Origin of the sequence: Novosphingobium sp. KA1 (assembly GCF_017309955.1) — a bacterium.
Lineage (GTDB): Bacteria > Pseudomonadota > Alphaproteobacteria > Sphingomonadales > Sphingomonadaceae > Novosphingobium.
This window is the reverse complement of the sequence record NZ_CP021247.1, coordinates 726542-782918: the sequence shown is the minus strand read 5'-3', so window position 1 is coordinate 782918 and position 56377 is coordinate 726542. Positions and strand designations below refer to the sequence as shown.

Annotated in this window: 55 protein-coding genes and 1 tRNA gene; 39 read left to right on the top strand and 17 right to left on the bottom strand. The window is 66.9% G+C overall.

The window, feature by feature from the left end; all coding sequences use genetic code 11:
• Positions 1-127: 127 nt before the first annotated feature.
• The 3 genes from CA833_RS03885 to flgE form a co-directional block, all read right to left on the bottom strand.
• Positions 128-1036: a flagellin gene (locus tag CA833_RS03885; RefSeq protein WP_207079294.1), complete on the bottom strand. Its 909-nt coding sequence runs from the start codon at positions 1034-1036 to the stop codon at positions 128-130.
• 11 nt (positions 1037-1047) lie between these two features.
• A complete protein-coding gene (flgK, locus tag CA833_RS03880; protein ID WP_207079293.1) occupies positions 1048-3147 on the bottom strand; it encodes a flagellar hook-associated protein FlgK in 2100 nt (699 codons plus the stop codon).
• A gap of 194 nt (positions 3148-3341) precedes the next feature.
• Positions 3342-4643, bottom strand: a complete 1302-nt coding sequence (flgE, locus tag CA833_RS03875; protein WP_142632178.1) for a flagellar hook protein FlgE — start codon at positions 4641-4643, stop codon at positions 3342-3344.
• 176 nt (positions 4644-4819) lie between these two features.
• Here flgE and CA833_RS03870 point away from each other — a divergent pair, with 176 nt between their 5' ends.
• The 6 genes from CA833_RS03870 (at position 4820) to CA833_RS03845 (ending at position 11007) form a co-directional block, all read left to right on the top strand.
• Positions 4820-5254: a flagellar biosynthesis repressor FlbT gene (locus CA833_RS03870; RefSeq protein WP_142632179.1), complete on the top strand. Its 435-nt coding sequence runs from the start codon at positions 4820-4822 to the stop codon at positions 5252-5254.
• A 13-nt stretch (positions 5255-5267) separates the two neighbouring features.
• Positions 5268-6617, top strand: a complete 1350-nt coding sequence (gene fliI, locus CA833_RS03865) for a flagellar protein export ATPase FliI (RefSeq protein WP_207079292.1) — start codon at positions 5268-5270, stop codon at positions 6615-6617.
• Positions 6617-7066 carry a hypothetical protein gene (locus tag CA833_RS03860; protein ID WP_142632181.1) on the top strand — a complete coding sequence of 150 codons (450 nt, stop codon included), beginning with the start codon at positions 6617-6619 and terminating at the stop codon, positions 7064-7066. Before fliI ends, CA833_RS03860 begins: the two co-directional genes overlap by 1 nt.
• A complete protein-coding gene (locus tag CA833_RS03855; RefSeq protein WP_370584542.1) occupies positions 7063-8121 on the top strand; it encodes a peptidoglycan-binding protein in 1059 nt (352 codons plus the stop codon). Before CA833_RS03860 ends, CA833_RS03855 begins: the two co-directional genes overlap by 4 nt.
• 297 nt (positions 8122-8418) lie before the next feature.
• On the top strand, positions 8419-9216 hold the full coding sequence (locus tag CA833_RS03850) for a sigma-70 family RNA polymerase sigma factor (RefSeq protein ID WP_242526257.1): 798 nt from the start codon (positions 8419-8421) through the stop codon (positions 9214-9216).
• 351 nt (positions 9217-9567) lie between these two features.
• Positions 9568-11007 carry an alginate export family protein gene (locus CA833_RS03845; RefSeq protein WP_207079291.1) on the top strand — a complete coding sequence of 480 codons (1440 nt, stop codon included), beginning with the start codon at positions 9568-9570 and terminating at the stop codon, positions 11005-11007.
• A gap of 46 nt (positions 11008-11053) precedes the next feature.
• On the opposite strand, the gene CA833_RS03840 is transcribed toward CA833_RS03845, so the two are convergent.
• From CA833_RS03840 to flaF, 3 genes are all read right to left on the bottom strand, one after another.
• The gene (locus CA833_RS03840; protein WP_142632184.1) at positions 11054-11674 is read right to left on the bottom strand and encodes a response regulator transcription factor; all 621 of its coding nucleotides are present in this window, start codon (positions 11672-11674) and stop codon (positions 11054-11056) included.
• Positions 11671-14445: a PAS domain S-box protein gene (locus tag CA833_RS03835; protein WP_207079290.1), complete on the bottom strand. Its 2775-nt coding sequence runs from the start codon at positions 14443-14445 to the stop codon at positions 11671-11673. Before CA833_RS03835 ends, CA833_RS03840 begins: the two co-directional genes overlap by 4 nt.
• A gap of 173 nt (positions 14446-14618) precedes the next feature.
• On the bottom strand, positions 14619-14999 hold the full coding sequence (gene flaF / locus CA833_RS03830; RefSeq protein ID WP_207079289.1) for a flagellar biosynthesis regulator FlaF: 381 nt from the start codon (positions 14997-14999) through the stop codon (positions 14619-14621).
• Positions 15000-15231: 232 nt separating this feature from the next.
• Between flaF and motA the strand changes: the two genes are divergently transcribed.
• The 13 genes from motA (at position 15232) to CA833_RS03765 (ending at position 24788) form a co-directional block, all read left to right on the top strand.
• Complete coding sequence (gene motA / locus CA833_RS03825) at positions 15232-16116, top strand: flagellar motor stator protein MotA (RefSeq protein ID WP_142632187.1); 885 nt, start codon at positions 15232-15234, stop codon at positions 16114-16116.
• The gene (locus tag CA833_RS03820; protein WP_207079288.1) at positions 16100-16408 is read left to right on the top strand and encodes an STAS domain-containing protein; all 309 of its coding nucleotides are present in this window, start codon (positions 16100-16102) and stop codon (positions 16406-16408) included. The genes motA and CA833_RS03820 overlap by 17 nt, the downstream gene beginning before the upstream one ends.
• A complete protein-coding gene (locus CA833_RS03815) occupies positions 16405-16770 on the top strand; it encodes a response regulator (protein WP_142632189.1) in 366 nt (121 codons plus the stop codon). The genes CA833_RS03820 and CA833_RS03815 overlap by 4 nt, the downstream gene beginning before the upstream one ends.
• The gene (locus CA833_RS03810) at positions 16767-18980 is read left to right on the top strand and encodes a chemotaxis protein CheA (protein WP_207079287.1); all 2214 of its coding nucleotides are present in this window, start codon (positions 16767-16769) and stop codon (positions 18978-18980) included. Before CA833_RS03815 ends, CA833_RS03810 begins: the two co-directional genes overlap by 4 nt.
• On the top strand, positions 18977-19468 hold the full coding sequence (locus CA833_RS03805; protein ID WP_142632191.1) for a chemotaxis protein CheW: 492 nt from the start codon (positions 18977-18979) through the stop codon (positions 19466-19468). Before CA833_RS03810 ends, CA833_RS03805 begins: the two co-directional genes overlap by 4 nt.
• Positions 19465-20343, top strand: coding sequence for a protein-glutamate O-methyltransferase CheR (locus tag CA833_RS03800; protein WP_242526256.1), 879 nt, complete (start codon positions 19465-19467; stop codon positions 20341-20343). The genes CA833_RS03805 and CA833_RS03800 overlap by 4 nt, the downstream gene beginning before the upstream one ends.
• The gene (locus CA833_RS03795; RefSeq protein WP_207079286.1) at positions 20340-21401 is read left to right on the top strand and encodes a chemotaxis response regulator protein-glutamate methylesterase; all 1062 of its coding nucleotides are present in this window, start codon (positions 20340-20342) and stop codon (positions 21399-21401) included. The genes CA833_RS03800 and CA833_RS03795 overlap by 4 nt, the downstream gene beginning before the upstream one ends.
• Positions 21402-21416: 15 nt before the next feature.
• On the top strand, positions 21417-21806 hold the full coding sequence (locus CA833_RS03790; protein WP_185928663.1) for a response regulator: 390 nt from the start codon (positions 21417-21419) through the stop codon (positions 21804-21806).
• A gap of 5 nt (positions 21807-21811) precedes the next feature.
• Positions 21812-22342 carry a chemotaxis protein CheD gene (locus CA833_RS03785; protein WP_142632193.1) on the top strand — a complete coding sequence of 177 codons (531 nt, stop codon included), beginning with the start codon at positions 21812-21814 and terminating at the stop codon, positions 22340-22342.
• Between the two features lie 83 nt (positions 22343-22425).
• Positions 22426-22701: a hypothetical protein gene (locus tag CA833_RS03780; RefSeq protein WP_142637344.1), complete on the top strand. Its 276-nt coding sequence runs from the start codon at positions 22426-22428 to the stop codon at positions 22699-22701.
• A gap of 11 nt (positions 22702-22712) precedes the next feature.
• The gene (locus CA833_RS03775; RefSeq protein WP_142632194.1) at positions 22713-23573 is read left to right on the top strand and encodes a flagellar motor protein MotB; all 861 of its coding nucleotides are present in this window, start codon (positions 22713-22715) and stop codon (positions 23571-23573) included.
• 56 nt (positions 23574-23629) lie between these two features.
• On the top strand, positions 23630-24067 hold the full coding sequence (locus tag CA833_RS03770) for a hypothetical protein (RefSeq protein WP_312846157.1): 438 nt from the start codon (positions 23630-23632) through the stop codon (positions 24065-24067).
• A 31-nt stretch (positions 24068-24098) separates the two neighbouring features.
• A complete protein-coding gene (locus CA833_RS03765) occupies positions 24099-24788 on the top strand; it encodes a PilZ domain-containing protein (protein WP_207079285.1) in 690 nt (229 codons plus the stop codon).
• A gap of 17 nt (positions 24789-24805) precedes the next feature.
• On the opposite strand, the gene fliP is transcribed toward CA833_RS03765, so the two are convergent.
• From fliP to CA833_RS03750, 3 genes are read right to left on the bottom strand one after another with little or no spacing between them, the layout of a single operon-like run.
• On the bottom strand, positions 24806-25588 hold the full coding sequence (gene fliP, locus CA833_RS03760; protein ID WP_207079284.1) for a flagellar type III secretion system pore protein FliP: 783 nt from the start codon (positions 25586-25588) through the stop codon (positions 24806-24808).
• On the bottom strand, positions 25585-25890 hold the full coding sequence (locus CA833_RS03755; protein ID WP_207079283.1) for a flagellar biosynthetic protein FliO: 306 nt from the start codon (positions 25888-25890) through the stop codon (positions 25585-25587). The genes fliP and CA833_RS03755 overlap by 4 nt, the downstream gene beginning before the upstream one ends.
• Before the next feature lie 3 nt (positions 25891-25893).
• Positions 25894-26130, bottom strand: coding sequence for a FliM/FliN family flagellar motor switch protein (locus tag CA833_RS03750; RefSeq protein WP_142632197.1), 237 nt, complete (start codon positions 26128-26130; stop codon positions 25894-25896).
• A 117-nt stretch (positions 26131-26247) separates the two neighbouring features.
• On the opposite strand from CA833_RS03750, the gene flgC reads away from it, so the two are divergent.
• The 8 genes from flgC (at position 26248) to CA833_RS03710 (ending at position 31229) form a co-directional block, all read left to right on the top strand.
• A complete protein-coding gene (flgC, locus tag CA833_RS03745; RefSeq protein WP_142632198.1) occupies positions 26248-26655 on the top strand; it encodes a flagellar basal body rod protein FlgC in 408 nt (135 codons plus the stop codon).
• 11 nt (positions 26656-26666) lie between these two features.
• A complete protein-coding gene (locus CA833_RS03740) occupies positions 26667-26993 on the top strand; it encodes a flagellar hook-basal body complex protein FliE (RefSeq protein WP_142632199.1) in 327 nt (108 codons plus the stop codon).
• A gap of 32 nt (positions 26994-27025) precedes the next feature.
• Positions 27026-27289, top strand: a complete 264-nt coding sequence (locus CA833_RS03735; RefSeq protein WP_142632200.1) for a flagellar biosynthetic protein FliQ — start codon at positions 27026-27028, stop codon at positions 27287-27289.
• Positions 27290-27300: 11 nt separating this feature from the next.
• The gene (gene fliR, locus CA833_RS03730; protein WP_142632201.1) at positions 27301-28068 is read left to right on the top strand and encodes a flagellar biosynthetic protein FliR; all 768 of its coding nucleotides are present in this window, start codon (positions 27301-27303) and stop codon (positions 28066-28068) included.
• A 4-nt stretch (positions 28069-28072) separates the two neighbouring features.
• Positions 28073-29185, top strand: a complete 1113-nt coding sequence (flhB, locus tag CA833_RS03725) for a flagellar biosynthesis protein FlhB (protein ID WP_207079282.1) — start codon at positions 28073-28075, stop codon at positions 29183-29185.
• A gap of 115 nt (positions 29186-29300) precedes the next feature.
• Complete coding sequence (locus CA833_RS03720; RefSeq protein ID WP_207079935.1) at positions 29301-30386, top strand: flagellar basal body P-ring protein FlgI; 1086 nt, start codon at positions 29301-29303, stop codon at positions 30384-30386.
• 11 nt (positions 30387-30397) lie between these two features.
• Positions 30398-30817, top strand: a complete 420-nt coding sequence (locus tag CA833_RS03715) for a rod-binding protein (protein ID WP_142632203.1) — start codon at positions 30398-30400, stop codon at positions 30815-30817.
• Between the two features lies 1 nt (position 30818).
• Complete coding sequence (locus CA833_RS03710; RefSeq protein ID WP_242526255.1) at positions 30819-31229, top strand: flagellar biosynthesis protein FlgN; 411 nt, start codon at positions 30819-30821, stop codon at positions 31227-31229.
• 88 nt (positions 31230-31317) lie between these two features.
• Here the strand turns inward: CA833_RS03710 and CA833_RS03705 are convergent, their stop codons facing one another.
• The 4 genes from CA833_RS03705 to CA833_RS03690 form a co-directional block, all read right to left on the bottom strand.
• Complete coding sequence (locus CA833_RS03705; protein ID WP_207079281.1) at positions 31318-32730, bottom strand: bifunctional diguanylate cyclase/phosphodiesterase; 1413 nt, start codon at positions 32728-32730, stop codon at positions 31318-31320.
• Positions 32731-32808: 78 nt separating this feature from the next.
• Positions 32809-34038, bottom strand: coding sequence for a helix-turn-helix domain-containing protein (locus tag CA833_RS03700; protein WP_242526254.1), 1230 nt, complete (start codon positions 34036-34038; stop codon positions 32809-32811).
• Between the two features lie 793 nt (positions 34039-34831).
• The gene (locus CA833_RS03695; protein WP_142632206.1) at positions 34832-35254 is read right to left on the bottom strand and encodes a flagellar basal body protein; all 423 of its coding nucleotides are present in this window, start codon (positions 35252-35254) and stop codon (positions 34832-34834) included.
• A 28-nt stretch (positions 35255-35282) separates the two neighbouring features.
• Positions 35283-38039, bottom strand: a complete 2757-nt coding sequence (locus tag CA833_RS03690) for a hypothetical protein (RefSeq protein WP_207079280.1) — start codon at positions 38037-38039, stop codon at positions 35283-35285.
• A 108-nt stretch (positions 38040-38147) separates the two neighbouring features.
• On the opposite strand from CA833_RS03690, the gene fliG reads away from it, so the two are divergent.
• The 8 genes from fliG (at position 38148) to CA833_RS03650 (ending at position 47200) form a co-directional block, all read left to right on the top strand.
• Positions 38148-39176: a flagellar motor switch protein FliG gene (gene fliG / locus CA833_RS03685; RefSeq protein ID WP_370584569.1), complete on the top strand. Its 1029-nt coding sequence runs from the start codon at positions 38148-38150 to the stop codon at positions 39174-39176.
• An 82-nt stretch (positions 39177-39258) separates the two neighbouring features.
• Positions 39259-40014, top strand: a complete 756-nt coding sequence (locus CA833_RS03680) for a hypothetical protein (RefSeq protein WP_242526253.1) — start codon at positions 39259-39261, stop codon at positions 40012-40014.
• 94 nt (positions 40015-40108) lie between these two features.
• Positions 40109-41728, top strand: coding sequence for a flagellar basal-body MS-ring/collar protein FliF (fliF, locus tag CA833_RS03675; RefSeq protein WP_142632210.1), 1620 nt, complete (start codon positions 40109-40111; stop codon positions 41726-41728).
• 11 nt (positions 41729-41739) lie between these two features.
• The gene (fliN, locus tag CA833_RS03670) at positions 41740-42102 is read left to right on the top strand and encodes a flagellar motor switch protein FliN (RefSeq protein ID WP_142632211.1); all 363 of its coding nucleotides are present in this window, start codon (positions 41740-41742) and stop codon (positions 42100-42102) included.
• Positions 42099-42620 (top strand): helix-turn-helix domain-containing protein, encoded by a 522-nt coding sequence (locus CA833_RS27240; protein ID WP_207079278.1) that lies wholly within the window; start codon positions 42099-42101, stop codon positions 42618-42620. Before fliN ends, CA833_RS27240 begins: the two co-directional genes overlap by 4 nt.
• A gap of 84 nt (positions 42621-42704) precedes the next feature.
• On the top strand, positions 42705-44813 hold the full coding sequence (flhA, locus tag CA833_RS03660) for a flagellar biosynthesis protein FlhA (protein ID WP_207079277.1): 2109 nt from the start codon (positions 42705-42707) through the stop codon (positions 44811-44813).
• A 93-nt stretch (positions 44814-44906) separates the two neighbouring features.
• Entirely contained in the window at positions 44907-46520 is a 1614-nt protein-coding gene (locus CA833_RS03655) for a flagellar hook-length control protein FliK (protein ID WP_207079276.1), read from the top strand.
• Positions 46521-46534: 14 nt separating this feature from the next.
• On the top strand, positions 46535-47200 hold the full coding sequence (locus CA833_RS03650) for a flagellar hook assembly protein FlgD (protein WP_142632215.1): 666 nt from the start codon (positions 46535-46537) through the stop codon (positions 47198-47200).
• A gap of 341 nt (positions 47201-47541) precedes the next feature.
• Here the strand turns inward: CA833_RS03650 and CA833_RS03645 are convergent, their stop codons facing one another.
• The gene (locus tag CA833_RS03645) at positions 47542-47793 is read right to left on the bottom strand and encodes a hypothetical protein (protein WP_207079275.1); all 252 of its coding nucleotides are present in this window, start codon (positions 47791-47793) and stop codon (positions 47542-47544) included.
• Between the two features lie 687 nt (positions 47794-48480).
• A tRNA-Cys gene (locus CA833_RS03640) sits at positions 48481-48554 on the bottom strand.
• Positions 48555-48763: 209 nt separating this feature from the next.
• Between CA833_RS03640 and CA833_RS03635 the strand changes: the two genes are divergently transcribed.
• Complete coding sequence (locus CA833_RS03635; protein WP_207079274.1) at positions 48764-49288, top strand: molybdenum cofactor guanylyltransferase; 525 nt, start codon at positions 48764-48766, stop codon at positions 49286-49288.
• A gap of 66 nt (positions 49289-49354) precedes the next feature.
• Here CA833_RS03635 and CA833_RS03630 read toward each other — a convergent pair whose 3' ends face one another.
• Together CA833_RS03630 and CA833_RS03625 are read right to left on the bottom strand one after the other, a co-directional pair.
• Positions 49355-50080, bottom strand: coding sequence for a response regulator transcription factor (locus tag CA833_RS03630; protein ID WP_142632253.1), 726 nt, complete (start codon positions 50078-50080; stop codon positions 49355-49357).
• 256 nt (positions 50081-50336) lie between these two features.
• Positions 50337-51536, bottom strand: a complete 1200-nt coding sequence (locus CA833_RS03625) for an LL-diaminopimelate aminotransferase (protein WP_142632254.1) — start codon at positions 51534-51536, stop codon at positions 50337-50339.
• A gap of 214 nt (positions 51537-51750) precedes the next feature.
• Between CA833_RS03625 and CA833_RS03620 the strand changes: the two genes are divergently transcribed.
• The 3 genes from CA833_RS03620 to clpS all read left to right on the top strand — a co-directional run bounded on the left by CA833_RS03620 (position 51751) and on the right by clpS (position 56317).
• Positions 51751-53682 carry an alpha/beta hydrolase gene (locus CA833_RS03620; RefSeq protein ID WP_207079273.1) on the top strand — a complete coding sequence of 644 codons (1932 nt, stop codon included), beginning with the start codon at positions 51751-51753 and terminating at the stop codon, positions 53680-53682.
• 706 nt (positions 53683-54388) lie between these two features.
• The gene (locus CA833_RS03615; RefSeq protein WP_242526252.1) at positions 54389-55519 is read left to right on the top strand and encodes a phasin family protein; all 1131 of its coding nucleotides are present in this window, start codon (positions 54389-54391) and stop codon (positions 55517-55519) included.
• A 423-nt stretch (positions 55520-55942) separates the two neighbouring features.
• Positions 55943-56317: an ATP-dependent Clp protease adapter ClpS gene (clpS, locus tag CA833_RS03610; RefSeq protein ID WP_242526251.1), complete on the top strand. Its 375-nt coding sequence runs from the start codon at positions 55943-55945 to the stop codon at positions 56315-56317.
• The last annotated feature ends 60 nt before the right edge of the window (positions 56318-56377 follow it).

Here is a 56377-nt window from a genome sequence, read left to right as displayed (position 1 = left end):
GGCCGATTGCCTTCGGGCGGGCCTTTACCGTGTGCCGGACACGAAAAAGGGGCAGAGGGTTTTCACCTTCTGCCCCTTTCCTTTGACGCCTGTGGGGCCAGGCGCCTTAGGGAAATGGTCCTGTCCGTCAGCTGAGGTAGTTGGCCAGCGACATGCTCGAAAGCTGGGCAAAGACCGAATAGCTGGCTTCCAGCACGGTCTGGCGCTGCGAGATGTCGATGGCGACTTGCCCGAGATCGGCATCTTCGACGTTGCCGATCACTTCGGTCAGCAGGTCCTCGCGCGCCGAGGCGCGGCTGGTCAGCGATTCCACCTGGTTCTGGCGGCGGCCATTGGCGGCGTTGACGTTGCGAACCCCGGACAGCCCGGTGTCGAGCTGGTCCAGCGCGGTGCGGATCGCGGTCTTCTGGTCTTCGGTCAGCGTCTCGCCGAAGGGGCCGGCTTCGGCGAGCGTGCGGAACGCCGGGATCAGGTTGGTGCCGACGTCGCTGGCGGTGATGCCGTATTCGACATCGACGCCGTCGCCCATGCGGGCGGTCTGGTGGACATCGTCGTTGGCAAAGGCATCGGCGGCGTCGAGGCCGACGGTATCGCTGAGCGTTTCAGGCAGGAACGGCGAGTCCGCGGTCTGCGAGCCGGCAAACAGCGGCACGCCGGCCGATGTCGCGTTGAGCGAGGCGCGCACGTCCGAAAAGGCGCCTTCCACGATCGACTGGAGCCCGGGGGAATCGCCGGTGCCGAGTGCGCTCATCAGCTGGCTGCGCAAGTCGGACAGCGAGGAGTCGATCTGGTTGAGATTGGCATCGTAGAGCGACAGCGTGGTCGACACGGTGCTGGCCACCGTCTGGTAGGTCTGCTGCTGCGCCAGCATCGAGCGGGCGGACAGCGTCCGCACGGCATCGAGGCCGAGGCCGGCATAGTCGGTGGCCTTCTTGCCGGTCGCCAGTTGCATCTGGCTGGTGGCGAGACTCTGCTGCGAGCGCGACAGGGCGCTCGCTAGCGTGGTCTGCATCGGGATGGTGGCTACGCGGGTCATTTCTGGGTTCCTTATCCGAGCATGCCGATGAGGGTGTCGTACATTTCCGAGGCGGTGGTCATCACCCGCGCGGCGGCACTGTAGCTGTTCTGGAGCACGACCATCTGGGCGAGTTCCTCGTCGACGTTGACGCCGGCGTAGCTATCGCGCCGGTCCACCGCGTCGGTCATGCGCGCGGCCGCGTCTTGCGAGGCGCCGGACGCCAGCGAAGCGGCCGAGCCGATCCCGCCAAGCAGCGCATTGGCAAAGTTGCCGACCGTCTTGACGCCGTCCTTGCCGAAATCGGTGGTGGCGGTCAGCGCGTCGACAAAGGCGGTGGCGTTGCGGTAGTCGGCGCCGCCGATCGCCTTGTCGCCGATGGCGGCATCGAGCTGGAGCTGGGCAAGCGGCACTTTGGAGGTGTCGGCCAGCATGGCCGAGGTCACTTCCGCGTTCTTGAGGCCGCTGGCCGAGCCGGTGAGGCCCGAGAGCGCGGAGAACGAGAGGCCGGTACCGCTGCGGTTGGTCGAATCCGAGGGGATCGAGATCGTCGAGCCCGCCGAGGTGGCGTTGGGCGTAAATGCCACGCGGCCATCGCCGTCCAGCGCGAAGCTGCCATAGGCGGCGAGCGGGCTGGCATTGAGGTTGGTGATCACGTCGCCCCAGCTGTCGCTGCCGGTGCTGCTGTAGGTGTACTGGCCGAGCACTTTGCCGCTGGGATCGCGCAGCACCATCTGCGCGGTCTCGCCTGCGGCAAAACCGGTCAGATCGGAGGCGATGAAGCCGGAGGGCGTCAGCGCGCTGCTGTCCGAGCGGATGATGTTGTTGAGCCCGAAGAACTGCGAGAAGCCGGCACCCGCGCGGTCGCTCGGGCTGTCGGGATCCTGGGCGATGGCGATGCCGTTCGCGCTGGACGAAGCGGTGATCGACATCACCCCCTTGGCATCGATGCTGGCGGTGGCGTCGGGCGAGAGCCCGGCATTGATCGCCGCGATCGCATCGTCGACGGTTGCGCCCGTGCCGAGCGCGTCGAAGTCGACGGTGACCTTGTTGACCAGGGTGCCGTCGCTGCCGAGCACGGCAAACGTCGCCTTGCCGGTGAAGCCGAGGCGGTCGCTGCCGGTCAGGCCATTGGCCTCGCCGGTCAGGCTGTTGGGCGGGGGCAGGGTGGTGCCCTCGTTGGAGACCTTGTTCAGCGTCTGCGCGAGGCCGGTGAAGAGCTGGCCGAGCTGTTCGGAGAACTGCGGCAGCGTCTTGTCGCGCATTTCCAGCAGGCCGCCGAGCTTGCCGCCGACCGAGGTGGAATCGATCTTCTCGCCGGTCGAGGCGCCCATCACGCCGTTGTCGGAGGCGAACTTGATGTCGATCGCGGGATAGGTCGCCTGCGATGCGGCGGCGCCGGAATTGTAGGAGAGCTGGCGCAGGCGCTTGTCGAGCAGGGTCTGGCCCGAGGCGGTGTCGATAAAGACGCGCCCGTCGCTCTGTTCACGCACGTTCACGCTCATCAGCCCGCTCAGTTCCTGCAGCGCGGACATGCGCTCGTCGGCGGGGCCGGAGGTGCTCTGGCCGAGGCCCTGGAGGCGTGAGACCTCGCTGTTGAGGTCGTTGATCTTCTGGAGCAGCACGTTGACGCGGCTCACCGTGTCGCCGACTTCGCTCTCGACGTCGGACTGCAGGCTCGAAACGTCGTTCTGCAGGCCGGTCAGGGTATCGAGCGTGTCGTCGATGCTGCCGGTGAACAGCGCGATCGACGATGACGAGCCGTTGAGGCCGGAAATCTGCGATACCGTGCTGGAAATCGAGTTGAGACGCGCGGCGAGGCCCGAGGTGGAATCGGTGGCGCCCAGCATCGACTGCAAGCGGTCGAGATAGCTGGAGACCGCATCGGTGCGTCCCGCGGTGCCGGCGCGCTGGTAGACGGCGTTTTCAAGGAACTTGTCGGCCACGCGCGAAGGTTCGCCGACGACCACGCCGCTGACCTGTCCGCCCGATACCGCGGTCGCCAGCGACACCTTCTGCCGGGCGTAGCCGGCGGTGTTGACGTTGGCGATGTTGTTGGAAACCGTTTGCATCCCCGCCTGCGAGGCCGAGAGGCCCGACATGGCGGAACTGAGGATCTGGCTGAGGGACACGTTTCGGGTTCCTGCAAGTCTCGTGGGTGGGGGAAGAGGGGGGAGTTGCCTGAAAATCCGTTTGCGACGGATTTTGCGGCACCGGCTCTCTCCCCCGCCCGATCGCCCTTACAGGGTAGAATTCGGGTGGTCGGGTGGGGGAGAGGGCCGGTACCGCATTGGAAATGCCCGACAGGGCATTTCCAACCGGACAATCAGCGCTTCAGGTTGCTGACTTCCTGAAGCATGTCGTCGACCGTGGTGATGATCTTCGACGAGGCGCTGTAGGCGCGCTGGTAGAGGATCATGTTCGAGAACTCGGAGGCGAGATCGACGTTCGAGGCTTCGAGCACACCTGCCGAAAGCGAACCACCGCCGAGCGACCCCGGCTCGTTGATCGAGGCATTGCCCGAGCTTTGCGAGGCGACATAGGCGTTGCCGCTGACGCGGGTGAGGCCGTCCGGATTGGCGAAGGTCGCCAGCGGCAGCTGGTAGATCGCGCGCGAGGTGCCATCGTCGAACACGGCGCTGACGATGCCGTCTTCGGAGATCTCGACCGAGGCTACGGTGCCGAGCATGCCGCCGTTGGCGCTCGAGGAGAGCAGGGCGGAATCGCTGGCGAACTGGGTCAGGCCGTCAAGGCCGTCGTCGCTGCCCAGGGCGAGGCTGATCGGGGTCGAACCGGCGCCGTTGGCCCAGCTGACGCCGAGGTCGGCAAACAGCGCCGAGGACGAGCCGGCAAGATCGAGGCTGCCGTCGGCGTTGAAGGCGATGGTGCCGCTGGCCAGCACGCCGGTGCCGCCTGCAGGCAGGACATCGGCCGGATCGGCAGTGATTTCGGCGGCCCACTCGTTGGTTGCGGTCTTGACGAAGTTGAAGGTTACGGTGTGCGAGCTACCTTGCGCGTCGTAGACTTCGACCGAGCGGGTGAACTGCGGGGTGACGGTGCCCGAGGCCATGTCGCCGGCCGTATAGGCGGTGACGGCGGTGGCGGTGGAATCGAGGTTGGCGCGCATCGAGACCGAGGTGGTCGGGGTCGCGGCACCGGTCAGCGCGTTGGGCTTGATCGCTTCGAGCGAGGTCATCGAGCCGTTGTTGACATAGTTGCCGTCGGAATCGAGCGGCCAGCCGGTCAGGTAGTACCCGGCAGTGTTGACGAGGTAACCGTCGCTGTCGGTGGTGAACGAACCGGCGCGGGTATAGGCGATCGAACCGCTGGTATCCGAACTCGAACGCACCACAAAGAAGCCGGCCCCGTCGATGCCGATGTCGGTCAGGCTGCTCGAGGCCTGGAGCAGGCCCTGCTTCGAGATCAGCGCCTTGGGCGAGGCGGTGACGCCGCCGGCCGAGTAGCTGCTCTTGATCTTGCCGTCGGTGACCAGGGTCTGGAACTGGGCCGAGACGCCCTTGTAGCCGACGGTGTTGACGTTGGTGATGTTGTCCGCGACGGTGGCCATCGCGCTCGCCTGAGCGCCGAGGCCTGACACGCCCGCGTAAAGAGCGGAATAAAGGCTCATGTCATTCTCCTGTGCGTCCGGGCCGGGAATTGGCGGGCCGGCTGTCGGACCAGAGCCATTGTAGGATGAAATTTGCGACCAACTGTTCGGAGCGGCAGGAAAAAAGCCGTCGGATCGTCACCGCACTGACTCATATCATCCTATAAATCTTGAAACGTGTCTCGGGGGCTGCACACATGACTCTTCGCATTTCGCTCAAGAAGGGCGAGCCGGTGATCGTCAACGGCGCGGTGCTGCGTGCGCAGGGCCGGACCGATCTCGTGGTCGAGAATACCGCGACAATCCTGCGCGGCCGCGAGGTGATGAAGCCCGAGGAGGCGGTGACGCCCGCGCGTGCGCTCTATTTTGCCTGCATGATGGCCTATATCGACGAGGCCGAGCTGGCTCGCCACCAGCAGTCGGTGCTGGAGCGACTGGAGACGCTGATGGCCGCGCTGGAATCGCATGAGGCCAAGGCGGTCTGCATCCGCTTCGCCCAGAAGGTCGCCACCGGGAAGTTCTATGCCGCGCTGGTCGATTGCCGCTGGCTGATCGCCTACGAGGCCGATGCGCTTGCCCGGTTCGCGCCGGCGGAAGGCTCCGTGCCTTCCGAACCCGAAACCGCGGCCTGACGGAAGCGCGCCGATGGCCAGTCTTGCCGCCGCTGCCGCAGGCCTGCGCCTGCTGACGCCGGACCAGCGCCATGGGCGCGTGGTTGCGGTGCGCGGTGCGTTGATCGAGGTCGAGGGCTTGGCCGGTGCCGCGCAGATCGGTTCGCGGGTCAGCCTGCGCTCGCCAAACGGCACGGTCGAGGCGGAAGTGACCGGGCTCGATCGCGGGATCGCCCATTGCCTGCCTTTCAGCGATCCCCAGGGTATCGCCTCTGGCGCGCGGGCCGATCTTTCGGCCAGCCAGTTCGCGCTGCGTCCCTCCGAAGGCTGGCTCGGCCGCATGATCGACGGTCTTGGCCGTCCGGTCGACGACAAGGGCGCGCTGCCGCAGGGCGAGGTGCTGCGCAAGATCAAGGCCTCGCCGCCGCCGGCCTCGTCGCGGGCGCGGGTGGGCACTTGCGTCTCCACCGGCGTACGTGCCCTCGATATCTTTGCGCCGCTCTGCAAGGGGCAGCGGCTGGGCCTGTTCGCGGGGTCGGGCGTCGGCAAGTCGGTGCTGCTCTCGATGCTGGCGCGCTGGACGGACTGCGATGTCGCGGTGATCGGCCTGATCGGCGAGCGCGGCCGCGAGGTGCAGGAATTCGTGCAGGACGACCTCGGGGTCGAGGGGCTTGCGAGAAGCGTCGTGGTTGTCGCCACCTCGGACGAGCCGGCGCTGATGCGCCGTCAGGCAGCCTGGACCACGCTCAGCGTTGCCGAGCATTTCCGTGACCAGGGGCTCAACGTGCTGTGCCTGATGGACTCGGTTACCCGCTTCGCGATGGCGCAGCGCGAGATCGGCCTTGCCAGCGGCGAGCCGCCCGCGACCAAGGGCTATACCCCCACCGTCTTTGCCGAACTGCCGCGCCTGCTGGAGCGCGCCGGGCCGGGGTTGCCGGGGCAGGGCACGATCACCGGGCTGTTCACGGTGCTGGTCGACGGCGACGATCACAACGAACCGGTGGCCGACGCGGTGCGCGGCATTCTCGATGGTCACGTCGTCATCACCCGAAAGATCGCCGAGCGCGGCCGCTACCCGGCGATCGATGTGCTGAAGTCGGTCTCGCGTACCTTGCCGCATGCGCTTGGCGAGCACGAGAACCGCTTGCGGCTTGCCGCAAGGCGCGAGCTTTCGACATATGCCGACATGGAGGAAATGGTCCGCCTAGGCGCCTATCGCGCCGGGTCGAGCGAGCAGGTGGACCGCGCTGTCGCCTTGTCGCCCCGCATCGAGGACCTGCTCAAGCAGGGCAAGAACGAACGCGGCCACGCCGACGACAGTTTTGCCGCGCTTGCCGGGATCCTCGACCTTCCCGAACTGGCACCTGAAGGCGAGGTGGCGTGATGAAGACCCCATATGATGCCGCACTGCGCGTGCAGCGCCGCGAGATCGACGAGATGAGCGTTGCCATCAGCCGCGAGGCGGGTGTTCTTGCCGCAGTCGAGCAGGCCCATGCCGAGACCCGCGATGCCATGCGCCGCGAGGCCGACCTTGCCGGCAAGGACGTGACCGAAAGCCTCGTCATCGCCTCGCACGGTTACTTCGCGCGCAAGCGTGACGAGCGGCGGCAGCTCACCGGCTTGCAGGCGGAACTGAGCCGCAAGCTGGAAGCGCTCCGCGCCGAGGCGGTGGAGGCCTTTGGCACGTTCCGCACGATCGAAAGCGCCGCCGACGCCTTCCGCCAGGAAGCCGAGCGCGTCCAGGCCAATGCCGAGCAGGCCGGGATCGACGATCTTGCCGCCGCGGCCTTCCTCAAGGCGCGCCGCGGGGCACGTCGCGGGGATGCGGCGTGAGCGATCCTGTTGCCGTCCCTGCCACTGGCGGCGGGCATGCCGCTGCCGGCACGCAAATGCGCGGGTTGGACCCGGCGCAGAAGGCGAAGCTGATCTATGCGCAGGCCCGCAGCGAGATGTCCGACCGCCTCTGGCGCGCGGCGCTGGGCAGCGACGGGCCGGATGGAGACAGTTCCCGTCCCTCCGAAAAGCGCGGACTGCCGATGAGCCTCGAAGCCCTGCTGGGGTTGCTGGAAGGCGACGGCAAGACGCCGTCCTCGGCGGTTCCCGCCATGGTCGCGGCGCTGCAGCGCGGCGAGGCGCCGGTCGGCGACGGCAGTGGTGGCGGGCGGGAACGCGGCGCCAAGGGCGGTGATGCCGAGGCCGATGCCAATACCAATACGGGCAGGGACGGCCAGGGCGGTGATCTCGCGCTGGGCCATGGCCCCAATGCCCGTTATGCGCCGATGCTGGGCGCCGCCGCGAACCGCACCGGGCTGCCGGCTGCCGCTCTGGCGACGATTGTCCATGCCGAGGCGGCCAAGGACGGCGACGGGCGCTGGCTACCCTATTCGCGCAACCCCCGTTCCAGCGCCGCCGGGCTCGGGCAGTTCCTGTCGAGCACCTGGGAAGGGGAGGCCGAGCGCGCGGGCACCTGGCTCAATGCCACGGCGCGTGCCAATGGCTGGCTCAACGAGCGTGGCCATGTGCGCGGCGATGCCCGCGCCGAACTGCTGTCGCTGCGTTACGATCCGCAGGCGGCGATCGAGACCACGGCAGACTACGCGCGCGCCAATCTCGACGGCTTGCGCAAGGCCGGGGTGACGGTCGGCAGCGGCGTCGAGGAACTCGCGCGCACGGCCTACATCGGCCACCATCTCGGCCGCGGCGATGCGGTGCGGTTTCTCACCGGCAGTCTCGATCCGGCGCGGGCGCGCCGGTTGCTTGATGCGCAGATCGGCGAGGCGCAGGCCAGCCGGCGGATCGAGCAGGCCGGAAGTGCTGTCGCGGCTCATCGTTCATGGCTGTTAGATTTCGTTGGACGAAATATTAAACCGGCAAATTTTGCCGCCTGAAGACTTTGTTAACCCTTTCGGGCGAATTTGTCCGATGATCTGCGCGTCATTCTCGGCAGTTTGGAAATTTCTTCGAAATATAGGAGAAAAGACTGCTTGTTATAGGATAGCTTACGCGGTAAGACATCAAGCACAGACTGACTGGTTGAAGGACGGTTGCCGCAGGGGTGCACGCCGTCCCGTGCTTGGGGGCTCAACATGTCGAAGATCACGATTGCTCTAGAATCCGCAGTTGCGCGCGTTAAAGCCAGTTCACCGCCGGAAGGGCAGGTATCCACCGCCCGGCAGCGAGCCGAAGTGGACCGTGCATTCGCCCATATCCTTCGACTGATCGCGCCGCGCATCCGTCATTTCATTCGCCAGTACGGCCTCGCGGCCCACTGGGACGATGCCGAGCAGGCATGCTCGATCGCGGTTCATCGTGCCATCCAGGCCTATGACTCCGAAAAGGCGCAGTTCACTACTTTTGTTAACTGGCAGATCCGCGGCGAACTGCAGAGCTTGCGCTTTCGCCTGATGACCGACCAGCGCCCGTCCGCCCGCAAGGTCGAGGCGGTGACCGTCTCGCTCGACGCGATCGGCAGCGGCGAGGATGGCGAGGATATCTCGATCGTCGCCTCGATCGAGGACGAGGAAGCGCTGGATCGCACCGAGGCTGCCGCCTCCGACTATCTGGCCCGCGCGGCGATGGTCTCGCTGGCCGACACGTACGTCGAGCACTTGCGCAAGACCGGCATGGAGCGCCTGCGCCGCCAGGCCCGCTCGCGCAAGGGACGCCGTGCCGAAGTGGAAGGCAACGAAGGCGTCGATGCCGACGATCGCCAGCGCCGCCGGGTCTGGCGTGCGGAAAGTTCGGCCATCGATCCTGCCGATCTCGCCGAACTCGAGGAGCGCCTGCAGCACAACCGCAAGGTCGTCGAGCACCGCCTGTTCGAACTGCTCCCCGGCGAACCGTTTGATGACGATTCCGGCGTCATGCGCGAACGTGCCCGCCAGATCGCCAAGCGCGCGGCGCGCACGATGTGCGAACTGGCCGGGCTCGACCCGCGTTTCGCGATGATGGCCGAATACGGGCAGGCGCTTTCCGCGCACTGACGGCGCCGCCCCGCGCCTCTCCCCATCAGCAGTTACCCCATGGCCGGGAGGATGTGCATTCGCATGTCCTCCCGGTTTCCGTTTTTTGCGGATGACGGCCAGTTAGCCCTCCTGCAGGTGTCGCGGAACGCGGGGATTGCGGCGGTTCGCGGTGATCGGCGCTTGCACCCGATGCTTGCGCTTCCCCTCCGATCATGTGTGGCGGTTGGGCCGCAGGCTTCGATTATTTCTCGGCCCGCATGCGGATGTTTCTGAAACGGTCCTAGATTACCGGTAAGTCCGCCTCGGCAGTGTGCCCGGAAGGCAGGGCGCTAAGGGAGCATTTGCGTAGTCATGAAAAGGGAAACGGCCATGCGGGCCATCGCCCAAGGGACAACCCCGGCGATCATCCATGGTGCGAACCGGCGGGCAGGCGGCGTGGCCGGCCGCGTCGGTGTCGTGATCGGTGCGGCGGCTCTGCTCGGCGGCACGGCGGGCGTTGCCCATGCCAAGGACGGCCTGCTGGAGCAGGCGATCGGGGCGCCCGAGGGTCTCACCATCACCGGCGGCGTGCGCGCGCGGGTGGAGGGCATCGATGGCCAGTTCCGCCCCGGCAAGGCCGAGGACGACCTGATGTTTTCGCTCAAGACCACGCTTCAGGTCGAGTACGACGGCGGCCCGTTCCGCGTCGGCGGGGAATTGTGGGATGCGCGTGCCTACAACGAGCATGCCAATTCCTCGGCGGGAACCACCGAGGTCAATGCCATGGAGTTGGTTCAGGCCTATCTCGGGCTGGACTTCAAGACCGGCGCCAGGAGCGAGGCACGGCTGACGGCCGGGCGCTTCACCATGAACCTGGGGTCGCGGCGCCTGATCGCGCGCCAGGCGTTCCGCAATTCGACCAATGCCTTTACCGGCGTCAACTTCGTCTGGAAGGACAGCCGCGGCGACCAGATCACCGCGCTCTGGGCGATGCCGCAGCAGCGCCTGCCCGACGATGCCCAGAGCATTCACGACAACGCCGTCCACTGGGACCGGGAAAGCACTGACCTGCAGGTATGGGGCGCGCACCTGACAAAGGGGCAGGTGCTGGGCGGTGTTGCCGAAGTCTACGGTTTCGGGCTGGATGAGCGTGACAGTCCCAGCGTGCAGACCCGCAATCGCCATCTCTTCACCTCGGGCGCGCGTCTTTACCGCAAGCCCAGGGCGGGCCGCTTGGACTATGATCTCGAGGGCGCCTACCAGTTCGGCCGGACCCGGCTCACAACCTCACCCAGCGACATGACCGACCTCGATGTCTCTGCCTATTTTATCCATGCCGAAGCGGGCCGGACCTTCGCCGGTGGCTGGCAGCCGCGCCTCTCGTTTGATTTCGACCTCGACAGCGGCGAGCGCCAGGGCAGCAAGAGCTACAACCGCTTCGATACGCTTTTCGGGGCCCGCCGTTTCGACTTCGGCCCGACCGGGCTCTACGGCGCCGTCGGGCGTTTCAACGTGCTCTCCGGCGGTCTGCGCGGCGAAGTGAAACCGGACGCGAAGTCCGACGTGATGGTCATGTACCGCGCGCTCTGGCTGGCCTCACGCACCGACAGCTTCGGTTCGACCGGCGTGCGTGACGCCAGCGGGCAGAGCGGCCGTTTCGCCGGCAACCAGGTCGAGGCGCGCTATCGCCGCACGCTGGTGCCGGATATGCTGCACTTCGATACCGGGGTGGCCTATCTCGCCAAGGGGCGCTTCCTCAAGCAGGCGCCCAATGCGCCGCAGACCGGTGATACCAAGTACGGGTACTTCGATCTCTATTTCGATTTCTGAAAGCAGCAGAGGCGGTGGCGGGCGGCGATCCGCCACCGCGCCGCGTTCAATCGACCGGCAGCAGTCCGGCGGCAAAGGCGATGCGCAGGGCTTCGGACAGGCTGCGCACGCCGAGCTTTTCCATCAGTTTGGCGCGATAGATCTCGACCGTGCGCGGGCTGATGTCGAGGTCGTGGGCGATCACCTTGTTCGACTGGCCCTCGATCAGGCCCTTCAGCACATCGCGTTCGCGCGGGGAGAGCAGTTCGAGCATGGCGATGGCCTGCTCCTTGCGCTGCGCCGCCGCGCGCGTGGCGGCCTGATGCGAGAACGCGGCGTCCAGCGCGGCGATCAGCTTGAGATGATCGCACGGCTTCTCGATGAAATCGGCCGCGCCCAGCTTCATCGCCTGAACGGCGACCGAGACGTCGCCTTCGCCGGTAAGCACGATCGGGACGAAGCGGTCGGGAATGTCACCGATCGCGGCCAGCACGCCAAGGCCGGGGGTGCCGGGCATGTGCAGGTCGAGCAGCATGCAGCCCGGTTCGAGGCGCGGAGCGGCTTCGAGAAAGGCATCGCCGGATTCGAAGCAGGTGATGCGGCTGTCCGCGACCAGCGAGAGCAGGTACTCCAGCGAGGTCCTCACCGCGTAGTCGTCGTCGACGATATAGATCCGGCGCACGCTCATCCGGCCTTCAACTCCAGTTCGCTATAAGTCGGCAGGGTGAATTCGACGGCGGCACCGCCGCCCTCGATGTTGTGCAGCGCCAGCGAACCGCCATGCGCCTCGACGATGCGGCGGCAGATCGACAGACCCAGGCCCATGCCGTTGGACTTGGTGGAGCTGAACGCCTCGAACGGGCGGCTGATGACCTGATCGGGCAGGCCCGGCCCATTGTCTACCACGCGGATCATGATCTGCCCCTCGGCAACCGCGAGGGTGGTGATGGTGACCGCGGGATTGGCGACGTCATGCGCCTCTATCGCGTCGAAGGCATTGTTGATGAGATTGACCAGCACCTGCTGGATATGGATGCGGTCGGCCAGGATCACCGGCGCGGCGGCGTTGGGATGGTATTCCAGGCGCACGCCGGGCGCCTGGCTGCGCGAGCGGGCCAGCTGGAGCGTGTCGGCGATCATTTCGTCGAGCGGCTGGGCGCGGATGTCGAGTTCGCCCTTGGAAACGAAGGCGCGCATGCGGCGGATGATGTCGCCGGCCCGAAGCACTTCCTGGCTGGCGAGGCGCAGCAGTCGGCGCAACTGGTCCTGTCGCCATTCGCGCTGCAGTTGCAGTTCGATGGCGCCGAGGAAGTTGGCGGTTGCCGTGAGCGGCTGGTTCAACTCGTGCGCGAGACCTGCGCTCATCTCGCCCATGGCACTGACGCGCGAGGCGTGCAGGAACTGTTCGCGCAGTTCGTGGATGCGCGCATCGGTCTGCAACTGTTCGCGCAAGTCGCGCACGAAGGCGATCGAGATCTGCTCGTTGCCGATGTTGGCCTCGCCCACCGTGAGTTCGACCGGCACTTCGTTGCCCTGACGGTCTCGTCCGGCGGTCAGGCGGGTCATGCGATCCTGGACGCTGGAGCCTCCGGCATTCCCGGGCTCGGCGGAGCGGGAAGCGGCGCCGTGGTGATGATGATGATGGTGATGGTGATGGTGATGGTGATGGTGATGGTGATGGCGGTGGTGATACTGCGGCAGCACCAGCCGGACATCGCGGCCGAGCACGTCGTGCGCGGCATAGCCGAACAGGGCCTCGGCCGTGGCGGAGAAGCTGCGGACGAGGCCCTGTCCGTCGATGGTGATCATCGCTTCGGGCACGGTTTCGAGGATCGAGCGCAGCTCGGATTCCCGCGATTCCAGCATCTCGGCCCGGCGTTCGCGTTCGGTCGCGTCCATGACGATGCCGATCAGGTCCAGGCTGCCGTTGGCGGGATCGCGGTGGATCAGTACGGTGCCCTCGATGACCGCGGGTTGATCCGGGCGCTGCGACTGCAGGCGGAAGCCGTAGCGCCCCGGGACCCAGGCCTCCGGCGAGGTTATCTTGCGATCGAACACGCAGGCGATGTGCGCCAGCCATGCGGTCATGCCGCCTTCGAAGCGGCCTGTCTCGAGCCCGAACAGTGCTTCGGCGCGGCCGTGAAAGCGGAAGGAATCGTCCACGCTCGACCATTCGAAGATTCCGAGGCCATGCAGATCGACGGCAAGGGCGAGCCGCGCCTCGCTGGCCAGCATGGCCTGTTCGGCCTGCTGGCGCGCGGTTGCATCGGTCATCGACAGAACGATCATCGGCGCGCGGTCGCTGCGTGGCTGGACGATCTGCCGGGTCTCGAAAACGCGCAGCAAGCTGCCGTCGGCGCGCATCTCGGAAAGTTCGGTCTCCTGCGCGGCCATGGCGTGGGCAGGCGGATAATCGCGTCCCGGGATCCGGGAGGCACCGGTCAGTTCGTGCTTGTTGAGGCCGAGCACCTGCTCGGCGCTCCAGCCGTAAAGCCGTGCGCAACCGTCCGACCAGCGCAGGATGCGCCCCTCGATGTCGGTGATCGCGATCGGCGCCGAATCCAGCGCCGCGCTGATCGCCCAGCGAGCGCTGCTCTCGCGGCTGATCCGTAGCCACGACCATGCGATCAGGATGCAGGAGGCCGTGACCTGGACGACTGCGAGGAAGATCACCATCGCCTCTGTCGATAGGTGGGTGTCACGCTTCGCCCAGAACAGCATGATCGCCGATAGCACCGGCAGGGCCACCGAAAACAGCAGCGTCCATTGCAGGGTCGAGGTGCCGATGCCGCACTGCGGCTTGCGCGGCCAGGCGAGATCGCGCCGCAGCAGGATCAGCGAAAGCGCCAGCGCGGCGATGGTCACTGCAGTCGGCACCGACATCAGCGCGCGGCGCGTATCGTGATCGGCAATGCTCAGCCCGGTGGGTAGCAGGCTCCCGGAAATCGCGGCGATGGCGATGACGACACTGGTCAGGGGGACCGTGCTGCGACGCAGGATGCGCTGGCGCGCGGCGACCGCGAGTGTCGCGATGCCGAGCAGGACGATGGCCAGCGCGGGCAGGACCCCCGGGCGGCCGCTGGCCGGGCGGGGCTGATGCGCGAGGATATCGGCAAACAGCAGGGTGTCGATGCCGAGGCTGCGTCCTGTCGCTTCCTCGAACAGCGCGGCAAGCGCGATGCCCAGCGGCAGTGCGATCAGCATCCGCGCGAGGCGCAAGCGCTGCTTGGCCGTCGCCCAGATGGCAAGGCCCAGGCCCATGCAGGAAACCGCTGTGAGCGGCTGCATGAGCATGCCGGTGGCAGGCAGCCCCGCCAGCTGCAGGTTCGCACTGAACCAGCCGGTTAGGACAACAATGCCGATCAGTTGTACGACCACGATCAGGGCAGGAATGGCCGGTGCCATGCTGGCAGGAGGCGACCCGTCCGAACGCGGCGGCGAGGGGTTCAGTTCCTGCATCCGGGTCCGCTGCTTGCGCCTGTTAGCTCAGGCTCAAAGGCTGACCTCGCCTTATCGCGTCGAGCGCGATTGTAAATAGAGGCGAGGTTGGGCGGTCCCGGCATGAACCCTGGTTTGAGGATAACCGGTTGATATTCGGTTTCTAAAATTTAATCCGGAATGAAGGTATTCCGTCAGCCCGCGAGCTGCTGCTGACCGACCTTGCCGTTCTCGTTCGACAGCCCTTCGATGATCGCGCGGTTGACGTCGATCAGGTCGTCGATGGTACCGCTGCCGGTCATCACGCTCGAGGTATACTTGGTGACCCACAGGCCGATCGAGATGATGGTCGCCCGCAGCTCGTCCGGGAGCCGGTTTCCCGATGTTGCACAGATGCTTGCGAAGGTTCCCCAGACCTGCCTGTTACGGTGCAGCGGGGCCATCAGGGCGGCGCCCTTGAGGCCGGAATCGCGCGCCGCGATCATCTCTCCGGTGACCTGGCTCATCAGCCGGTACTCGGTGCCGCGCGGCGAGGCGATCACCTTCTGGACGCGACGATAGGCATTGATTGACATGGTGGCTCCCGCGAACTCGTCAGCGCCGATGGGCGCGCCATCTTTATAGGACAAAATTGCCGGAGGCGGACGCGGAGCGCGCATGGACTGCGTTCGGGCGCCCACTCTCTGCAAAAAGCGCTGCCGTGAATCCGGGGCATGCGATCTTCGTCCTATAATCACGGCAAGGGCTCCGTGGCTGTCACCACGCCGCCGCAAGCCGTTACGCCATCCACCATTCGCGGACCCAGTCATGCTCAATGCCATCGGCCTCATCGTCATCCTGCTGTGCGTATTCGGCAGCTTCCTGATGTCGGGCGGCAACATCATGGTCATCTTCCATGCCCTGCCGCATGAAATGCTGGCCATTGCGGGGGCCGCCGTCGGCGCCTTCATCCTCGGCAACTCGATGCAGACGGTGAAGAAGACCTGGAAGGGCGTGGTCCGCGTGTTCAAGGGTTCGCGCTGGAACGAGGGCGACTTCCGCGACCTGCTGGCGCTGCTGTTCATGCTGCTGGCGACGTTCCGCAAGAGCGGCGCCAACGCGCTTGAACCGCATCTCGACAAGCCGGAGGAAAGCGAGCTGTTCCAGCGCTATCCGCGCCTGCTGGAGGACCACGACCTGATCGAGTTCACGTGCGACTACTTGCGCATGATGACAGTCAACTTCGAGGATCCGCACCAGCTCGCCGAAGCGATGGAAGGCGATATCGAGCGCCACCATTCCGAGGAACTGGCCCCGCAGCACTCGCTGCAGATGATGGCCGACGGCCTGCCGGCGCTCGGCATCGTCGCCGCCGTGCTCGGCGTCATCAAGACGATGAGCTCGATCGATCAGCCGACCGAGATTCTGGGGGCGATGATCGGTGGCGCGCTGGTCGGCACCTTCCTCGGCGTTCTGCTCGCCTACTGTCTGGTCGGTCCGATCGCGCAGAAGCTGCAGCAGATCATCGATTCCGATTTCAAGCCCTACCTGATCGTGAAGACCGCGATCATCGGCCACGCCCAGGGCCAGCCCACCGAAGTCGCCATCGAACTGGCGCGCCGCATGACCCCGTCGCCCTATGCGCCCTCGTTCTCGCAGCTCGAGACCGCGCTCGACGAAGTGAAGGACCAGCTTAATGCCAAGCCTGCCTGAAGGCGCGAGCGGCGAAGGTCCGCTCGTCCTGCCCACACATGCCTCCACCGTCACTGCCGAGAACTTGCGCGACCGGCTGGTCGCGGCGGTCGGCGCCATCGAGATCGATGCCGGCGAAGTGGAATCGGTCGGGCAGGCGGTGCTCCAACTGCTGCTTGCCGCCCGTAACGAGGCGGCGTCGAGCGACCGCCCGTTCGCCATCGTCAATCCCAGCAGGGCCTTCGTCGACCGCGTCCGCGCCTGCGGGCTGGCGGCGTCGCTGGGGCTCGTTGAAGAGGAATTTACCGCGTGAGCAAACTGATCCTGACTGTCGATGATTCCGCCACGATCCGCATGCTGCTCAAGGCATCGCTGACCGCGCAGGGCTTCCGCATCGAGAGCGCCAACGATGGCGAGCATGGGCTGGAGCGCATGCACGAAGTGAAGCCCGACCTGCTGATCACCGACATCAACATGCCCAAGATGGACGGCTTCGAGCTGATCGAGGCGGTCCGCAAGACCGCCGAGTTCAAGGGCACGCCGATCCTGGTGCTGTCGACCGAGTTCTCGGACGAGAAGAAGACCCGCGCCCGTGAGGCGGGCGCCACCGGCTGGATCACCAAGCCGTTCGACGCCGATCGCCTGGGGGCGGCCATCCGCCGCGTGTGCCCGTGAGCGACGAACTCGACGAAATCCAGGCGATCTTCTTCGAGGAGTGCGTCGAGGGTCTGGCGGTGGCCGAGGAAGGCCTGTCCGCCATGGCCGCGGGCGACACTTCGGCCAGCGTGATCGCCGGCGTGTTCCGCGCCGTCCACTCGATCAAGGGCGGCTCGGGCGCTTTCGGCCACACCGCGCTGCTCGGCTTCTCGCACCGTTTCGAGAACGTCCTCGACGAAGTGCGCGCCGAACGCATCGCGCCGACACCCGAAGTGACGCAGTGCCTGCTGGGCGCCTTCGACATTCTCTCGGACCATGTATCCGCCGCGCAGCACGGGGCGGATGCGCCGGACGACGGCCACATGCTGGAACAGCTCGACGCGATTCTCGCAGGTGGCGGCGCCCCGGCTGCCGCACCGGAGCCTGAGCCTGTCGCGGCTGCGCCGGTGGAAGCGGATGAATTCGGCTTCACCCCGGTCGCGGTTGTCGACCTCGACTTCGGCGGCGATGCCGATCCCTTCGGTTTCGAGCCGGTTGCCGTGGCGCTCGACGATTTCGATGCGGGCGAGCCTGCCGGCTGGACGGTGCGTTTCGGTCCCTCGCGCGGGGCCATGGCCAATGGCGCCGAGCCGCTGCTGGTGATCCGCGAACTGGAATCGATGGGCGGCGAAGTGACCGCCGTCGATACCGAGGCGCTGCCGCCGCTGGCCGAGCTCGACCCCGAGGACAGCTACTTCGTCTGGACGGTGGCGTTGCCCGCCAGTGTCGACGAGCGCGACATCCGCGACTGCTTCGACTTCGTGGCGCCGGATTCGCTGATCGAGGTCACGCAGGCGCAAGTGGCCGCGCCGGCACCGGTCGAAGCGGCTGCTCCCGCTGCTGCCGAGCCGGAGGAAATTCCCTTCGAGCCGATCGCGGTGGTTTTTGACGACGTGGTCGTGCCGCTGCCGGTCGAACCGGCACCCGCTGCCGCTGCGCCTGCGGCCAAGAAGGTCGAGGCGGCCAAGGTCGAGGCGGCCAAGCCCGAGGCCAAGCATGCCGTCGAGGTGGCTCAGACGATCCGCGTCGACCTTGGCAAGCTGGACCAGCTGCTCAACCTTGTCGGCGAACTCGTGATCCGCGGCTCGATCCTGTCGGACCGTCTGTCGCCCGCCGACCAGGAGCGTGTCGAACTGCCGGAGCTGTCGCGCCTCACGCGCCAGATCCAGGACAACGTGATGTCGCTGCGCGCACAGCCGATCAAGCAGGCGTTCTCGCGCGTGCCCCGCATGCTGCGCGACCTTTCGGCCGAGACCGGCAAGAAGGTGATCCTCGAGACCACCGGCGAGATGACCGAAGTCGACAAGGGCGTGATCGAGAAGATCGGCGATCCGCTGACGCACATGATCCGCAACGCGGTCGATCACGGTATCGAGAGCCCCGAGGACCGCATTGCCGCGGGCAAGTCGCCCGAGGGCACGATCTATCTTTCCGCCGAGCAGAAGGGTGGCCGGATCCTCGTGAAGGTGCGGGACGACGGGCGCGGCATCAACCGCGAGCGCGTGCGCGCCATCGCGGTGACGCGCGGCATCATCGCCGCGGATGCCCAGCTTTCCGACGAGGAGATCGACAGCCTGATCTGCGCGCCGGGCTTCTCGACCGCCGAGACGATCTCGAACATTTCCGGACGCGGTGTCGGCATGGACGTGGTCCGCTCCAACGTCGAGGCGCTGGGCGGGCGACTGGAAATCGTCTCGGTGCCGGGTGAGGGCACGACCTTCTCGATGGCGCTGCCGCTCACGCTCGCCATTCTCGACGGCATGATCGTGCGCCTGGGCGACCAGCGCTTCGTGGTGCCGCTCGCCAACGTGATCGAGACCGTCCAGCCCGAACCGGGCCAGGTCCAGGCGACGTCGCCGACCTCCGAGGTGATCGAACTGCGCGGCCAGTACCTGCCGGTACGCCGGGTGGGCGAGATGTTCGGCATGCGCTCCGAGCGCCCGGCCGAGGACTCGCTGGTGATCATCGTCGAGAGCGAGACGGCGGGCCACGTCGGCCTGATGGTCGACACCATCGACAACCGCCGCGAGGTCGTCCTCAAGAGCCTGGAGGACAACCTCCACCCGATCCGGGGCCTGGGCGGCGCGACGATCCTGGGTGACGGCGCCATCGCGCTGATCTTCGACGTGGACGCGCTGGTCGCGACCGGCGGCGCTTCCAAATTTGCACTGAAAGGACTGGCGGCATGAGCACTGAAGCGATTGCTAACGACGAACGCAAGATCGTGACCTTCACGCTGGGCAACCAGCTGTTCGGCATCGAGATGGCCTCGCTCATCGAGATCCGTGAATGGGAAGCGCCGACGCCGCTTCCCAGCGTGCCCTCCTATGTGCTGGGCGTTGCCAACTTGCGCGGTTCGGTGATCCCGATCGTCGGCCTGTCCGAGCGGCTGGGCTGGGAGCCTAGCGTGCTCCATGCGCGCTCCTGCGTGCTGGTGGTCACCATCGGCGGCCGCAACGCCGGTTTCCTGGTCGACGAGGTGCAGGACATCGTCTCGATCAAGGGCAGCGAGATCCAGCCGGCGCCGGATACCGAAGTCAACGACCAGAGCGCCATCGCGGGTCTCGTCAAGATCGAGCGCCGCACCTCGGACGCCTCGAACCAGGAGGCCATGTGCCTGCTGCTGGACCTCGATGCGCTCAGCCTGACGCGCCATATCCCGGAACTGGCTGCGTGAGCACTTCGGCCGCCTCTGCCGGCACGCTCGCGGCGAATGCGGAACTGCGCCCGGCGCAGTTCCAGGAGATCGCCGCGATCATGCAGCGCGAGGCACGCATCCACCTGGTCGAAGCCAAGACGACGCTGGTGCATTCCCGCCTCAGCCGCCGTCTGCGCGAACACGGGCTCACCAGCTTTGCCGACTACGTCTCGCTGGTGCAGCGCGATGCGCAGGAGCGCCACGCCATGGTCGTGGCGCTGACCACCAACCACACGCACTTCTTCCGCGAGGCGCACCACTTCGATCATCTGCGCAGCCATGTCCTGCCGCAGTTGCAGGAGCGGGCGCGCCGGGGCGAGAAAGTGCGCATCTGGTCGGCCGGCTGCTCCAGCGGCGAGGAAGTCTACACCATCGCCATGTGCCTGGCGGGCGAAAGCCCGGCAAGCGCGGCCTGGCTCGACAAGGGCGACGTGCGCCTGCTGGCGACCGACATCTCGCCCCCGGTGGTCCAGGCGGTGTCGCAGGCGACCTATCCCGACAGCGCGGTGGAGCCGATCCCGGCGGGCTACCGCCAGCGTTGGCTCAAGCCGGCGGGGACGGGATACCACGTGATCGCCGAAACGCTGCGCAAGCTGGTGGCCGCGCGTGTGCTCAACCTCTTCGACCAATGGCCGATGCGCCAGAAGTATGACGTGATTTTCTGCCGTAACGTGATGATCTATTTCGACGATACCGCCAAGGCCGAGCTGGAGGCGCGTCTGGTCGACATGCTCCAGCCCGGCGGCACGCTCTACATCGGCCATTCCGAGCGCCTGATCGGACCCGCCGCCACCCGCATGAAGCCGGTCGCCCAGACCGCCTATGCGCGGATCGACGGGGCAGGTGCGGCATGACCGATCCTGCAAACGAGAAGGTCCGCGTTGTCGTCGTCGACGACAGCGCGGCGATGCGGGCGCTGCTGACCAAGCTGCTCAACCACGATCCGCTGATCGAGGTGGTCGGCCAGGCACCGGAACCCCATGCCGCGCGCGAGATGATCAAGGCGCTCAATCCCGATGTCGTGACGCTCGACGTCGAGATGCCGGGCATGGACGGGCTGTCGTTCCTGGAACGCATCATGCGGCTTCGCCCGATGCCGGTGGTCATGTGCTCGACGCTGACCGCGCGCGGCACCGAGGCGACCATCGAGGCGCTGCGCCTCGGCGCGGTGGACTGCATCGCCAAGCCCTCCGGCAATCCGCTGGAGATCGCGCAGGACGGTGCGCTGCTGCGCAAGATGGTGCGCACCGCGGCACGTTCCTCGGTCCGCGCGGCGGCGGCCCGTCCGGCGGCGCCGCGTCCCGGACAGGTTGCGGCCACGCCCGCACCCTCGGCAGGCCCGCTGCGCGACGTCGTCATTGCCATCGGCGCCTCCACCGGCGGCGTCGAGGCCCTGTTTTCGATCATCGGCGCGCTGCCGGTCGATTGTCCGCCGGTGCTGGTGGTCCAGCACATGCCGGCGATCTTCACCGGCGGCTTTGCCGCGCGGCTCGACCGCGAGGCGCGTGTCAGCGTGGTCGAGGCCAAGGACGGCATGACCCTCAAGCGGGGCACGGTCTACCTCGCCCCCGGCGGCAGCCATCACATGGAACTGGTCGGCGGTACCAGCGGCCATGTGCGGCTGATCGAGGGCGAGCCGGTGTCCGGCCATCGTCCTTCGGTGGACGTGCTGTTCCGCTCGGTTTCCGCGCTCGGCTCGCGCGCTGTGGGGGTGATCCTCACCGGCATGGGGTCGGACGGGGCGGAGGGCCTGCTGCAGATGCGCACCGCCGGTGCGCGGACGATGGGGCAGAGCCGGGACACATGCGTGGTCTACGGAATGCCGCGTGCCGCCTTCGAGCGGGGCGCGGTCGAAAAGGAAGTGAATTTGTCGGCACTCCCCGAGGCGATCCTCGGGGCTTGCCGGCGGTAATTTGGAGCGGGTCTCATGCCGGCAGCGGCTGCAATCAAGGTAATGGTGGTCGACGACCAGACGAGCATGCGCGCGATGATCCGTCGCGCTCTGCAGGATCTGGGTTTCAAGGACATTCGCGACAAGGGCTCGGCAACCGAAGCGCTTGCCGCGGTCAAGTCGGACCGGGTGCATCTGATCATCTCGGACTACAACATGCCCGAGATGGACGGCCTCGAGTTTCTCGAGGCGGTGCGCAAGGATGACGTGATCGGCAAGACCGTGTTCATCATGCTCACCGGTTCGGCCGACAAGGAAGTCGTCCAGAAGGCGGCGGCGCTCGGCGTCAACAACTACGTGGTCAAGCCGTTTGCCCCGGCCGCGCTCAAGGAAAAGATCGAGCGCGTCTTCGGGGAGCTGGTCTGACCGCCATGCGCCGCGTTCCCATCGTCCAGGGCGAATATCATGTCGCCGTGCAGGGCGGGGTGGTCATTTCCACCCTGCTGGGCTCGTGCGTAGCCGCCTGCATCCAGGACCCGGTGGCGCGCGTGGGCGGGATGAACCATTTCCTGCTGGGTGAACCGGGCAGCGACAGCCCGGTCACGCCGGCGGAAATGCAGCGTTACGGCGTCCACGCGATGGAACTGCTGATCAACGCGCTGATGCAGCGCGGGGCCCAGCGCTCCCGCCTGCGGGGACACCTTTACGGCGGCGCGAACATCGTCGCCGGGCTTGGCGGCATCGGCACCAAGAACGGCGAGTTCGCCCGCAACTTCCTGCGCACCGAGGGCATTCCCGTGGATCACTGCGATCTCGGCGGCACCCAGGCGCGCAAGGTAGAATTCATGCCGTACGAAGGGCGTGTGCGGTCGATGCTGGTCAAGGACCAGCCCCTGCCGCCGATCGTCCGGCCGGCGCCGGTCGCCGCGCCGCAGCATACCGGCGAACTCGAACTGTTCTGACCGTCGAGGTCATGGGCGGTGCGAGCCATAACGAACACAGGGGAAGCGACACAGTGACGATACAGTTGGATAGCGGTGGCACCATGGAAAGCTACGGGGCCGCGCTGTGCCAGGCGATCGCCGGTGAAATGCGCGTCGCCCGCGAATTGCTGGAGCAACTCGCCGGCGTGCTGGTTTCCGACGAACGCTTCGTGGCCGATTACCTCGACCAGCTCCAGGCCTTCGACCTCATTGTCCAGCACGTCGACGAGACGGCGGACCTGCTCGACCGGATGGCGGGGGGGTCGGCGATCGGCGAGGCACTGGGGCAGGTGCGGCTCAACGTCATGCAGGCGCGCCTGCGCGCCGCGCTCGACTGAGGAGAGCTTCGGTGGCGGGCAACGGCGATGCGACGATCATCATCCGCAAGGTCAGGAAGAAGGCGCACGGCGCGCACCATGGCGGTGCGTGGAAGGTGGCCTATGCCGACTTCGTGACCGCGATGATGGCCTTCTTCATGCTGCTCTGGCTGCTCGCCAACCCGGACAAGCAGCAGCTCAAGGGCCTGGCCGAATACTTCTCGCCGGCGGCCGACCGCGATGCGGTGCCGACCGCGCTGACCCAGACCCCCGGTCCGCAGCCGGGCCTTGGCGGCCATACCCGCAAGGCCCAGGCCGAGGACGTGAAGGCGGTGGGCGAGCCTTCCGCCGAATCCGGCGTCAAGGGCGCGGCGCGCGGCGGCACTGCCGATGTGCCCGAGGCGGCGCTCAGGATCATGGCGCAGCAATTGCAGCTGCAGATCGAGCCGCCGATCGACACCGCCCAGGGCAAGCGCAACCTCGATGTCGAGGAAACCCGCGACGGACTGCGCATCCATCTCGTCGACAGTGCCGAGCGTTCGATGTTCAAGGGCGGGACCGCCCAGCTCAATCCCTATGCGCGGGATCTCCTCGCCAGGGTCGCGCGCAAGCTTGCCGGCACCGGCGCGCAAGTGGCGATCGAGGGACACACCGATTCCACCGGCGGCCAGAGCGATGCCAACTGGATGCTCTCGGCCCAGCGCGCGCTGGCGGCGCGTGCGGCGATGGTCGAGGCGGGCCTGCCGACCGACCGTTTTGCCGAAGTCGTGGCCAAGGCCGCGACCGAGCCGGTCTATCCCGACCGGCCCGACCGGCCCGAGAACCGCCGCATCACCATCGTCGTGATGGCGCAGCGCTCGGCGCTGCCGCAAGACGCCAGCTTCCGCTTCTGACCGGGGCGGGCTTTGCCAATGATGTCATCCATGAATTTGCCAATCGGGAGCATAACGTGATCCGAAAGATCATGATCGGGCTCGCCGCGCTTGTCGGCGGCTGCGCGATCGGCGGGGGCGGAGCCTATGCCGTCGTCACGTATGCGCCGCAGTTCCTGCCCCACGCGCCCAAGCGTCCGGCGGAGACCGAATTCGTGCCGACCGGCACGATGCTGGCGCCGCTGACGTTCGCGGACGGGCGGCTTTCGGGCTATGTCTCGTTCGAATGCCAGCTGGAAGTGCCCAAGGGCAGCGCGGCAAAAGTGACCGCGCAGCTGCCGGTCCTGCTGAACGCCGTCAACATGCGCAGCTACCGCCAGCCGCTCGCCAGCGGGCGCGATGGCATGATCCCCAATCTGGAGCTGTTCCGCCGGCTGGTCATGGATGCGGCACGCGAGGTCTACGGGCCCGGTTTCGTGCAGCGTGCGGTGATCACCCAGGCCGCGCCGATCTGATACCAAGCCCCCCGCAAGGACCACCTGACCCATGTCGTTGCCGCCATCGCTGCGCTCCGAACGCGCCGTCGACGCTTTCCTCGACGAGTTCGAATTTTCTGCCGAGGGAGGCGCGGACGAACCCTTGCGCGGACTGCAGCCGCGTGCGCCGCGCGTCACCACGATCCTGCTGATCGGCAAGCTGGCCGCGCAGGACCGCGAGACGCTGTGCCGCGTGCGCAATATCTCGGCGACCGGGATGATGGCCGAAGTCCACGGCAGCTTCATCGTCGAGGAAGCGGTCGAAGTCACGCTCAAGGCAGGCGATACCCTGAGCGGTACCGTGCGCTGGAACCGCGCGGGCCGCATCGGTGTCGCCTTCGACCACCCGGTCGACGTGCCCGAACTGCTGGCCCATGCGGCGATGCGCAGCGGCGCCGAGGGGGTTGCGCGCGGTCCCCGCTTCACCGCCGATTGTCCGGCGGCGCTGCTGGTGACCGGTTATCGCCATCCGGCGCGGCTGGTCGACATCTCGCAGGGCGGCGCGCGCCTCACCGTCGCGAACGCGATGCCGCGCGACCAGTTGCTCGGTATTTCGATCCCCGGCCTCGGCGAGCGCGAGGCCGCCGTGCGCTGGGTTGGCAACAATGCCTGCGGCCTGGTGTTCCTCGAGCCGATCGCGTTTGCCGATCTGGGGCCATGGCTGATCGACACGCGGGCGCGTTTTGCCAACCAGGTATGACTCCCCGAGGGCCCGGCTCACCCCGGCCCTCCGAAACTCTTGACCAGCGATCCCGCCACCAGGGCCCAGCCGTCGACCAGCACGAAAAAGATGATCTTCATCGGCAGCGAGACGGTCGCAGGCGGCAGCATCATCATGCCCATCGCCATCAGCACGGCGGCCACGGCAAGGTCGATGACCAGGAACGGCAGCAGCAGCAGGAAGCCGATCTCGAAGGCGCGGCGCAGTTCCGAGATCATGAAGGCGGGCATCAGCGTCGACATCGGGATCGCCTCGCGCGAGGCGGGAACCTTGCCGGAAAGCGAGACGAACAGCTTCAGGTCCTCGTCGCGCACTTGCTTGAGCATGAAAGTGTGAAACGGCTTGGAGGCGGCATCGAGCGCCTGGGTCTCGTTGATCCGGCCCTGGTTGTAGGGGACCATGGCTTCCTTCCAGGCGGTGTCGAACGTCGGCGCCATGACAAAGAAGCTGAGGAACAGCGCGAGGCTGATGACCACCGGGTTGGGCGGCACGCCCTGCACGCCGAGCCCCGAACGCAGCAGCGAGAGCGCGCAGACGATACGGGTGAACGAGGTGATCGTCATCAGGATGCCGGGGGCAAGGCTGAGCACCGTCATCATCAGCACGAGCTGGATCACCCGGCCGGACACTGCCCCGCTGCCGCCTGCGCCTCCCAGGCCGCCGAGCGCGTCGGGCGCGGCCGCCGCCTTGGCCATGGCGAAATCGGGGGCGAGCGCCAGCAGCGCCGCTCCGCCCAGCGCTGCGGCAAGCGCGAGGCGCCTGGTGGTCACGGGGCTCATTCTGCGGTTTCCTTGATGGGGGCGCTGTCCAGCAGGACCACGCCTTCGGGCGCGATCAGCAGGCTGATGTCCTTGTTGTCGCTGCGGATCATCACGACCGAGCGGCGCGGGTCGATGGCCAGCCGCTCGACCAGTTCGAGGCGGCGCACCGAGGTGCGATCGCCCAGCCGGGCGCCCAGCCCGGCCAGCCATTTCTGCGGCATGCGAAGGTCGTAGCGGCGCACCGTCCAGAGCGCGCCGACCAGCAGACCGAGCACCACGGCCAGCGCACCCAGGGTGCGCAGCACGGCGAGGAACTCCATCGCTCAGCTCTCGCCGCGCTGCACGACCTTGGTGATCTCGAGCGACATGTGCTCGCCGTTCACCAGGATCTTGCCTTCGGCCACCAATTCGTCGTTCACGTAGACGCGGGTGGGATCGTTGTGCCCGCAATCGAGCGGGATCATCGCGCCGCGGCTCATGTTGAGCACCTGGCGGATGGGAATGCTGGTCGAACCCAGCACGATCGACAGGTCGATGGGAATGCCTTCGAGGACGGACATCGGGAGTTTCCTTTCGCCCTCGTTATAGGAAATAAAATATAGGAGTGATCCGAACTAGGCAAAAAATGCCTATAAGGAACCTGTCTGCTGCATCGAGCAGAGGGGGGACCTACCTTTATGGAATTGGATAATTCGATCGCGGTTTCGGCGTCGGGCCTGCGTGCGCAGTCGCTGCGCATGCGCGTGATCGCGGAGAACCTTGCCAACTCGGATTCCGTGGCGACCACGGCAGGCGGCGATCCCTACCGCCGCCGGGTCTCGACTTTCGCGGCGGAAGTCGACCGCGCGACCGGCGCCACCAAGGTGTCGGTCAAGTCGATCGACGGCGACCAGAGCCAGTTCACCCGCGTCTACCAGCCGGGCAGTCCGGCCGCCGATGCACAGGGCTATATCGAGCAGCCCAACGTCAATCCGCTGATCGAGGCGGCCGACATGAAGGCCGCGCAGCGTTCCTACGAAGCCAACCTCAATGCCATCGAATCCGCGCGCGGCATGACCATGCGCACGATCGACCTGCTCAAGTAAGGATCTGACCCATGGCTATCGGAGCCCTCGACGCCGCGTCCGCCTATGGCCGCGCGCTCAAGACCACTGCGCCTTCGTTCGGCACCACCGACGATGCCGCATCGCCCGCTGCCGGTAACGGTTCCAGCTTCGGTTCGATGATCGAATCGATGGTCGGCGACGCCGCCACCGCGCTCCACACCGCCGAAAGCGAAAGCGCCAAGCAGGTGGCCGGCAAGGGTGACCTGATCGACGTCGTCACCGCCATCGGCGCGGCCGAGACCGCGCTCGACACCGTGGTTTCGGTGCGCGACCGCGTGGTCAGCGCCTATTCCGAAATCATGCGGATGCAGATCTAGTCCGGGCCGTCGCGCGCAAAGGATAGAGTGTCATGGACTCCGCTTCCGCCATCGAGCTGGCGCGTTCGGCGCTGGTGCTGGTCCTGACGATCGTCGGGCCGATGCTGATCGCCTCGCTGATCGTCGGCGTCTTGGTCGGCCTGCTTCAGGCCCTGACGCAAGTGCAGGAAATGACGCTCACGTTCGTGCCCAAGCTGCTGGTGCTGGGGGTTGTCCTGCTGCTCTCGCTGCCGATGATCGGCCATGCGCTGTCCAATTTCATGGAGCGCATTTCCGACATCATCATCGCTGGTTAGGCGCGGGCTGGATGGACACCGCGATCCTGGCCGCGCTGCCGGTCGATGCGGCGACGTTCCTGGTGCTGTTCACCCGGATCGGCGCGGTGATCATGCTGCTGCCTGCCTTCTCCGAGGAATCGGTGCCCGCGCAGATCCGGCTGATGATGGCGCTGGGCATGACGGTGGGTCTTTACGGCCTGCTCGCCCCGCGCGTCGCCCCGCTGGTGCAGGGCGGTGACCTGGCGATGATGACCTTCACCGAAATGCTGGTCGGCCTCGCCTTCGGGACGATCATCAAGATCCTGTTCAGCGCGGTCGCCATTGCCGGGTCGATGGTGACGCAGCAGATCGGGCTGTCCTCGGCGCTGGTGGCCGACCCATCGCTTGGCGGCCAGTCGCCGCTGCTGGCCCGTCTGTTCGGGATCGCGGCGGTGATCGTCTGCATGGCGCTGGGGGTCCATCACCTGTGGATCGCCGGCATGGTCCAGTCCTACACGATCTTCCCGGTCGGCGGCATGCCGCCGGTGGCCGACTTCGCGCAGCTTGCGGTGCACGTGACCGGGCAGGCGCTGGCGCTGGGCGTGAGCCTTTCGGCGCCGCTGATCCTCTACGGCGCGCTGTTCAATCTCGGGCTGGGGCTGGCCGCGCGCGTGGCGCCGCAGATCCAGGTCTTTTTCATCACCCAGCCGCTCAACCTCATGCTTGGCCTGGCCGTGGTGAGCGTGGTCATGGGCAGCATCCTCACCGCCTTTGCCGCCGCCATGACCAGCTTCATGCAGTCCGGCTGGAGTTTCTGATCCCATGGCCGAGACCGACAAGGACCAGAAGACCGAACAGCCCACCTCCAAGCGCCTCGAGGACGCGGCGAACAAGGGGCAGGTCGCCAGCTCGACCGAGATGCGCCATGCGGCGATGCTCTCGGGCGCGCTGATCGTGACCGGCGGGCTGGGCGCCAGCGCCTTTGCCGCGCTCTCGCCGATGCTGGTGCGGCTCTGGGGCAATGCCGAGGATTTCCGCCTCGATGCGCGCGGCACCCAGAACCTGATGACCGGCCTTGCCGAACATTTCGTGCTGTCGCTGCTGCCGGTCTTCGGCGTGCTGATCGCCTGCGCCCTGGCCATCGGTTTCCTGCAGGGCCGCTTTGTCATCAGCTGGACCCGGCTGGCGCCCAAGTGGTCCAAGTTCAATCCCGTCGCCGGGCTCGGGCGCATCTACGGCAAGCGCGCGTTTGTCGAGTTTGCCAAGACGCTGGCCAAGTTCCTCGGCATCGCGACGGTCGTCTTTACCGTGCTGAGGCCGCGCATGGTCGGGCTCGACCTGCTGGTCGGCTATGCCCCCGGCGCGCTGGCCCATGCGGCCGGGTCGCTGGTGTTCGAGGCGGTGCGCGCGGCGGCGATGTCGGTCGGGGTGCTGGCGCTGGCCGACTATTTCTACCAGCACCGCGCCTTCATGCAGCGCATGCGCATGAGCCGCCAGGAAGTGAAGGACGAGTACAAGCAGAGCGAGGGTGACCCCAAGATCAAGGGGAAGATCCGCCAGATCCAGATGCAGCGTGCGCGCAGCCGGATGATGGCGGCCGTGCCCACCGCCAGCGTGATCGTCACCAATCCGACGCACTATGCCGTCGCGCTCAAGTATGACCATGGCCAGATGGCGGCACCGCTGGTCGTCGCCAAGGGCGTCGATGCCATCGCGCTCAGGATCCGCGAGATCGCCGCCGAGGCCAACGTGCCGATCGTCGAGAGCCCGCCGCTGGCGCGCGCGCTGTTCGCCTCGGCCGAGATCGACCGGCCGATCCCGATCGAACATTACGCCGCTGTCGCCGAGATCATCGGCTACGTCATGCGCCTCGCCCGCCGCAAGGGGGGCGCGGGGGGCGGAGCCGGGGGCGGCACGCGGATCGCGATACCATGATTACCCGCCAAAAAGGCTTTCGGCCGTCCCCTTCGGTCCCCTCCATTTTCCTATAAGGACTGTGATGAAGATGTCCCTGAAATCGAGGAAGCGCCCCTCGCTTGCCGCCCTGACGATGGCGGCGGCGAGCGTGCTTGCGCTCACCGTGCCGGGCACCGCCTTCGCGGACCCGCAACCGCGCATCAAGGACATCGTCGATGTCGAGAACGTGCGTCCGAACCAGCTCGTGGGCTACGGCCTCGTCGTCGGCCTCCAGGGCACCGGCGACCGCATCCGCAATGTGCCGTTCACCGAAGAGACGCTCCAGGCGATGCTGGAACGCATGGGCGTGAACATTCGCGGCGACCAGATGCTGACGCAGAACGTCGCGGCCGTCTCGGTGACCGCGACGATGCCGCCCTTCGCGCGCGCGGGGTCGACCATCGACGTGCAGGTCTCGGCCATGGGCGATGCCTCCAGCCTTCAGGGCGGCATCCTGCTGGTCTCCTCGCTGCGCGCGCTCGACGGCGAGATCTATGCGGTGGCGCAAGGGCCGGTGGCGGTCTCGGGCTTCAAGGCGCAGGGCGCGGCGGCAAGGATCAGCCGCGGGGTGATGACCACCGCGCGGATCGCGGGCGGCGGCATCATCGAACGCGAAGTGCCTTATGACTTGCGCTCGGCCCAGAACCTCAAGCTGGCACTCAAGAATCCCGACTTCACGACCGCGCAGCGCATCGCCGCGCGGATCAACGGCGAAGGCACCGGCATGGCCGAAGTGCTGGACCCCGCGACCGTGCAGATCACCCCGCGCGGCGGCAACGTGATCGAGATGGTCACCCGCATCGAGAACCTCACCGTCCCGGTCGACCAGCCCGCGCGTATCGTCATCAACGAGGCGGCAGGGACCGTGGTCATGGGCGCGGACGTGCGGGTCAGCCCGGTGGCGATCGCCCAGGGCGGCCTGACCATCAGCGTGACCGAAACGCCGGTCGTCTCGCAGCCGGGGCCGCTTTCGAACGGGCAGACCACCACGGTGCCGCGCACGCGGATCCAGGCGGATGACGGCAGCGGCGCTTCGCTGGCGCTGCTGACGCAGGGCACGTCGCTGCAGACGCTGGTGTCCGGGCTCAACGCGCTCGGCGTCAGCCCGCGCGATCTCATCACCATTCTCCAGGCGCTCAAGAGCGCCGGGGCGCTTCAGGCGGAAATCACGGTTCAGTAAGGAGCGGCAGGATGACCGACACGACGATTGCGGCCGCGATCGCGTCCACCCCGGCGCGGCAGATCCAGACCACGCCGGACAAGTCGCCCGCCGGCGTTGCGCGCCAGTTCGAGGCGGTATTCGCGGGGCAGGTCGCCAAGATCATGCTGGAGACCGTCGAAGTCGACGACCAGTTCGGCGGCGGCCACGGCGAGGAAATGTTCCGCGGCATGATGGCCGAGCAGATCGGCAACCGGATCGCCCAGGGCAAGGGCCTGGGCATCGCCTCCGCCGTCGAGGCGCAGATCATCCGCATGCAGGGCGGAACCGCGGCGGCGCCGAAGGCCTCGACGCTGGGCACGGGCCCGCAAGGCAACGTTCAAAGTGGTGCGACACAGGCTGCGGCCGCCCTGGCGGCCAGCGAGCAGGGGGATACGGGCAGTGCCGAATGAAATGATCGAGATCATGACCTCGCTTTCGCTGGTCATGCGGGAAGAGACCGAGCGGCTGGAGCGGCGCGAGCGCGTGCTCGATCTCGCCTCGCTGGCCTCGGCCAAGGCGCGCCTGGTGGCGCAGCTGGAAGAGACGCTGGCGCGCCGCAATCGCCGCGAGCCCGCGTGGACCGAGCGGATGGATGCGGAAACCCGCGAGCGGCTCGCCGATTGCCTGGGCGAACTGCGCGCGGCCTCGCTCGCCAACGCCGCCTTGCTGGAGCGTCAGATCGAACTCTCGATGGAGATGATGACGGCGATTGCCGACGAGGCCAAGCGGCTGACCGGCAAGCGTTCCTATACTTACGGCGCCAGCGGCGACATGGCCAGGATCGACGCGGCGACGCCGATTTCGTTCAACGGCGAATACTGACGCGGCTGTCCGCGAGGGCGTAGACATGAAAAAGGGTGGGGCGCCGGCAGGCGTTCCACCCTTTTTCATGTCTGCCGCGGGGAAAGGACTATCGCGGCGGGCCGAGGCCCGCGATGCGGGCCGCCTCGCGCGCCGGGGCGGGACGGCCGAACAGGAAGCCCTGTGCATAGGCGCAGCCGCGTTCGATGAGGAACTGCGCCTGTTGCTCGGTCTCGACGCCCTCCGCGGTTACCGGCATGCCAAGGCTGCGGCCAAGGTCGATCACGGTGTTGACCAGCTTGCGCCCGGCATCGCGGTCGATGGCCTGGATCAGCGTGCGGTCGATCTTCAGGGTGTCGAGCGGCAGTTCGCAAAGACGGGCAAGGCTGCCGTAGCCGGTTCCGAAATCGTCGAGCGCGACATGGACCCCGGCCCCGCGCAGGGTCTCGATGGTGGCGCGGGCATCGGCAAGGCTGTGCACCATGGCGTCCTCGGTGATCTCGACGGTCAGGCGTTCGGGCGGAAAGGCGCTGGCGAAGGCGATCTGCAGGAGGTGGTCGGCCAGGGCCGGGTCGCAGACCTGGCGGGGTGACATGTTGATCGCCAGGCCCACGCCGTCGGGCCAATCACGGGCGTCGCGGCAGGCCTGGCGCAGCAGGGAGAACATGAGGTCGTCGATCAGATGGAGGTCTTCGCTGACCGGCAGGAACTGGTCCGGCCCCAGCAAGCCGCGCTGCGGGTGCTGCCAGCGTGCGAGCAGTTCGAAGCGGGCGATGGTGCGGGAGGGGAGCGCGACGATCGGCTGGTAGTAGGGCACCAGTTCGCCGCGCAGCAGGCTTGAGCGCAGGGCTTCTTCCAGTGCTGCGCGGTCGGTGAGGCGGGCCAGCATCTCGGGCATGAAGCGCCGCACCGTGGCGCCGCCCGCCGCCTTGGCGTGCGACATCGCGATCGAGGCGGCGCGCAGCAGGTGCTCGGCCGGGACATCGCCGCAAGGGTCGATGGCGATGCCGATCGCGGCCGTCAGGTGGATCATGTGCTGGCCCAGCACGATGGGGGCGGCCAGAATGTCCTGAAGGTCGCTGGCAACCGCCTCGGCGCGGTACTCGTCGCCGGCCCCGCTGTCGGTGCCGAGCGGCACGACGCAGGCGAATTCGTCGCCGCCGATGTGGGCGAGCGCACCGCCCGACTTGGCCACGGCGCGGCCATAGCGATCCGAAACGATCGAAAGGACCAGGTCGCCGGCGTGGTGGCCGCACAAGTCGTTGACCAGCTTGAAGCGGTCCAGGTCCAGCACCAGAAGGGCCAGTGCGGGGGCCAGTGCGGGGGGCAGTGCGGGGGGCAGGGGGGAGGACTGTGCCGGGTGACGCTCCGTGCGTTCGCGCAAGGCGCGGATCAGCCGGTCTACTGTGCGCAGGGGCGGGGTGCGGGCTTCCAGTTCGATAGGCGGGGGGTGTCGCTGGCCGGGGCTACGCAGCCTGCCGGTACGTTTCGATTTCGAATGGGGCGGGCCCGCCTTGTGCATTTTCGAACCGTTGTTCTCCTCCTTCCCTTATATGGGAGGAGACGGCTGATCCGATAAAAATGTAGAAAAATTAAATGCCTACTCGAATATTGCCGAAAGCACGGAGGCGACGCGGCCCGGGTCGACGGCATCCAGCGCCACTTCGATGTCGGGATTGAGGCTGAACCCGAGTGTCTGTCCCTGGCGGTCAAACGTGATGGCGATGACCCGCAGGCCCTCGTCCTGTTCGATGACGGCGAGGCCGCCGGCGGATGGAAAGCGATCGGGGTCCACCACCAGGATGGCGCGGCCGGGCAGGCCGGGGCCGAGTGTCGAGCGACCAATACGCAGGCCGTACGTGCGCGGTCCGGCGCCGCGCGGCGCCTCGACCAGCGCGTCGGTGGGCGTGCGGGCGAGCAGGCCGTCCGGCAGCGCCGAGCCGTAGACCGGCACCAGCCGCACGGTAGTGGAATGCCCCTTGGACGCGGGTGCGGGTGCCTCGGCGGCAGGCAAAACGGCCGGGGCGGCGGCGTCCAGCACCGGCACCGGGCCTTCCAGCACGGCGGTTTCAAGGGGCTCGCGGGAGCCGGCAGACACGGTGCGCGGCGCCGGCGGGGCGGCAGGGCGCGGGCTCGCGGTATCGGCGCCGGTGTCCGTGGCAGAATCTTCGGTGGCGGCCAGTTCCTTGCGCAGGGCGGCGATCCGCGCGCGGGTCTTGGCGATGCGCGAGCGGGGGTTGGCGACCAGCGGCAGCATGTCGTCCAGCTTGCCGTCGGCGTGAAGCGCGGCGACCTCGGCGATCAGGGCACTGTCATCCTTGGCACCGAGCAGGCGGCGCAGCGCCTTGCGGACATCGTCGTTCCAGCGGTCGAACGGCTTGTGGGCGTTCTCGATCCGCGAGAGGATCACCGGCGCGATCCCGTATTCCTCTTCCAGCACGGAAATGGTGAGGGCATCGTCGGCGGCGCGGCGGGCGCGCACGGCGGCGGCGATGAGCACGGCGATGCGGTCGCTCTCGGGGTCGACATGGTCGCTGCCGACAATCGGTTCGGCCCAGTTGCCGATATCGAAGGCGGGCTTGTCGATGTCGATCAGCAGGTCGGCCGGGGCGACGTGCAGTGCGGCGGCAATGGCGCGCAGTTCCGCGGTGCGCGCAAAGACTTCGCCGCGTTCGATCTTGGAGAGGCGAATATAGGTCAGGTCCGGGATCTGTTCGGCCAGCTCGAGCAGGGAGCCTATATTGCGCTGCTTGCGGAATTTCCTGATCTCATTCGGAAACACGAGATTACGCCAGGCGTCGATCTCGATTTTCCGGGGTGCAGCAGCCACCGGCTTCCGGGACCGCCTGCCAGATCGAACGGATTTTTCGGTCATTGAAGCTCGAGTTTCATTGCAATGCCCAAGATGTTTCATGAAGCACTAAGGTGGTCAATATCACACTTGGGTCGATGACCCAAAATGGGTCGGATCAGAGTCCGCGAGGAAAACTGCCAAGCGTTGATTCTTTGTAAGGTGAATAAACGTAGGCCGGACCCAGTTACAGGTTTTTAACAGTTAAATTGTTCCTGTCATGTTCTAGTAAAGTCCCCTGCGAATAGGCGCGTTCATCACGATGATGCCGCCAATTCTATTCCATTGTAAATATTTCCGACAATCCGGGCCTGTGCAGGGCGCGTGCTGTGAAAAGGTCGCGGATGCTGCCGCCGAGGCTTTTCGATCGCGCCGGGTCGACCTGGATTATGGAAACTCCCCTTCAAGCCGACAACGCCTGAAAGAACCATTTGGTTCCTGTAAATTATTGTTTCGGGATAAAAATTTCCGGCTCGTTGCCGGTCCCGCCGGTCGGTTCGTGCAAAGTCGGTGGGCAGGAACGCTGCGGCCTTGTCTGCCCTGGCGCCTTGCCGGGCAGGGCTCGCGCAACCGGCAGGAGCGGCGGGGACATGCGGAAGCGGTGAGACTGGGCGTACTATCCCGCCGGAAAAAAAGAAGGCGTGCTCCCGATGGGAGCGCGCCCAGGTTGTTCCCGCCCGGTCTATATCTGGGGATGCTTCGGACGGGAGTGAATGATTTCAGATGAGCGGCCGGGCGATGGGCTCCTTTTGGGCCGTTCTGGTGCGAACAGTCATCGTCCGATCGCCAGCTTCATCAGATTCATCTGTTTCTTGTAGATGTTGGTCATCGCCGTGTAGTCCGCCTGGACCTGGCCCAGCGTGAGCAGCTGGTCTTCCAGGGTCACGTTGTTGCCATCGGGCTTGGTCTCGCTCGTGTCGCTGTCGAGCACGATGCCGCCGCCGCCCTGCGGGGGGCGGGCGCCGAGCGCGGTCATCGCGGCGGAGAGTTCGATCCGCGGGCGGGCGACATGGGGCGTACCCGTCGCCTCGCCATACTGGGCGACGAGCGAGGAGAAGTCCGGTGCCGTCACCGTGCGTGCCTTGTAGCCGGGGGTCTCGCTGTTGGCGATGTTTTCGGAAATGACGCGCTGGTGTTCGGCCATGGCCTTGAGCGAGGCGGCCATGCCGTCAAGCAGCGGGGGAAGCGTGGACATCGGGTATTCCTTTAACGCGGCCGAAGGATCAGGACGAGCCGGTCAGGCGGGAGAGGGCGGCCTGGTAATTGGCGAGCTGGGCCTTCTGGTAGGCCGACCCGCCGTTGGACGAGACGGTGCCGTCGACCAGGTTGGCCTTGGTCGAATCCCAGTAGAGCGAACGATAGGCGCTCTGCGTCATCGAGATCGCCGACTTGACCTTGGTGAGGGCATTGGCCGCCGCATCGGCGGTGGTCAGGTTGAGCGCGCTGGTCAGCGACAGGCTATAGGCGCCGCCCGGCGTGACGGCGGGGTCCTTCTTGCTCTTGGTCTTGGGCGTGCTGAGCTTGACCGGCGAGAGGCCGAGCTTGGCCAGCGCATCCTTGCCTTCGCTGCCTTCGCCCAGCACCAGCGTATGACCGGACGCCACCGAGATCTTGAGCGTGGTCTGGCCATCGACCAGCGAGGTGGTGACGGTCGCGTCGGTGCCGGTGATCTTCTTGATCTTGGCCGCCAGCGTGGTCATCGTCTCGTTCTTGGCGATGGTGATCGTCTTGGCGTCCTCGCCGTCGACCGAGATCGTGAACTCGTCGCCGGTGCGCAGGCTGGTCTGGGTGACCAGCGTGGCCGAGGTGGTCGGATTGAGCAGCCCGCTGTGCAGGCCGAGCGCGCCCAGGGCATTGTCGCCGCCCGAGAGCGTGGTGATGCGCACCGGCTCGACCTTGGAAGCGACGAGGCCCCACTGCGAGACTTTCTGCACTTCGCCGGTATCGCCGTCGACCCGGGCGATGAAGCCGTCGGTCGAGCCCGCCTTGGTGCCCGACAGCGTGCCGGCGGTCCGTCCGCCGACGTAGAGCGTGCCGTTCAGCCAGGTGACGCTGTCGGCCTGGTCGTCCTCCGAGGTGCCGATATAGGTCGTGCTGGCGGTGGTGAGACCGGCGTCGATACGCGTGACGAACGCATCGCGGGCGCCGGTGATGGTATTGACCTGGTCGCCTTCGAGGGCCGTGCTGGTGGCACCGACCACGGCGATCTCGCCGGTGTCGGAGACGGCGATGGCGCGGGCCTCGACAGTGCCGAGCGTGACCGAGGAAAGGTCGGTCGAGAGCGAGTTCGCGTCGATCTGGCGCAGCGTGGCGACGCCGTTTTCGTTGGTCAGCGCCAGCAGGTTGCCCGAGGCGTCGATGGCGAGGGCGTTGACCATGTCGTTGCCGCCGCTGTCGATCGTGCGGCGTTCGACAAAGGTGCCGGTGGCATCGAGCTTGACGATCACCGCGTCGCCGCCACCGGTCGAGGCCCGTCCGGCCACGTAGATGCTGCCGTCGTTGCCGACGGTGACGGCATTGGCGGTTTCGCTGCCGGTCTGGCGGATCGCGGTGGCGGAGAGTTCCTCGCCGCTGGTGCTGTAGCGGGCGACGAGGAGGTCGGTCTGGCTGGAATCGCTGTTGTTGAATTCGCCGCTGACCGAGCCGGCGACCACAAGGTCACCGTTCGGCGCGAAGCTGATCGCCGAGCCGGAGGCCGAACCGGCCCCGCCGAGATTGCGCTGCCAGACGACATTGCCTTCGGAATCGACCTTGGTGAGGAACAGGTCGTTCGATCCGTCGGTCACCGCGCTGCCGACATCGCCGTCGGTGGTGCCCACGATGTAGCTGAACCCGTCGCTGTCGGTCACCATCGCGCGCGCGGCGGTATCGGCATGGACGGTGTAGTCGGTATCCTCGTCGTCATCCTCGCTGGCGGCGGCTTCGGCCTGGGCGGTGGCGGCGCTGTCGACGGCGCTGACCGTGCCGAGGCGTTCCCAGGTCAGGTCGCCGTCGATGTCCGAGAAGCGATAGACTTCGGCATCGGTGATGGAATTGTCGACGGTCTTGCCATTGGCGTCGGTGGTCGTGCTCTTGCGGGTCTCGCCGCTGGCGACCATGATGGAATCGCCGGCATCGACCTGCTCGAGCGAAACTTTCTCGACGCCCGAGGGGTTGAAGACGAGGCCCCATTTCTCGGCCTCGGAATCGTACTTGACCGTGAAGTTCGACTTCCACTGGCTGACCGGGTTGCCGTCGGCATCAAGCACGGGGTCGCCGTTGGCGTCGAGCTGCGGTGTCGCGCCGATTGCGGCATTGAGCGCGGCGGCAACGGAATCGAGTGTCGGCGGCTGGGTCGATTGCGACAGGTCGACACTGACCGTCTGGGTGGTCGTGCCCTTGGTGAGCGTGACCTCGAACACTTCGGAGCCGGTGAGGCCGGTGATCGCGTCGCCTTCCTTGGTGGACACCGCGGTGCCCGCGATCGCGCCGGTGACGTCGGGCTTGTTTACCGCGATCGTCTGCGTGCGGCTGGCCGAAGTGCCGAAGTTGAGCGTCAGAAGGTCGGTATCGGCGCTGCCGATATAGGTCTGGAGGTCGGAGAGGCCTTTGGCGAAGGCCTTTTCCAGCGCCGCGCGCTCGGTCTTCGAAGTGCCGGACTTGGCGGCGCTTTCGGCGAGGACCTGGAGGCTGGTCAGCGCCTTGTAGATCGTGAAGGTGGTGCGCACGTCGGGCAGGTCGTCGAGCGAACTGTCGCGGCTATAGGAATCGTCGATGATCGAGCGCAGCTTCTTGATCGCGGCGGCTTGCTTGGTGATCGAGGAGGTGTCCGTCTCGTCGGTCTTCCACGGCGGCGTGGTGGCCGCCAGCGTGAAGGCCTTCTTGGCCGCGAGCACCTTGGCGCTTTCGGTCGAGGTCGCGGTCGAGAGCGCGCTGGTATAGGCGCTGGTTCCGCCCAGGATCGAAAGGCCGGTGAGCCCGCTGCTGTACTTTATCGTCAATTCTGCCTCCCGGACTTCGCACCCGTCCGCTATCATCCTATAAGATAGACGGTCGCAGGTGCCGACAGGTCGGCTTCGCGGACTTTTTTGGGGATGAAAGACGTGACGATGATGGCCGCGGTGGGCGAACCGCCCGAGCTCAAGAAATTTTCGGGAATGCAGCGCGCTGCCGCGCTGATGCTCTCGCTCGGCCACGAGCAGGGCGGCCCGATCTGGGATCAGTTGACGACCGAGGAGATCAAGGAACTGTCCTCGACGATCTCGCAGCTCGGCCGCGTGCCGGCGGTGGTCGTCGAATATCTGCTGGTGCAGTTCTCGGGCGAAGTGTCGAGCATGTCGACGCTGCATGGCTCCTACGAGACCACCGAGCGCCTGCTGGAAGGCATCATGCCGACCGACAAGGTCAAGGAGATCATGGAGGACATCCGCGGTCCTTCCGGCCGCACGATGTGGGACAAGCTGTCCAACGTCAGCGAGGCGGTGCTCGCGGGCTATCTCAAGAACGAATATCCGCAGACGGTGGCGGTGATCCTGCACAAGCTGCGCCCCGATCACGCGGCGCGGGTGCTTTCGGAACTCCCGCGCGAGTTCGCCACCGACGTCGTCATGCGCATGCTGCGCATGGACACGGTGCAGAAGGACGTGCTGGTCCAGGTCGAGCAGACGCTCAAGAGCGAGTTCATGACCAACCTCTCGCGCGCGCAGCGGCGCGATCCGCACGAGACGATGGCCGAGATGTTCAACGCGCTCGACCGCTCGACCGAGGAAGCCATGCTTGAGGCGCTCGACGACAAGGCGCCGGAATCGGCCGAGCGCATCCGCGCGCTGATGTTCACCTTCGAGGATCTCGCCAACCTGCTGCCCGGCGCGATCCAGACGATCGTGCGCAATTGCAACAAGCGCGAGCTGGCCTTGGCGCTCAAGGGCTCGCCGGAAGACATGAAGAAGGTCTTCTTCAACGCCATGACCGAACGCGCCGCCAAGCTGATGCGCGACGACATGGCCGCGATGGGGCCGGTCCGCGCGCGCGAATGCGAGGAAGCGCAGACCGCGCTGGTGCGGTTGGCAAAGTCGCTCGGCGATCGCGGCGAGATCATGCTGGTCGATCCCAAGAGCGACGACGCAATGATCTATTGATGCTTGATTCTCATCGATTTATTTGAACTAATCAGGTCAGGAACGACAGGTGCGGCTGGATACATCGCGAATGGAGAAAGCCATGAGCATTGAGCCCTTCGGTTTCGACAGGGTCTTCCGCTTTACGTCCGCGGAGGCCGAGGAAAAGGACAATGGCAAGGCCGCTTACGAGGAGCTTGCCGCGCTTGAGGCGCGCATGGAGCGCATGCGCGAGGAGCATGCCGCCGAACTGGTGCGGGCCCGCGCGGATGGTTTCGAAGCCGGGCTCGAGCAGGCCCGGCACGAGCGGGACACCGCGCTGCTGGCCGCGACCGATGCCTTGCATGCCGGGCTCGACGACGTCGTGCGGCGCTTCGACGAGGTGACCGGGCAGGTCGGGCGCGAGGCGGCATCGGTGGCGCTGCTGGCCGCCGAGATGCTGGCCGGACATGCGGTGGCGCTGGAGCCGGCCCGCGCCATCGACGAGGCGCTGGCCCGTGCGCTCGACCAGGTGGCGCGCGGCACGCGCATCACCGTGCGTGTCCATCCCTCGCTGCGCGCGCATCTGGAGCAGGTGGTCGCCGCCCGCCAGGCGAGCGAGCGCCGCGAACTGTCGATCCTGGTGATCGACGATCCTGCCGTGGCGCCCAGCGATGCGCGGATCGGCTGGGTCGAGGGCGGTCTCGGTGTCGATGCGGGCGCGCGCCGCGAGGCGGTGCTGGCCGAGCTTGCCGGCCTGCTGGAACCGGCGGCCGTGCAAGTGCCTGAAAGCGCATCGGAAGCTGCCGGGACCGCGGTTTCGCGGGATGGCGAGCCTGCGGAATCGGGCGATCAGGCAGGGCTGGGCGCCGCTGCATAAACTTTTCCGGCAACCGGCAAGAGTTGCCTAGTCTCTTATCCTATAATGTTCGTGAGCGAGGCCAGGGGGGCCTCGCCGGGAATAAGAGGCGATCTTGAACGCGTTGCGCAACTTTATCGAGCAGATCGGCATGCGCCGTGCCCTGCTGATGGGCGGTGTCGCTCTCGCGATGCTCGGCGGCCTTGCCTGGGTGGGGCTGCGCAGCCCCGCCGCGGAGATGGGCTACCTCTACTCCGATCTCGATCCGGCCGCGGCCCAGTCGATCACCGAGAAGCTCAAGGCGCAGAACGTGCCGTTCCAGCTTTCGGCCGACGGCAGCGCGGTGATGGCCCCGGTCGACAAGCTGGCCGAGCTGCGCATGTCGCTGGCCGGTGAGCAGCTCGGCGGCAAGATCGGGTACGAAGTGCTCGACGCGGAGGAGCCTTTCGGCGTTTCCTCCTCGCGCGCGCGGCTCAACGAGACCCGTGCGATCGAGGGCGAGCTGTCCCGCTCGATCGAGACGCTGGAGAAAGTCAGCAAGGCGCGTGTCCATATCGTCATGCCCGAGCGGGCGATGTTCGAGACCCAGCCGCGCAAGGCCAGCGCCGCCGTCACCGTGAAGACCGCCGGGCGCCTGCCCGGCGAGACGGTCCAGGCGATCCGCTACCTGGTGTCCTCGGCGGTGCCCGACCTCAATCCGGAAGCGGTGTCGATCGTTGACCAGACCGGCGCGCTGCTGGCGCGGGCAGGGGACGCCGGTGCCGGTGGTTCGGGCGATCTCGAGGAACGCCAGTCGGCGATCGAGGCGCGCCTGCGCGACGAGATCGAGGCGATGATCGAGCCGATCGTCGGCCAGGGCAAGGTGCGCGCCGAAGTGGCCGCCGTGCTCGAACGCGACCAGGTGCGCGAGGAATCGGAAGTCTACGATCCCGACAAGCAGGTCGTGGCCCACCAGACCACGGTGGAATCCAGCGACCAGAACGACGAGAATGCCGCCGGTGCGCGCGGCGTCACGGTCGCCACCCAGCTTCCCGACAACACCACCAACGTCAACGGCAACGGCGGCGACAGCCGGCGTTCCGCCCGCAACGAGACCTCGGAAGATACCACCTACCAGAACAGCCGCACCCAGAAGGTCGCGGTGCGCAATCCCGGCCAGCTTTCGCGCCTGACCGTGGCGGTCATGGTCGACGGCGGTCCGCAGGGGCTGCCCGCCGCCCAGGTCCAGCGCCTCCAGCGCCTGGTCGAGAATGCGGTCGGCTTCGATGCCGGGCGCGGCGACAGCGTGGTGGTCGAGAACATGGCGTTCAACACCCCGGCCGATGTCGACGGCGTTGCGGGCGGATTGCCGTTCGGCCTCACCTGGGACCGCCTGTTCGACGTGCTCAAGATCGTGCTGGTCGGCGGCATTGCCCTCATCGCGCTGCGCATGCTCAAGCCCAAGCTCCTGCCGCCGGCGCAGCCGCCGCTGCTCGAAGGCGTGGTGGAGCAGCGCGATGCGATCGACGGCGAGATGCTCTCGCTGGGCGAGCGCGCCGCCGACGGCGACGAGGAGGCGATGCGCCGGCTGGAAGAACTGCGCGGCGCGCAGGGCGAGCCGCTGCTCGATCAGGAAATCGCGCTGGCCCAGGTCGATGGCCGCATCAAGCTGTCGGCCCTGCGCCGCATCGGTGATGCCATCTCCGCCAGCCCCGCCGAATCCGCTTCGGTGATCCGCCAATGGATGAACAGTTGAAAGGCCCTCTCATGAGCGACGACTTCGAGCCGCGGCAGCTTGCGCCCGCTTTCCTCAATGACGACGAGGCCGCAGACGGGCCGGTCGAGGCGATGGGCGGCTGGAACACCAAGCCCGGCACCCCGCCCACGCCCGACGATCTTCAGGCCGTGTTCGACGTTCCGGTCAAGGTCCAGGCCGTGCTGGGACGCTCGCGCATGGACATCGGCGAACTGCTGCGGCTGAAGCCGGGCATGGTGGTCGAGCTCGACCGCCGCGTCGGCGAGCCGGTCGACATCTTTGTCAACAACCGCCTGATCGCGCGCGGCGAAGTCGTGCTGATCGACAGCACGCTGGGTGTCACGCTCACCGAAATTGTGAGGCAGGAGGGATGAACCCCGGGCGCGCCCTCGAAACCGGCCCGGAGACGGACCTCGACAGCCTGCCGGAAAAGCCGGTCGGCGACGGCGTCCGCGGCGAAGCGGACGGCGCCACCACGCGGCTCATGCTGGTCGGCGAACTCGGCCCGACGATGGGGCTGGCGGTGGAAATGGTGCGCGGATCGGCCGCGAGCATCTCGGTCGGCACTCCGGGCATGGCGATCCGCGAGAGCTGGCGCGGCGGCGGCGACGTCACCGTGGTCGAGCTTGCGGTGGACATGGCCGAGGTGGTGGCGCGGCTGCGCGGGGAGCGCGCCGGCAAGCCGCCGTTCCGCCGCGCGGTCAGCGGGCTGGTCGGCCACAGTGTCGACCATGTCGAGCGCGAGCTGATCCTGCAGACGCTCGAACGCTGCTCCGGCAACCGCACCAGCGCGGCCTCGATGCTGGGCATTTCGGTGCGGACGATGCGCAACAAGCTGCGCACGTTCCTCGCCGACGGGCAGGCCTTGCCGCCTGCGCTCGTGCGGCACTGACCGCCGGCGAAATTCGCCGCCTGACAGGCGGCCGGGCCGGACCGCGGCCCGCGTTCCCCTCCTTTTCCCAAGCATGGTGATGCGATGAATGCCGTTGGCCGCTCCGGTCTTCCTGCCAAGCTCGAGCAATTCCTGAACCGCCTGGGGCCGAGCCGCGACCTGGCGCTGGCGATCGGCGTCACCGCGATCATCGCCATGCTCATCCTGCCGATGCCCGGCTGGATGCTCGACATGGGCCTGGCGCTCTCGATCACCGCCTCGGTGCTGATCCTGATGACGGCGCTGTTCATCGAGAAGCCGCTCCAGCTGTCGAGCTTCCCGACGATCCTGCTGATCGTGACGATGATGCGCCTCGGCCTGAACCTGGCCTCGACCCGCCTGATCCTCGGCCACGGGCATGAGGGCCACCATGCGGCGGGCGGGGTGATCGCGGCCTTCGGCGAGTTCCTGATGGGCGGCGAGACGGTGATCGGCCTCACCATCTTCGCGATCCTCATCGTCATCAACTTCGTGGTCATCACCAAGGGTGCGGGCCGCATCGCCGAAGTGGCGGCGCGCTTCAGCCTCGATGCCATGCCCGGCAAGCAGATGGCGATCGACGCCGACCTCAATGCCGGCACCATCACCGAAGCCCAGGCGCGCGACCGCCGCGCCGAGATCGAGGCCGAGAGCGGCTTCTACGGCGCGATGGACGGTGCCTCGAAGTTCGTGAAGGGCGATGCCGTCGCCGGCCTGCTGATCACCGGCATCAACGTGGTCGTCGGCCTCATCATCGGTGTCGCCATTCACGGCGTGCCGTTCGCCGAAGCCTTCAAGACCTACACGATCCTCACCGTCGGCGACGGCCTGGTCAGCCAGATCCCGGCGCTGATCGTCTCGACCGCGGCGGGCCTGCTGGTCTCCAAGGGCGGCGTCACCGGTAAGACCGGCGCGGCGCTGGGCGAGCAGCTGGGCCGTTATCCCAAGGCCTTCGGCATCGTCGCGGTGCTGATGGGGGCGCTGTCCCTGGTTCCCGGCCTGCCGTTCTTCCCCTTCGCCTCGCTCGCCGGCCTGTGCGGCTGGGCGGCCTGGACGATGACCAAGAAGGCCGAGGCCGAGACCATCCGCGAGAACATGGAAGCCGCCCAGGCCAAGCAGCGCGAGGCCGCCGCCGCCGAGGAACCCATCGCCCGCACGCTCGCCATCGACGCGCTGCGCATCGAGCTCGGCTACGGGCTGCTGCCGCTGATCAACGATGCCACCGCCGAGCCGCGCCTCGACGACCAGGTCAAGGCGCTGCGCCGCCAGATGGCGACCGACTACGGCTTCGTGCTGCCCTCGGTGCGCATTCTCGACAACATGGCGCTGCAGCCCAACGAATACATCGTTTTCGTCAAGGAGACCGAGATCGCGCGCGGCGAACTGCGTATCGGCAAGCTCCTGCTGATCAACGCCTCGGGCCAGGAAACCGGCCTGCGCGGCGAGCCGACCAAGGAGCCGGTGTTCCAGCTTCCGGCGCTGTGGATCGACCGCGAGATGCGCGACGAGGCCGGGTTCCGCGGGCTCACCGTGGTCGACTGCGGCACCGTCGTCACCACCCACCTGACCGAGATCGTCAAGGACAACATCGCAGACCTGCTCTCCTATACCGAGACGCAGAAGCTGCTCAACGAGGTCCACAAGGATACCGAGAAGCTGATCGCCGACCTGATCCCGGCCAAGATCTCGATCTCGGGCGTGCAGCGCGTCCTGCAGAACCTGCTGTCCGAAGGCGTCTCGATCCGCGACGTGCCGACGATCCTCGAGGGCATTGCCGAGGCGACGGCGATGACCAACAACCTCACGCAAGTGACCGAGCATGTGCGTGCGCGCCTCGCCCGCCAGATTTCCGCCCAGCAGACCCTCGACGGCACGATCCCGATCGTCACCCTGGGCGGCGAATGGGACGAGGCCTTCAGCGAGGCGATCGTCGGCCAGGGCGACGAACGCCACCTCGCGATGGCGCCCTCGCACCTCCAGGCCTTCATCGCCGCCGTGCGCGAGGCCTACGACCGGTTTGCCGCACAGGGCGAGATCCCCTGCCTGCTGACCAGCCCGCCGCTGCGCCCCTTCGTGCGCTCGATCATCGAGCGGGTGCGACCGGCCACGGTGGTGCTCTCGCAGAACGAGATCCATCCCCGCGCGCGCCTGCGCACGCTGGGCACGATCGGCTGAACCGGCAGTTTGCGCACGCTCCCGGGACCGGGAAGGCTGCAATCCCTCTATGATGAGATCTGGGCCGGACGATACCGGCAAGGGTAGCGACAGATGACGATTTCCATGAATGCGGTGTTTCCGATGACGGCTCCTGCTGCGTCGACCGCCCCGGCGGCCGGTGCTCCGGCGCTGACGCGCGCGGCGAACGGATCGTCCTCAGGGGCCGGATCGTCCTCAGGAACCGGATCGTCCGCAGGAACCGGATCGTCCGCAGGAACCGGCAAGGGCGGTGCCACGGGCGCGGCCGCAGCCAGGGGCTCGGGAACGACCGGCACTGCCGCAGGCGCTGCGAATGATGGTGCCCGGACGGCGGACGAAGGCTCCACCCCGGCGTTCGGGGCGCTGCTGGAGGAGGCCGCCGGCAATGCCGGGGCCGTGCCGGTCGATCCCGCAGCCGAGGCGCTGGCGCCGCCCGCCGAAGCCGATGCGACGGTAAGCGACCCGGCGACCTCGATCGCCGAAGCGACGTTTGCGGCCGCTTTCCCGGAGGCGGCCGCAACGGCGCAAGGCGCGCCCGTGGTCAAGCCGGCCGATGTCGCCGCGCACAAGCCGGTGAGCGGGCCGGGCGCCGCGCGTGACCAGACCGCGCTGCCGCAAGCCACGCTTGCGGGCGGACAGGACGGCGCGGGCCAGGCGGTTGCGGAGGCGGCTGGGGATGCCGCCAAGGGTTCGGGTAACGATGCACCCGGGGCAAGGGATAAGGACGGCGCCGACAGCGATGCCCGGCTGGCCGATGCCGCGCTTGCCGATGCGGCGCAGCAGGTGCTTGCGCAGACGCCGCAGACGCCGCCTGCCGGCCCCGCTGCACCGCCGGCAGCCGCGCAGGCCCTGCTGGCCGCCGCGGCGCAGGCCGCCGGTGGCGGCGCTGACGTTTCTGCCGACCCGGCCGCGGATGGGATCAAGGTCGATGCCGCCGCCACGCCCGCAGCCACGCCCGCATTGGCGGCGAGCGGCAAGGGGGCGGGGGCCAGCCACGCGGCCTTCTCGGCCGCCGCGTCCACGCAAGGCAAGGACGCGGGCGAAACGCCGACGACGCATGAGACCCCGCGCGAGACAGGCCCCGCGCTGGCCGATGCGGGGTCCGCGCGCGGCGAGACGGCGACGCTCTCCAGCCCCGTGCTCACCCAGACTTTCGCACCGGTCGCCAGCCGCCCGGCGGCGCTGCCTTATCCGGCCAGCACGACGGCGAGCCCGCAGAGCGCTTCGGTCACCGTGCAGGAAGGCCAGTTCGGCACCGACATGGGCGTGCAGATCGCGCGCGCGCTCGATGCCGGCGGCAACGACCTGTTGATCAAGCTCGATCCGCGCCACATGGGCCGTATCGACGTGCGCCTGTCGTTTGACCACGACGGCGTGCTGCGCGCGGTGATGTCGGCCGACAGTTCCACCGCGGCCGAGATGCTCCGCCGCGAAAGCACCGATCTCAACCGGGCACTGGCCGATGCCGGCATCCGCGCGGATGGCCAGTCGCTGCGCTTCGATACGCGTGCGGGTGGCGGCCAGAACGGTGGGCAGGATGGTGGCCAGAACGGCAACTCGCGCTGGCAGGGCGGACAAGGCGCGCAGGGGCAGGCTGCCTCCGGCTTCGCCGACAGTTTTGGCGGGGGCGACGACCCGGTCTACCGGTCGCTCAGGAGCAGCGGCCACGTCGATCTCATGGCATAGGACATCCATAGAACATGACCACAGTCTCCAGCACTTCGTCGTCGTCGAGCGACAGCACCTCGGCGGCAACCACCAGCCTGCTTTCGGACTACAACCTGTTCCTGAAGCTGCTGACCACGCAGATGACCAACCAGGATCCGCTCAACCCGACGGACACCTCGGAATATACGCAGCAGCTCGTGCAGTATTCGCAGGTCGAGCAGCAGATCCAGCAGAACGGCACGCTGACCGACATCCTCTCGCAGCTGACCTCCTCGCAGATGGCGCAGTATTCGAGCTTCATCGGCAAGGATGCGCGCTTCGATTCCGCGGTGGCCGGCCTTGGCGACGATCCTGCCCACTGGACCTACTACGTGAACGGCACGCCGGCTTCGGTGACCGCCACGATTTCCGATGCCAATGGCAAGGTGGTCCAGACGGTGACGCTCGATCCCGAAGCGCAGGGCGAGTATCAATGGGACGGAACCCAGGCGGACGGCACCACGGCCGCCAGCGGCGCCTATACGCTGGCCGTCACCGCGACCGACGCGGCCGGCAATACGCTCGATACCACGATCAATTCGGTGGCCCGGGTTTCCGACGTGGTGACCGACGGCTCGACGATCATGCTCGGCGTCAACGGCATCCGCATGTCGGTGGACGGCCTCGTCGCGCTGGCCGCGACCAGCAGCGAGATCTGATTGCGGCGAGGGGCGTGATCGCCCGGGAAATGCCCCTGGAGGGTATGTTCCGGGCCGGTCTCGCCCCATCCGCCTGCCGCAGGTCTCGAAGCGGCCTGTGACCGGGCGCGATGCTCCTGCGCCAGGACGGCCGAGGCGGTGTCGGAGGCACCGGGATTTGCATCAGTCCGGCAAGGTTGGTCCGGTGGTGCCGCCATGCCGGTTCTGGCCAGTCAGGGGCGGGGCGGGCGGGTCCTGCCCCTGAGTGTGCTGATCCATGCGGCGCAGGAGCGCGCGCGGGGAGCGCCGCGAGCGGGCGCCCGTCCCGCCGGCAGTGGTCCTGTCGGCGAACCCTGCCGCGATCAGCGGCAGTCGTCGGCCAGCCGGTCCCGTGAATGGCGCGGGGCCTGCCAGGGCGGCATATCGCTGCACAGGTCCGCGTCGAGGCGGGTGCAGCCGGGCACCTGGTCGGGCAAGGCCAGAACCATCAGGCAATCCGCGATCGAGGGATCGTCGACGGGACCGATCATGTCGCTCACGTCGTCCTCGCAAATGCCGGGCAGGGTCCGGCACCGCGCTGCCGCGGCGCTCCAGAGTTGATGGGGCGAATCCACCCTCAGCTTTAATGAGAACCTATATTCAATTTGCGACATTGCATTGTTTTCAGTGTTTTCCGTGCGCCCCGAAGGAAAATTCTCTGTCATCAATCTCTCAAGAATTGTTCCTGTGACGTTTTTCGGTCGCGCGTAGCCCGATCTTCGGCCTGCCCGGTGAGGGGCATCGGGATTTTCGGGAGTTCCTGGCGACTTGGGAGTATGCGACCTTTGACCCTCCAACCCATGGCTTTCGTATACTGTACGACCAACTAAGGGATTTCCCGTATGGGCATCCCTGAGTGCCAAAACCCCCGTAAAACTGCGAAAAATTAGATGGTTAACTTGGGGTATGGGGGTTTTCCCCATGACGGTTTTCAGGCCTGTCCGGGGCAGGGTCGACCCGACCAGAAACGGTCTGCCGGGCGATGCGAACCGAGCATGCGGCTGAGACGGGCGCAGGGCGCGCAAGAGCGGGAGCGTGGCCGCTAAGTAGTGCAGCGATCGGGCCAAGGGGGGGGGGCATGGCGGGCGACGGCGGGCGACGACCATGCGGGGGCGCCCACAGGCCACGGCCATGCCTGTTCACCGCTGCGTGGGAAACACGAAAATTCTGATGAAATCCACCGGAGAGCGCTGCGCTCACGACAGGCTGCAAGGCAGCATCGTTTCGCATGATGCCGGATGGGATGATCCGGCGAGCGAAAATGGAGGCCCGAGCCGGAATCGAACCGGCGTGCACGGATTTGCAGTCCGCTGCGTCACCACTCCGCCATCGGGCCATCCGGTGTGGAGGAGTGCGCCCCTAACAACGGAATCCGTCGGGCGCAACCGGGGATTCGCTTGTTCGGTGGATTTCCTTGCCGCTGTCCGCATCAATATCGCCCGCGGGAAGCGCACCAGCGGCTGCAATCGGCACTTCCGCCTGCCCCGAAGTTCGCGCTAGATGGTCATGAGGGGGCTGTTCCCTGCCTTCACGGAGCATCTTTTCATGATTCTCGGAGCGGTTCTTGCAGGTGGCCGGTCGAGCCGGTTCGGCAGCGACAAGGCGCTGGCCGAGCTGGACGGCCACAGCCTTCTGGCCCTGGCGGTGGATGCCCTGTCGGGGTGGTGCGAGCATGTCGTGGTGACCGGGCGGGAAACCGCCCCGGCGCCGACCCTGCCGGATTGGCCGCGCGCGGACATGGGGCCTCTGGGCGGGCTTGCCGCCGCCATGCGTCATGCGCAGGACGAGGGGTATGACCATGTCCTGAGTTGCAGTGTCGATGCCGCATTCCTGCCGGACGACTTGCTCGAACGATTGGGGCCGGCGCCCGCGTGTCTGGCCGCGCAGCCGGTGATCGGCATCTGGCCCACCACCGCGACGAGAGTGCTCGAGGCCCTGCTGCATAGCGAGGACCGCCATTCGATGCGGCGCTTTGCCGATCTTGCCGGTGCACGTCTGGTCGAGGCGGGGATCGCTATCCCCAACGTCAATACACCGGATGACCTCGCGGCGCTGGCCCGCAAGGGGTGATCGTCCCGGCCCATGCGCCGGGACATGCCGGCGCATGGGGGATCCGCGGTCGGTGTGCTGCGGGTCTTACAGGTTCGCCAGGGCGGCGCTGCGCGGCGCGCTGCGCGTTTCGTTCACGCCTGCATCCGGGCGCGGCAATGTCAGGCGGTAGCCGCCGTTGGGCGAGGTTTCGATGATCCCGGCCAGCCCGACAAAGGCGAGCTTGCGGCGCAGGCGCGACATGTGGACGGCCACGCTGTTGGTTTCGGGCACAAAACCCATCCGCCAGACGTCGTATATCAGCGTTTCCTTGCTGACCGTCTCGTCCAGCGAATCCGCCAGGCGCCAGATCAGCGCGAATTCGCGTGGGTTGAGGTTCAGCGGTTCGCCGTCGCCAAAGGCCTCGCGGGCCAGCAGGTCGAGGGTGAGGCGGCCGATCCGGCGGCGGCGCGGCAGGCACTGTGCGAACTGGGCCAGGCGATTGGCCCGGGCCTCAAGTTCGTCGATGTCCGTCGTTGCCGCGAGGACATCGCCGAAGCCGACATGCAGCAGCGCGGTGCGCTCCGAAGGGTCGCTGACCCCGGATACCAGCACGGTGCGCCGCACGTCCGGCCGCAGGGTTTCCAGCACGGGCAGCCATTGCCCGGTTTCCATGCCGCAGGCGTCGATCATGCCGATGCAGTCCGGCGATGGTTGGATCTCGGGCTCCAGGATCCAGCCGCATCGACGCAGGTCAAGCTGCGTCGGGATTGCCCTGTTCGCCAGCCAGCGAAAGCGTGGCGCGTGACATTCGCTCTTGCCCAGATAGGTCATTGGCCCCCCCAATTCCGCTATGGCAGATGTAACCGATGAGCGCTTTTTGGGGGGAGAGGCGCTCCGGTAACAATACCTATTATTTTACAGTAGTACAAAATTGCAGGGCTGTTCGGGCAAAATCCGGACAATGGCAAGGCGCCTGTAACGGTGACTTGGCTTTTGCCCCCGGCTATCTGTTCCGATGCGAAGGCACCGTGTGTGTGAGGGGGGGGGCGGCACGGTTCGCCGGGCGGGCGAACCGTGCCGGGTTCCATCAGGCAGCCGGCGTGTTGACGCCCATCGAGACGAGGTAGCGCTTGATGTTGCGCGCGGCCTGGCGCAGGCGCTGCTCGTTCTCGACCATGGCGATGCGCACGAAGCCTTCGCCGTCCTCGCCGTAGCCCACGCCCGGCGCCACCGCGACTTCGGCATGGGTGAGCAATTGCTTGGAGAATTCCAGGCTGCCCATTTCCTTCAATGCCGGCGGCAGCGGCGCCCAGGCGAACATCGAGGCCTTGGGGCTGGGGATGTCCCAGCCGGCGCGGCCGAACGCCTCGACCATGACGTCGCGGCGCTTCTGGTAGAGGTTGCGGTTCTTCTCGACGATGTCCTGCGGGCCGTTGAGCGCCGCGCAGGCCGCGGCCTGGATCGGCGTGAAGGCGCCGTAGTCGAGGTAGGACTTCACGCGCTTGAGCGCCGCGATCAGCTTGGGGTTGCCCACCGCGAAGCCGACGCGCCAGCCCGCCATCGAGAAAGTCTTCGACATCGAGGTGAATTCCACCGCCACGTCCTTGGCGCCGGGCACTTCGAGGATCGAGCGCGTGGGATTGCCGTCGAAATAGAGTTCCGAATAGGCAAGGTCGGAAAGGATCCAGACCTTGTTCTCCTTCGCCCAGGCGACCAGGCGCTCGTAGAAGGCGAGGTCCACCGTCTCGGCGGTCGGGTTCGAGGGATAGTTGACGATCAGGATCGAGGGGCGCGGCACCGTGAAGGCCATCGCGCGGTTCAGCGATTCCCAGTAGCGCTCGTCCGGTGTGGTCGGCACCGAGCGGATCGTCGCCCCGGCGATGATGAAGCCGAACGTGTGGATCGGGTAGCTGGGGTTGGGCGCGAGCACCACGTCGCCCGGCGCGGTGATCGCGGTGGCGAGGCTGGCGAGGCCTTCCTTCGACCCCATCGTCATCACCACTTCGGTCTCGGGATCGAGATCGACGTTGAAGCGGCGGCCGTAGTAGTTGGCCTGGGCACGGCGGATGCCGGGAATGCCCGAGGAGGCCGAATAGCCGTGGGCGTCTTCCTTCTGGGCGACTTCGCACAGCTTCTCGATCACGTGGGCGGGCGGCGGCAGGTCGGGGTTGCCCATGCCGAGGTCGATGATGTCCCTACCGGCCTGGCGTGCCGCATGACGCATCGCGTTGACTTCGGCGATAACGTAGGGCGGCAGGCGCTTGATGCGGTAGAACTCGTCTTCCATGACCTCTGAGAATCCATAAAACACACGGCGAGAAGTGCCGTGCCGGTCCCTGTAGGGGAATAAACCCTCCGCGCAAATGGTGCTTGCGCAATCGTGTGATGGGAATTCCGGGGATCGCGCAAGTTTTGGCCGGTTGGCGGCGGGCGATGCAGTGGATAGGAATGAGGCAGAGGGGATTCGCAGCGGGTCCCGCCCAGCCGGAGTTCGACCACACATGGCGACCGACGCCACCGATCTGATGACCCGAATTTTCCAGGATCATGCCAGTCAGGTGACCGGCCTTTTCGGCGGCCTCGTTCCCAAGGAGGGCTCTCCCGAGGCGGAGAGCGCGGTCCATTGGGCCGAGATCGCCGGGCGCATGCATTCGATCTGGACCGATTTCCAGGTCGAGCAGCTCGGCAAGGCCAGGGACGGGAAGGGTCATTGGTCCGATCCGGTCAAGTGGGTGGCGAGCGCCGAGGCCGTCGTGCGCCAGTTGCCGCTCGCCGATCCCGAAGTGCAGCAGCGGCTGTGGAACGAGGCGGCGCAGCTCATCAACGGGGTGCTGGGCCAGTACGGCCTCGGCCCGGCGGCAACAGCCGCAGGCCAGGGGGCAGACCGGGGCGCAGGCCGGGGGGCAGGCCAGGACGCTGGGCAGGGTGCGGGGGAAGGTGCCGCCGCCGAGCCGGTGCTGCCGCGTGCGGATCGCCGTTTTGCCGATCCCGAATGGCGCCGCCAGCCCTTCTTCGCGGTCATCCACCAGCTCTACCTCATGCTCAGCGAGCAGCTGGTCGGCCTGGCCGAGAAGGCCGAAGGACTGGAGCCCGCGCGCAAGGCACAGCTGCTCTTCGCCACCCGCGCGATCGTCGATGCGCTGAGCCCGGCGAATTTCCCGATGACCAATCCGGTGGCGCTGGAGGCCGCGCGCCGCTCGCAGGGCGAAAGCCTGATCCGCGGTTTCGAGAACCTGCTCGACGACATGCGCAAGGGCCAGCTCACCCATGTCCGCCCCGGTGCCTTTGTGCTGGGCGAGAACATCGCGGTGACACCGGGCAAGGTCGTGTTCGAGACGCCGCTCTACCAGCTGATCCAGTACACGCCGACCACCGACAAGGTGCTCAAGACCCCGCTGCTGATCTTCCCGCCGTGGATCAACCGGTTCTACATCCTCGACCTCAACGCCAAGAAGAGCTTCGTGCGCTGGGCGGTGGAGCAGGGCGTGAGCGTGTTCATGGTCTCGTGGAAGTCCGCCGATGCGGCGATGGCGGATCTGGTCTGGGACGATTACATCGCCGCCCAGATCGAGGCGATCGACGCGGTGCGCGCGCGGCTTGGCGTGCCCTCGGTGCACACCATCGGTTACTGCGTCGCCGGGACCACGCTGGCCGCCACGCTGGCGGTGCTGGCGCGCAAGGGCGAGGCGGACAAGGTCGCCAGCGCCACCTTCTTTACCGCGCAAGTCGATTTCGAGGATGCGGGAGACTTGCGCAACTTCATCGACGACCAGCAGATCGAGGCGATCGGCAAGCTCTCGCCCGAAGGCTATCTCGACGGCCGCTATCTCGCCGCGACCTTCAACATCCTGCGCGGCAACGACCTGATCTGGAGCACGGTGGAGAAGAACTACCTGCTGGGCGAGGACTATCCGGCCTTCGACCTGCTCCACTGGAACGGCGACGTCACCAACCTGCCGGCCCGCTGGCACCGCAGCTACTTGCGCGATCTCTATCGCGACAACCGGCTGGTGGTGGCGGATTCGCTGCAGGCCGGCGGGGTGCCGATCGACCTCCACCGCATCACCACGCCCACCTATATCCAGGCCGGGCGCGAGGATCACATCGCGCCGGCGCGCAGCGTCTGGAAGCTGACGCACTATCTGGCGGGCCCCTCGACCTTTGTGCTGGCGGGGTCGGGGCACATTGCCGGCGTGGTCAATCCGCCGTCGGCGGGCAAGTACCAGTACTGGACCAACGACGCCGGTGCCGACACGCTGGAGGCTTTTGTCGAAGGGGCGCGCGAGCATCCCGGCAGCTGGTGGCCGCACTGGGCGGCGTGGTTGCAGGCGCTTGATCCCGTGCAAGTGGCGGCGCGCGGCAAGCGCCGTCCGGGCGGGCGCGGCGACAAGGTGATCGAGGACGCGCCCGGGCGCTACGTCACCCAGCGCTAAGCCGCCGCTGCGCGGTTCGCGCGCGGCGAATTGCGCGGCACCGACCCGCTCCCCGACCCGCTCCCCGGCCCGGCCTGAATCCCGGCCAACGATTCGCCCCGCGCCGGGTGCGCCGTGTCGCAGCGGGCATCGGGCATGCGGTTGGCGGCGGGGCCTGTGCACACGGTCGATGTGGCTGGTCGATGTGTGCTGGTCGATGTGGGCGGTCGCTGCGGTGCGGCGCCATCCTGCCGTGCGGCGCCATCCTGCCGTGCCGCCGGCCGGTGGCGCTCGCTCCATTTTCGTTGCAGTCGCGGTATAAGAGCGGGATTCAAGGCGTTATGAGCGGCATGACCGGTTGCCTACGGGGAGGCGGTGATGGGCGGTCAAGGCCGGTCAAGGCCGGTCTTGCGATCATCCCGTCGCCTGAATCTCGGTCGGTAACCTTGTCCCGCCTCCAGCCAGATCGCTTATGCTGCACTGCAGCATGGTGTGATTGACTTCATTGTCCGGAAGCCATATTGTGCAATGCAACAAAACAAGATTTCGAATCGCAGGAATTCCAGATTTGCAGTGAACGCGGGCCGACATGGCGCTTCGATCACGTGGATGTCGCGGCTGGCCCGTCAGGGTGAGCGGAACGATCCCCAAAGTGGTCCCAAGGCGACTGCGGCTCCGTCCAGACCCATTCGGTACGAGTTTTCGGCAAAAACGCAGGAACAGTCAGATGGCCGGGAAGGACGATGCAAAGGATGAGGCACTTGCCGAAAAGGCTTATGCAGCCGCGGCGGAACAAGTGCCTGACGTGAAGAAGGCAGAACCCGTGATGGATGCTTCCTCTACAGATTCCAAGGCCGCCACCGGGACGGCTGTACCGGCAGACAAGCCGGTCGAAGCGGCCAAGCCCGCTGCGGTCCCAGCCACTCCGGTTCCGCCTGCCGCCGCCACTCCCACGCCGGTTGTCGCGGCCGCGCCCAAGGAGGCGTCCGCCCCCAAGGCTCCCGCAAAACCGGAAGTCAGGGCAAAACCGGCGGCCAAGGCTAAACCGATCGCCAAGGGAAAACCGGCGGCGAAGGTAAAGGTCGCGGCCAAGCCGATCGTCAAGGGTCCCGCTGCCAAGGTTCCGGCGCCGAAGCTGGCGCCGAAGCCCGCACCGAAGCCTGTCGCCGCAAAGGCGATCAAGCCTGCCGCCGCACCGAAGGCAGGCACGACCAGGATCATCGCCAAGCCGGCGGTTGCCACGCCTCTCGCGGCAACGCCAACGGCCGCTGCTGCGACCAGGCCCACGGCCGCTGCTGCGGCCAGGCCGGCTCCGGCGAAGATAGCTCCGGCAAAGGCCGGGGCCACCAAGCCCGCACCGGCAAAGCCGGGCATTTCAAGTTTCGCAGGACTGATCTCCAACTTCATGCTCGAGGATACGACAATGGACATGAGCGCTAATCTCTCTGCTTTCCAGGACGCGGTTGCCGACGCCCAGACCAAGGCCAAGGCCGCATTCGAAAAGGGCACCGGCGCGCTCGGCGAACTGGGTGACTTCACCAAGGGCAACCTCGAAGCCGTCGTCGAATCGGGCAAGATCCTTGCCGAAGGGCTGCAGGGCCTGGGTTCGGAACTGGTCAGCGAAGGCCGCACCTCGTTCGCCACCATGACCGGCGACATCAAGGAACTCGCCGCCGTCAAGTCGCCGACCGACTTCTTCAAGCTCCAGGGCGACATCGCCCGCAAGAACTTCGACAGTGCTGTCGCCTACAGCTCAAAGAACAGCGAAGCCATGCTCAAGTTGATGAGCGACGTGATGGCCCCGCTTTCGGGCCGCGTCAGCATCGCGATGGAAAAGGTCCGCCACGCGGCGGTCTGATCCGGCGTCCGGCCCGGTTGCCCTCGGGGTCGACCGGGCTGTGTCCGGAGCCGGCCTTCTGCCGAATTGGCCTGCACCTGCTGCCGGCCTGTCTCAAAGAGGGCCCGTTCCGGACCGCTCTCCCCATGTCGGTCCAGCGGCCGGATGGAATTCCGTCCGGTCGCCGCCTTGGGGTGGTCTGCGCTGCTGCAGTACCCGCCCGGATCGGTTTCCGGTAATTTGATTTCCGGTAATGTCACTCCGGGGTAAGCTCAGGGAACTGTCGGTGCGTTTCAGGGCGGTCTCGGGGCGTTTCAGCGCCGGACTTTGCGACAAACCGCGATGCAGGCCTTGTTTCTCGGGTGGGCGATACGATATTCTCTCCCGATGATTTCCCCGATGTCCGATTCCTGCCTGAGCCATCCTGCGTCTTCGCGCGCCGCCATGACGCTCGCCGAAGCTGCGCATCTTGGGGGGCATATCGTTTCCGGGCCAGACGGCGAGAACGGTGACACCGACGGCAGCGAACATGTCGGCATTGCCACCAAGACCCGGGCAAAGCCGAAAAAACCAAGCCAGTTCAAGGTGCTGATGCTCAATGATGACTACACCCCGATGGAATTCGTGGTGATGGTCCTCAAGCGCTTTTTCCATATGGATCTGGAACAGGCGACGCGGGTGATGCTTCATGTCCACCAGAAGGGTGTGGGCGTCTGCGGGATCTTCCCTTACGAGATCGCCGAAACGAAGGTGAACCAGGTGATGGATTTCGCGCGGCAGAACCAGCACCCGCTGCAATGTACGCTCGAAAAGGCCTGAGCGACCGGCCGTAACGCGCCGGGGCGCCGTTTGCCTTAAATGGCAGGCAATTGCGGTCCG

Bases quoted from the DNA above. Each gene is read 5' to 3' on its own strand.
- CA833_RS03885 (WP_207079294.1), bottom strand. From the start codon at position 1,036: ATGACCCGCGTAGCCACCATCCCGATGCAGACCACGCTAGCGAGCGCC.
- flgE (WP_142632178.1), bottom strand. From the start codon at position 4,643: ATGAGCCTTTATTCCGCTCTTTACGCGGGCGTGTCAGGCCTCGGCGCT.
- CA833_RS03870 (WP_142632179.1), top strand. From the start codon at position 4,820: ATGACTCTTCGCATTTCGCTCAAGAAGGGCGAGCCGGTGATCGTCAAC.
- fliI (WP_207079292.1), top strand. From the start codon at position 5,268: ATGGCCAGTCTTGCCGCCGCTGCCGCAGGCCTGCGCCTGCTGACGCCG.
- CA833_RS03860 (WP_142632181.1), top strand. From the start codon at position 6,617: ATGAAGACCCCATATGATGCCGCACTGCGCGTGCAGCGCCGCGAGATC.
- CA833_RS03845 (WP_207079291.1), top strand. From the start codon at position 9,568: ATGCGGGCCATCGCCCAAGGGACAACCCCGGCGATCATCCATGGTGCG.
- CA833_RS03840 (WP_142632184.1), bottom strand. From the start codon at position 11,674: ATGAGCGTGCGCCGGATCTATATCGTCGACGACGACTACGCGGTGAGG.
- CA833_RS03835 (WP_207079290.1), bottom strand. From the start codon at position 14,445: ATGCAGGAACTGAACCCCTCGCCGCCGCGTTCGGACGGGTCGCCTCCT.
- flaF (WP_207079289.1), bottom strand. From the start codon at position 14,999: ATGTCAATCAATGCCTATCGTCGCGTCCAGAAGGTGATCGCCTCGCCG.
- motA (WP_142632187.1), top strand. From the start codon at position 15,232: ATGCTCAATGCCATCGGCCTCATCGTCATCCTGCTGTGCGTATTCGGC.
- CA833_RS03820 (WP_207079288.1), top strand. From the start codon at position 16,100: ATGCCAAGCCTGCCTGAAGGCGCGAGCGGCGAAGGTCCGCTCGTCCTG.
- CA833_RS03805 (WP_142632191.1), top strand. From the start codon at position 18,977: ATGAGCACTGAAGCGATTGCTAACGACGAACGCAAGATCGTGACCTTC.
- CA833_RS03795 (WP_207079286.1), top strand. From the start codon at position 20,340: ATGACCGATCCTGCAAACGAGAAGGTCCGCGTTGTCGTCGTCGACGAC.
- CA833_RS03790 (WP_185928663.1), top strand. From the start codon at position 21,417: ATGCCGGCAGCGGCTGCAATCAAGGTAATGGTGGTCGACGACCAGACG.
- CA833_RS03785 (WP_142632193.1), top strand. From the start codon at position 21,812: ATGCGCCGCGTTCCCATCGTCCAGGGCGAATATCATGTCGCCGTGCAG.
- CA833_RS03780 (WP_142637344.1), top strand. From the start codon at position 22,426: ATGGAAAGCTACGGGGCCGCGCTGTGCCAGGCGATCGCCGGTGAAATG.
- CA833_RS03765 (WP_207079285.1), top strand. From the start codon at position 24,099: ATGTCGTTGCCGCCATCGCTGCGCTCCGAACGCGCCGTCGACGCTTTC.
- fliP (WP_207079284.1), bottom strand. From the start codon at position 25,588: ATGAGCCCCGTGACCACCAGGCGCCTCGCGCTTGCCGCAGCGCTGGGC.
- CA833_RS03755 (WP_207079283.1), bottom strand. From the start codon at position 25,890: ATGGAGTTCCTCGCCGTGCTGCGCACCCTGGGTGCGCTGGCCGTGGTG.
- CA833_RS03750 (WP_142632197.1), bottom strand. From the start codon at position 26,130: ATGTCCGTCCTCGAAGGCATTCCCATCGACCTGTCGATCGTGCTGGGT.
- flgC (WP_142632198.1), top strand. From the start codon at position 26,248: ATGGAATTGGATAATTCGATCGCGGTTTCGGCGTCGGGCCTGCGTGCG.
- CA833_RS03740 (WP_142632199.1), top strand. From the start codon at position 26,667: ATGGCTATCGGAGCCCTCGACGCCGCGTCCGCCTATGGCCGCGCGCTC.
- CA833_RS03735 (WP_142632200.1), top strand. From the start codon at position 27,026: ATGGACTCCGCTTCCGCCATCGAGCTGGCGCGTTCGGCGCTGGTGCTG.
- fliR (WP_142632201.1), top strand. From the start codon at position 27,301: ATGGACACCGCGATCCTGGCCGCGCTGCCGGTCGATGCGGCGACGTTC.
- flhB (WP_207079282.1), top strand. From the start codon at position 28,073: ATGGCCGAGACCGACAAGGACCAGAAGACCGAACAGCCCACCTCCAAG.
- CA833_RS03720 (WP_207079935.1), top strand. From the start codon at position 29,301: ATGGCGGCGGCGAGCGTGCTTGCGCTCACCGTGCCGGGCACCGCCTTC.
- CA833_RS03715 (WP_142632203.1), top strand. From the start codon at position 30,398: ATGACCGACACGACGATTGCGGCCGCGATCGCGTCCACCCCGGCGCGG.
- CA833_RS03710 (WP_242526255.1), top strand. From the start codon at position 30,819: ATGATCGAGATCATGACCTCGCTTTCGCTGGTCATGCGGGAAGAGACC.
- CA833_RS03705 (WP_207079281.1), bottom strand. From the start codon at position 32,730: ATGCACAAGGCGGGCCCGCCCCATTCGAAATCGAAACGTACCGGCAGG.
- CA833_RS03695 (WP_142632206.1), bottom strand. From the start codon at position 35,254: ATGTCCACGCTTCCCCCGCTGCTTGACGGCATGGCCGCCTCGCTCAAG.
- fliG (WP_370584569.1), top strand. From the start codon at position 38,148: ATGATGGCCGCGGTGGGCGAACCGCCCGAGCTCAAGAAATTTTCGGGA.
- CA833_RS03680 (WP_242526253.1), top strand. From the start codon at position 39,259: ATGAGCATTGAGCCCTTCGGTTTCGACAGGGTCTTCCGCTTTACGTCC.
- fliN (WP_142632211.1), top strand. From the start codon at position 41,740: ATGAGCGACGACTTCGAGCCGCGGCAGCTTGCGCCCGCTTTCCTCAAT.
- CA833_RS27240 (WP_207079278.1), top strand. From the start codon at position 42,099: ATGAACCCCGGGCGCGCCCTCGAAACCGGCCCGGAGACGGACCTCGAC.
- flhA (WP_207079277.1), top strand. From the start codon at position 42,705: ATGAATGCCGTTGGCCGCTCCGGTCTTCCTGCCAAGCTCGAGCAATTC.
- CA833_RS03655 (WP_207079276.1), top strand. From the start codon at position 44,907: ATGACGATTTCCATGAATGCGGTGTTTCCGATGACGGCTCCTGCTGCG.
- CA833_RS03650 (WP_142632215.1), top strand. From the start codon at position 46,535: ATGACCACAGTCTCCAGCACTTCGTCGTCGTCGAGCGACAGCACCTCG.
- CA833_RS03635 (WP_207079274.1), top strand. From the start codon at position 48,764: ATGATTCTCGGAGCGGTTCTTGCAGGTGGCCGGTCGAGCCGGTTCGGC.
- CA833_RS03630 (WP_142632253.1), bottom strand. From the start codon at position 50,080: ATGACCTATCTGGGCAAGAGCGAATGTCACGCGCCACGCTTTCGCTGG.
- CA833_RS03625 (WP_142632254.1), bottom strand. From the start codon at position 51,536: ATGGAAGACGAGTTCTACCGCATCAAGCGCCTGCCGCCCTACGTTATC.
- CA833_RS03620 (WP_207079273.1), top strand. From the start codon at position 51,751: ATGGCGACCGACGCCACCGATCTGATGACCCGAATTTTCCAGGATCAT.
- CA833_RS03615 (WP_242526252.1), top strand. From the start codon at position 54,389: ATGGCCGGGAAGGACGATGCAAAGGATGAGGCACTTGCCGAAAAGGCT.
- clpS (WP_242526251.1), top strand. From the start codon at position 55,943: ATGACGCTCGCCGAAGCTGCGCATCTTGGGGGGCATATCGTTTCCGGG.